The following is a 57,671-nucleotide window of genomic DNA, read 5'->3' as shown; positions in this document are numbered from 1 at the left end:
CTATTCGTAAAGGGATAGAGTTGGCAGTTGAGGTAACGATGACCGTTGAGGTGGATATAGTGGAAATTGGGGGTGCGACGCATTAAGTAGAATGAATTGTACGACACCTCCTGTAAACAACTGGTATAATAAGTATAGCAATATACATAGAGGTGATTTTTGTGCAACAATTTGAAGAAGTACATTCGATTTTAGAAAAAGCGAAGAAAATTACAGTATTAACAGGTGCAGGAGCAAGTACGGAAAGTGGTATTCCAGATTTCCGTTCAGCAAATGGATTGTATGCTGATGCGAATGTGGAAATGTACTTATCAAGAGGGTACTATAACCGAAGTCCGAAAGAATTTTGGAAGCATTATAAAGAAATCTTTCAAATTAATACGTTTCATCAATATAAGCCAAATCGTGGTCATCGCTTTTTAGCAGAACTAGAAGAACAGGGAAAAGATATTACGATTTTAACGCAAAATATTGACGGTTTACATCAATTAGGTGGTAGTAAACATGTCATCGATCTACATGGAACACTTCAAACAGCACATTGTCCGAAGTGTAAAGCGGGATATGATTTGCAGTACATGATTGATCATGAAGTGCCGCGCTGCGAGAAGTGTAATTTCATTTTAAATCCAGACGTTGTGTTATACGGAGATACATTGCCGCAATATCAAAATGCGGTCAAACGTTTATATGAAACAGATGTGCTTATCGTTATGGGAACGTCATTAAAAGTACAACCTGTCGCTTCATTCCCGCAAATCGCAAAGAGAGAAGTAGGAGCAACAACCATCTTAGTAAATGAAGAGTTAACAGGACAGGAATATAACTTTGATTATGTTTTTCAAAATAAGATTGGTGAATTTGTTGAAGGATTGTCTTCAAGGAAATAAGTTATCGAAAAAACTGAGGTATCCGCCTCAGTTTTTTATTTGAGTAATCATTATATTAAGCAACATGAAAACATGTCGATAATGTAGTAACCACGTCTCTATAATTTATAAAAAAGTGTTTCGTAGGTAAAATAGCAGAGTAAGAAGTAGTATTATTTTTAACGAATACACAGTCGTCATAAAGTAAGTTAATATGTAGCTGTTGTAAAGGTTCTATTTCGTTTTGTTTTAAGTATACAACTAAGTCATTATAAAGTTGCGTACTATACTCACTTACAGACCATTCTAATGAATGCTGACCTACTATGCTAGTCCACCATACTTTAAAACTACATATTAATTCTTTAAAAGAGTCTTCATTACATAATTGGGTGTCAAAAAGCTTCTCATAGAAGATATGGTTTTCTTCATGAAAAATTTGTAAATCATATCGTTCGTTAGCAATTTGTTTGCGAAGTGAATGCCATAATTCTTTGAAATTTGTTTCAAAGTTAGTAGAGAAATTGAATTGTCTTGCTATGTAAGGAAAACGTAAATTTCCTGTTTTCTCTTTTTGGTTGAGATACATATTTTGAATGTAAATCATAAAGTTTAAACAATGAGACGCATTAGTATGAATTGTGAATGAATCTGTCATTTCATTTTCTCCTTAGTAATATCTTTTATTGATTTATTTCTTAAGTATACAACCTTTCTTTTAGAATAACATTCATGTTATTCCTTAATAAGGGAATGGTAATAAATAGGATATAAAATCAAAAAACTGAAAATTAAATCTTTTATTTCTTTTGTAATTAATATAAAATTCTATATATATCATATAAATAAATTTGATACATAATGATTTTCCGTAGAAATGTTAATAGAATGAAGCGAGGGAGCGAAATGAGACAGAAAAAGGAGCAGAAGAAACAATCGAAAAAGAAAAAGACTCATATTCCTTTTCGGTTAAATGTACTATTTTTTATCGTCTTTCTTTTATTTTCAGCTATTATAATTCAATTAGGTAAAGTACAGATCATTGATGGAGAAACGTATAGAAATGAAGTAAACAAAAAGGAAGATGTAACGGTAAGTACACCTGTTCCTAGAGGGAAAATGTTTGATCGACAAGGTCAGGTGATTGTAAATAACAAACCACTACGAACCGTTACATATACAAAAATGAAAGGAGTAGACTCGAAAGAAGTTTTACAAGTAGCAAGACAATTAGCACAGTTAATTGAAATGTCGCCAGAGGATATAGACAAGTTAACAGAAACAGACAAAAAGGATTTTTGGATGCAGTTAAATGAAAAGCGGGCAGCAGCAAAAGTAACGAAAGAAGATGAGAGTAAATTTAGGAAGCAGGAGATAGAAGGGAAAGAATTAGATAAAAAAGTTGAAGAGTTACGTAGGGAAAGAATTACACAAGAAGAATTAAGCGAACTTTCAAAAGAGGATCTAGAAGTATTAGCAATTAAAAGCAAAATGAATGCGGGATATAAAATGACGCCGCAAATCGTTAAAAAAGATGTAAGTCAAAATGAATATGCAGTCGTAAGTGAAAGATTGGCAAGCTTGCCTGGAGTAGATACGACAGTAGACTGGGAACGTGAATACCCAAATGATAAAATACTTCGTTCTATCCTTGGTAGCGTTTCTACTGAAAATGAAGGATTGCCAAGAGAACAATTAGATTATTACTTAGTACGTGATTATAACAGAAATGATCGTATTGGTAAGAGTTACATTGAAAAACAATATGAAGATGCACTCCATGGAACGAAAGAACAGACTAGAAGTATTACAGATAAAACAGGAAATGTGATTCGAAATGAAAAAGTAACCGAAGGAAAAAGTGGAAATAATTTAATGTTAACAGTAGATATGAAGTTACAGAAAAAAGTAGAGCAAAGCCTTGAAAAGAATTTACGAGCATTTCATTCTGCAGAGCCGATGATGGATCGTGCATTCGTTGTAATGATGAACCCGAAAAACGGTCAAATTTTATCGATGGCAGGAAAGAAAATTGTAAATAAAGATGGCGGGATGCAAATAGAAGACTACGCTTTAGGAACGATGACAAGTTCTTATGAGTTAGGGTCAACTGTGAAAGGGGCTACATTATTAGCCGGTTATCAAACTGACACAATTAAGCCGTATACGCATTTCTTTGATGCACCAATGTATTTTAAAGGAAGCTCCAAGCCGAAGAAATCGTGGAAAGAATTTGGTGATATTGATGATTTAAGAGCTTTACAAGTTTCATCAAACGTTTATATGTTTAACACGGCTTTAAAAATGGCAGGTATAAATTATGTGCCAAACAATCCATTAGACATTAAACAAGAGACATTTAATAAAATGCGTTACTATTTTAGACAGTTTGGCTTAGGTGTACCGACTGGTATTGATTTGCCGAATGAATCGATTGGTCAAATGGGTAGAACAGATAACATACCTGGTTTTTTACTCGATTATGCGATTGGACAATACGATACATATACGCCGCTGCAACTTGCTCAATATATTTCAACAATTGCAAACGGTGGTTACCGAATGAAACCGCAAATTGTGCAAGAAGTGAGAGAGCAACCACATAGACCAGAGGATGTTGGAAAAGTTATTCGGTCTATTGAGCCAGTTATTTTAAATCGAGTGGATATGAACACCTCATACATTAATCATGTAAAAGAAGGATTTAGAAGAGTTTTTCAAGAGAATGATGGAACTGGTACTGCAACGTTTAAAGGATTACCATATAAACCAGCTGGAAAAACGGGAACAGCTGAAACCGTGTATGGTGGAGAAAGTGAAATTGGAAGAGATGAAAACAATAATAGAAAAAAATGTTATAATTTAACTCTTGCCGGTTATGCACCATATGATGCTGATCCAGAAGTAGCTTTTTCAGTTGTTGTACCATGGGTAAATGATGACAAATCAGGAATTAATTCCGCGATTGGTAAAGAGATTTTGGATGCGTATTTTGAATTGAAAACGAAAAGATCGGGTGGAAATCCAGTCCCAGTAGAGCAGCCGAACAAGGCCCAGTAAAAATAATATCACTGCATTGAGACTTATGGTGCAGTGATATATTTTTTGATTTAAAAAGCGTTTGAATAAGGTGGGAATGGATATGAAACAGGAGATTAAGAGAGGTTGGGGGAAATACATACTCTTCGTGTTTGTTTTGGTCGTAGCCTATCATTCTTTTACTTTATGTAAAGTGGAAGGGAAATCGATGCAACCGACTTTATATGAAGAAGACTACGTATTTGTAAATAAAGCAGCGGTACACTTTTCCGATTTAGAGCATGGAGAAATTGTCATTATAAAGGAAGAGGATGAATCAAAATATTATGTGAAACGAGTAATAGGACTTCCTGGTGATGTAATTAACATAACGAATGGATCTGTATATGTGAATGATAAAAAACAAGAAGAACCGTATACAAATAAAGATTTGTTTAATAATACGCAAGTGTTTTATAACTTTCAAAAGACAAAAATCCCGCCAAATAAGTTATTTGTAATGGGCGATAATCGTGAAATTAGTAGAGATAGTCGAAACGGCTTAGGATATATTGAAGAAGATAATATAATAGGAAAAGTGGAATTTGTATATTATCCTTTTTCAAAAATGAAGATCATAGAATAAGTGGGGATTTACAAAACCCCACTTATTAACGTTTCACTTTATCTTCTTTAAAAAACCTTTTGGGTTAAATGATATGAAAAACTTATGCTTAGATTCATCGATTATGAAATTGTTATTTGTAGCTAAAAACTCTTCAACTGCTTCCATTGGACCAGGCCCCCAATTGGGAGAAACAGGATTTCCATTAATAGATGTATCTTCTACGATAATATAACTGCCTGTAGTAACGATAGATTTATAAAGCAACAATTCTTTTGCTACATGCTCTTTACTATGATCAGAATCTAAAATAACTAAAATTACATCATTAGGTTTGCGCATACTTAATATTGTTTGCACAGCGGTTACTGAAACAGAGGAAGCTGTTAAATACGTAATGCGATCATGGGATGGACGATTTGGTTGTGGAAATATATCGATAGTAAGAACGTGACCTTTTCCAATTAAATCTAATATAGAAGCTAAATATAGTGCACTACCACCATAACAAGTGCCACATTCAATAATTAAGTCGGGTTTTAATTCGTAAATCATTTCTTGATACAAAAATAGATCAGAAGGAAGTTTGAGAATGGGGACTCCAAGCCAATGTGTATCATATAACCAGACTCGACTATCGTAAAATTGTTTTAAAAATTCGCTGCTTATGTTATCGATTTTGAACACTCCTTTCTGAAACGAAAGTTGTACAATATATTATGTGAAATATAATTGTAAGGAGAATGTTTTTTAATAAAAATGAGAAAAATACCTCATTAAAAACCAATTGTTTGTATAATAAAAAACTTTTTGCAGGAAGTTACAGTTTAAATCTGTAAATGAGGGAAAAGGAAAGGAGATGAACGTATGTATAAGTACACAATTTGTTTCATTAAAAAGGGAAAGAAAATACTCTTATTGAATAGAAACAAAAAGCCGAATATGGGAATGTGGAATGGTGTTGGTGGAAAAATTGAAGACAATGAAACGCCATATGAAGGAATAATTAGAGAAACGCTTGAGGAAACAGGCATAGATCTTCTAAGTGTAACGTATAAAGGGAATGTAGTTTTTAAAAGCAAGGACGAGCCTCAGGGGCGTGAAGGAATGTACGTATTCCTTGCTGACCTGCCAGCTGGAGTACATATGGACACACCAGTAAGTACGGCGGAAGGATTATTAGAATGGAAAGAAATTGATTGGATATTAAATAAGGATAATAGAGGTGTAGTTAGCAATTTACCAAAATACTTACCAATAGTATTAACAGAAGAAAATAAGTTAGAGCATATATTCACATATGATAACCGGAATATTATTCATTACACAACTTCATTTTTGACAGAAGATGATGTAAACAAACAGTATATAAAAAGATTACTTTCATACTCTAATTGATAAAATATTTTAAAGAGCAATCAGTATTTTTATGCTGATTGCTTTCATTATATATGTGAGGTGATGATATGTTCCAGAAATACAATTCATTGGTCATAATCGTCATATGTACGATGTTCCTTTTTGTAGCCTGTTCTAAAAGTGATACAGAACTTAAAGACATTCAAAAAGTAGATTACCTCGTATCCTATTCAAATGCAATGAAAGCCGGTGGTTACATATATGCATATGATAAGAAAGGAAATGAGATTAGTAAAATAGAAGTGGATGGCCAAAGTATAATGAGTAATGCAAAAGATGGGGAGGGGTACTACTTCTCATCAAATAGAAATAACAATCATTATGTAATTAAGCTGATGTGATTGCAAGACGTGGACGTACTTAACAATCTAGAAACCACCACAAAATTTTTAAAAATAAACGGGGAAAAAGAGATGGTAGACCCATCTCTCAGGCTGTAGACAAACATTTTTGGAGAGTTTAGATGCTAAAAAATAGTTTGTCTTTTGCTTTATGGATAATTTATCCAACAATATATATATGTAGTACGTTCTATGCTACAATTTACTATAAGTGAGGAAGGAAGGTGTCTTATGAAAATATCCGTTTATGTTGCAAGTGCATTTAGCAAGGATCATAAAGGTGGAAATAAAGCAGGAGTGGTATTTATGGAGAATACATTGACCACTACTCAAAAAATGGAAATAGCCAAACAACTGGGCTATGCGGAAACCGCATTTATATCAGAATCTGAAATTGCGGATTATAAAATTGAGTATTTTACACCAAAAGAGGAAGTTGATTTATGTGGGCATGCCACAATTGGCTCTTTCGCGATACTGATGCATGTAAATAAACTTTTTAAGAATCGCTATACGATTGAAACGAACAGCGGTGTTCTTACTATTACCATAAAAGATGACATCATATTCATGGAACAAAACGAACCGATATTCTATGATGTTATATCTCCAAACGAGTTCATTGACTGTTTTGATAGTAAAGCTATAGACAATACATACCCAATTCAAATTGTCTCCACGGGCTTAAAAGATATTTTAATTCCTATAAAAAGCGAAACACAATTACATACATTGCAACCTAATTTTGAAAAAATTAAAGAAATCAGCAAGTATTATAATGTTGTCGGGATGCACCTATATACTTTTAATGACAATCGAATAATATGCAGAAACTTTGCTCCACTATATGATATCAATGAAGAAGCAGCCACTGGAACTTCAAACGGTGCATTAGCTTGCTACCTTTATGAACAGCACTACTTACAAAAAGAAGTCTATGTATTTGAACAAGGTTATTCTTTACACTCGCCTTCTGAAATATTAGTTAAATTAGCAACCGATAGCAAGAATAAAATAGAAAAGGTTTATGTTGGTGGCAAAGGCTATTACTGTGAAACGAAGTATTTAACTGTAGAAAATATTGAGTGAAAATAAAAAAGAGATGGATCTACCATCTCTTTTTCATATGCTCCATGATTAACTGCGAATCGCCTTAATCAGAAAACGATGTTGCGTCACATCAAAATACCCTTTTTGTAAGATGACTTTATGTATACGATATAATTCCTCATAATACCTTTCGACAGTAAAATCAGGAATTTGCCATGGAATCGCTTTTAAATAATAGAGGATAGCGCCAACATCATAAAAGCGTTGGAAAGGGAATGCTTCTTTTGCTTCTAAGATAGTAAATCCATTTTCCTGTAGTTCATTACATGCCGCTTCAAGAGACCAACTTGCAAATTCGTTATTTAGCGGTGCGTTAAACTGCTCATTTAGTTCCGCACAATCGAGACCACCGACTTGTTGTGTAAGAAATGTTCCATTAGGAGAAAGTATTCTATTTACCTCAGAAGCAGAATAGGATTCATGTTGATTCATAATGAAATCAAACTGCCCATCTTGAAATGGTAATGCAGTATCATCAGTTACTTCTAAAACGGTAACCCCTAAAGGCTCTAATTTCTTTCGAGCAATTGGCAAGTTTGGAGCATAGCCCTCAGTCGCATAAATAGTTGGCGGGAATGGTTGTAACATAGATAAAAACTCTCCGCCACCAGTACCCATATCGAGCATTGATTTAGCACGCTGCATAAGCTGATAAGCAGTGCTACCATACGACCATGATAAAGGCTCGCTCTTCATTCGGCCCGTTTCTGAAATGAAAGAAAAATCCCAACCGCTAAAATGTGTATTAGCACTTTCTAATAAAGTTAAAAATAATGGATCACGTTTCATAATTGTATCCTCCTATTTTGTAAGTAAATGATATGGTGAGAAAAGAAAAAAGGAGGACCTCTTATGAAAGGGGAACGGTTTTACGTTTCGTGCTCGAATAGATTCATATACATTCGCTCCTTGTGAGAATGATAATTTATATATTCGGGATAAGTAAGTGAAAGTCCTTTGAATTTGTGAGGGAAGGTTATGCTCTTCAATAATTGGGCCATTAAATGAAATAGTGCAATACGTATTGATTACATGCATTTTAACGTTTTTGAATTTTCTTGAATTATCCTCTTGAACCTCTAGTTACTTTAGGTTTTATAATGAATTTATAATTTTAATAGGGGGATTTAGATGAAAAAGGATAAAAAGTTTTCTATCGGAGAATTCTCAGAAAAAACGGGAATACCAATTCCTACTTTGCATTATTATGATGGAATCGGGTTATTACAACCTGAAAAAAATCCTTCTTCAGGGCACCGCATTTATAAGTATCAAGATATTATAACCTTACAAAAAATTATAAGTTTAAAATTTCTAGGCTATAGTCTAGATAAAGTCGCTAATTTGTTACACGAATCAAGTTTTGGTGTTGATTTGAATGAAAGTTTGTCTCTCCATTTGCAAGTGTTAGAAAGAGAAAAAGAACAAATTGGGCAATCAATACAAGCAATTAAAAGAGTAATGAAGTTAGTCGAAGCGGAAGAAGAGGTAGATAGTAGGGTATTATTTAGTCTTATTTACGGTATGAATACAGAACATACACATAAAGAATGGATGGAACGTCATGAGTTAACGGATATCGTGGAAGAATTATCAAAGAAACGAGAAGAAGATAAAATTGCTTTGGATAAAACATTTATTCAATTGTCTAAAAAGGTTAAACAATTATATGGTAAACCAGTCGAGGACTTGAAAGTACAAGAGATGGTAAAGGAATATATAGAAGAGTCTTTTTCATTTCTTAGTGAAGATTTGATACAAAAGTTAGCTAATACTAGTGTGGGAGAACTGGATATGCAAGAACTTGAAAATATGATACCTTCGCCTTTCGCAGAAGATGAACAAAAATGGCTTAATGAAGCGATGGAATATTATATGAAGCAAGTAGAAATGGAAGAGGGATAGATTTTATGAATGTTTAGCTTCATCGAAATAATGCTGTAGACTTTTCATTGAATAAGGGTAGAATTGCGTTTATTATTGGTTCATTCAAAAGAAAGAACCGCTTATACTTCATTTTTGAAGCATAAGCGGTTTTGTTTAAAATACTCAAAAACAAAAATCCTTTGGTAAAGTATCATTTTTTATTACCGTTCTCAACTCGTTTTTTTACCCCGGCGGTTAAATAAAAACAATCTTTATTTTTTAATCGACAACCCATAAACTAACGTCTCACTCGGAGTCGTAATACTAAAACCTGTTGTTTTATAATCAAGCTTCACCGTATCACCAGTGTAGTCTTTCGTGAATGAATCCATTTGTACAATAAAGTCAGCATCTTCATATACAACATCATCTGCAACATATGTATCCCAAATTAAATCGACATCAACGAATATACTACAAGAGTTTGTCATTGTCCCTCTAATGCGAATGATCTTTTTGTCTTCACGTTCTAATCTATGTATAGCTGCTTTTGCTTCATCAGTAATGCGAATGTTCATGATATCCCAACCTTTATTTATATTTCCTTTATTATTGCAAAAACAGAAGAAATAGGGAAGTAAATAAAAAACGAGCAAACAAATTTGTTTGCTCGTCTCCCTTTATTTCAGTTCACATTTATCAAGTGGAATCACTTTCGTTTTTTTCGTGAATTTATATCCTAACCAAAGTACTAAGAAGAGTGGTAAACCGATGTAAGAAACGAGTACACCGTTCCAGTCGATTGATTCGCCCATAAATGCGCCGTAGTTTTGTCCTAAAATTACGATAATACAAAGCGTAAAGGCGAAGAGTGGACCGAATGGGAACCATTTTGCTTTATAAGGTAAGTCTTTTAAATCTTTTCCTTGTGCGATATATGCTTTACGGAAACGGTAATGACTAATTGCAATGCCGACCCATGCGATAAAGCCAGACATTCCAGATGCGTTTAATAACCAAATGTATACAACACCATCACCGAATAAAGAAGCAATGAAAGCGATACTACCGACAATTGATGTTACGATTAATGCGTTAACAGGTACACCGCGGCTATCTAATTTTCCTAAGAATTTTGGTGCTTTTCCTTGGCGAGCTAAATCCCAAAGCATACGAGTTGAAGCATACATACCAGAGTTACCAGCAGACAGTACTGCCGTTAAAATAACAGCGTTCATAACAGAAGCAGCGAAGGCAACGCCCGCTTTTTCAAAAATAAGTGTAAATGGACTTACTGTTACATCACTTGCAGCAAGGCTTTCAGTTGTATAAGGAATTAATAAACCGATAACGAGAATCGCAAGGATATAGAATAAAAGAATACGCCAGAAAATTGAACGAATTGCTTTCGGAATATTGCGTTCTGGATCAGAAGTTTCACCAGCAGCTACCCCAAGTAATTCAGTACCTTGGAATGAGAAACCAGCTGCCATAAATACACCGATAATTGCCATAATACCACCGTTAAATGGTGCATCTGCAACAGTGAAGTTTTTAAATCCAACAGTTTCGCCGCCCATAATTCCGAAAATCATCATGAAACCGACAATTAAAAAGATAATAATAGTAACGACTTTAATAAGTGCGAACCAATATTCAGATTCACCAAATCCTTTAACAGATAAGTAGTTTAAAAGGAAAATAATAGCTAAACATAATCCGCTCCAAATAAGAGAAGGGGTATCAGGGAACCAAAATTTCATAATTAATGTTACAGCCGCTAGTTCAGCAGCAATCGTAATTGCCCAGTTATACCAATAGTTCCATCCAAGTGCAAAGCCAAGTGATGGATCAACAAATTTTGTTGCGTACGTGCTAAAAGATCCAGTAACAGGCATGTAAGCTGCGAGTTCAGCTAGGCTTGTCATTAAAAAGTAAACCATAATTCCGATTGCGGCGTATGCAATTAATGCGCCACCAGGTCCAGCTGAATGGATGACACCACCGCTGGCAAGAAATAGTCCGGTACCAATTGTACCGCCGAGAGAAATCATCGTAAGGTGCCGAGATTTTAGACCGCGTCTTAATTCACCTTTTCCTTTTGTAGTTTCTGTTTTAGAGGTAGCTTGATTCGTTGCGCTATTCATGTTCAACACTCCTTTTCTTGTAAGATAGGAAGGAGCGGGGGAGAAAAATACAAAAAACCGCCAAAGGAATTTGGCGGAACGTTTCACAAATAACCACCCCATCATACCCTTCCGTTAAGATAGCACCCCACGTTTACACGGTAATTTTGTAAACGTGACAGTTCTGTTCCTTTCGGAGACAGCCCCAGCTCATATTTCCAGAGAAGAAATATAAACTTCGGCAACTTTTCCTTTCAAACGGAGTCTAAGACATTCTCTGTGTCTCGTCCGTTTTACTATTAAAAGTCGCAACCTCTACCTCATCGGATTGATGAGGATTTATATATTGCTAAGATTTTTAATATATGGCAATTGTAATGAGTTTCTGAATATATTGCAAGATATTTTGTTAGGAAAAGTCAAAAAATATCGGTTATTGTATAGGAAACGCTTGCAAAACTCCACCCGAACCTACTATTATGTAACAATAAGCAAAGAAAAAATTGTTATACAAATGTTTCGCAAAAAATATTGAAAAACCCTTCAAAAATTAAAAGAAAATTCAGAAAATATAATTCGACATTCATAATAAAGTCATATTTTTTGCTATAATTAGAGTAACGTTTAAGTGAAAAGGGGAAATCAAAATGAAATTAGAAACAGAAAGACTCTATATAGTGCCTTGTATAGAGGAGAGTATACACGTTGCTAACGAGCAAGGATATAATAGTGGTCCGCATATTGTAGGGCATGTTGAAAATGTAAAACAGGATAAGGATTTATTACCTTGGGGCGCCTGGTATGTCATTCGAAAAGAAGATGACATCGTTCTAGGCGATATAGGGTTTAAAGGGAAACCAAATGAGGAACATACAGTAGAAGTTGGTTACGGTTTTATTGAGAAATATTGGAATAAAGGGTATGCAACAGAAGCTGTAAGAGAACTAATAAATTGGGCTTTTCAAACTGGAGAGGTAGAAATGATTATTGCGGAGACACTTCTGGAAAACGAAAGCTCCATTCGTGTATTAGAGAAATTACATATGCAGAGAACTGGCACTACAGAAACGATGATGAATTGGAAATTAGAAAAATAAAAAATACCGCTCGAAGTATATCGGGCGGTATTTTTATTGTTATGGAAGCATTTGTTTTTGATCATTCGGATATCCAGTTGTCGGTGTGTTAGAACGATTGGAATGATTGCGAACAGCAATGAAAATAGAAATAATAACGACAAGACCAATTGCCACGTAAGAAAGTGAAATAATAGTTGGATCCACTTTAAATGTAGTAAGTAGTGTACGAATGTTTGTAAAGATAATAAGGCCACCAACTAATACGCCAAGTAAATGAGAAGGAACGATGCGCACTAACCATGCAGCGATTGGAGCTGCGACAATACCGCCAAGCATTAACGAAAATACCCAAACCCAACTTACTTGTTCCCAGCCGAGTGAGATGAAGAAACCAATTGTTGCAGCGAGTGAGACAGGAAACTCACTCGTATCTACAGATCCGATAACTTTTCTAGCTTCATTTCCTCTTGCTAAAAGTACAGGTGTCGTAATCGGCCCCCAGCCACCACCACCAGTTGAATCAACGAATCCAGCAAATAAGCCAAGTGGAACAAGTTGTTTAGCCGACATACGTTTATTTGAAGTAATAACTTGTTTTTGAATAATGAATCGTAATAAAATATAAACCCCTAAAGTAAATAAAAATACAGAAATGTACGGTTTAATGACATCCCCAGGTAAATTGCTTAAAAAACATGCCCCCACAAATGCGCCAATTGCTCCTGGTAATGTAAGCCTGGAAACGGTGTATTTATCAACGTTCCCAAATTTGAGGTGAGATGCACCAGAAGCTGCGGTTGTAACGACTTCAGCTAAATGAACAGAAGCGGAAGCGACAGCCGGTGCGATACCAAACATTAGTAAAAGTGAGGTAGACGTTACCCCGTACGCCATTCCAAGCGCTCCATCGATCAATTGAGCGAAAAATCCAATAATAGCAAATACAATTAATTTCTGCATAAATAATCCCCCTGTAATAGTAAATGAAAAAGGCACTTTTCCCGTATGAGAAAAGTGCCTTTGGTTTTTCCAATCAGCAATAATTAAATTTGTTTTATTATAATACATATTAATCGTATAAATCAACTAGGCTTTAAAGTTTTTTAAATTGAATGAAATAAAAATAAAATATACAATAAAAGGATGGAGAGAAAGGGGAGAAAGACATGTTACGATTTGATCATCTCGTTCACGCAGTACATTGTACACCGGAGGAAGCGGTAAAACAAATGCAGGAGCGTGGATTTCATACTGTACTAGGCGGAGAGCATACAAATTGGGGTACTTGGAATAGTTTATGTTATTTTGATTTATCATATATAGAATTTTTGGCAGTTCAGCATGAAGAAAAAGCGAAGAAAGCAGACAATCCATTAGTACAAGAAACGGTAGTGAAATTACAAGATGGAGAAGGAATGTTACAAATCGCAATTCGAACAGATGCAATTGAAGAACTAGCAGTTAAGTTTAATAAACATGGATTACATACGATAGGACCATTTGAAGGGAAACGAATGAGAAAAGATGGTCGCCTTTTAGAGTGGAAAATGTTATTTGTAAAGCAAGAAGAGAACGGACCGAAATTGCCTTTCTTTATACAGTGGAATGAAACGGATGAAGAAAGAAGAAACGATTTACGTAACATTGGCACAATCACGGAACATAAAAACAAAGTGCAACAAATTGAAACGATTCATTACGCAGTGAAAAATGTTCGAGAAACAGTGCGGAAATGGAAAGAAGTCATGGAGCTAACTGCAAGCCAGATCGTTAAAAATGAAGAATGGAATGTGGAATGTCAAAGTGTATCGCTTGGCGACATTCAAGTGCAGTTTTGTGAACCAATTGGAGAAGGGCTAGTACTAGAACGATTGAATCATCATGGCGAAAATCCATTTGCAGTGGAGTTTAAAGGTGAAAGTAAACGAGAGCATGAAGTACTAGGTAGTTTGTACATATATTGATAGAGGTGAACGTTGTGGAAGAAATGCTTAGAGAGATAGAGAGAAAACTAGAATGGCCTCGTATTGTAAAGTGTACAGCTATTTCAAAAGGTTTTTCACATGAAGAGAAATATAAAATAGAATTAGAAAACAGAGTAACATATTTTGTGAAAGTATGTGATGCTGTAAACTTTGAACGTAAACAAGAAGAATATACATATATGAAACAATTAGAGTCATTACATATTCCAACGCCTAAGTTAATTCACTTCATAAAACTTGAGGAATTAAATAAATGTGTTCAAGTATTTGAATGGGCCCAAGGTGTAAATGGTGAAGAGGGCTTAAGTAAGCTATCGGCGGAAGAACAGTATCATGCAGGAAGAAAAGCTGGAGAAGTATTAAAGCGAATTCACTCAATTGAAAGAGAAAGTGCAAGTGATAAATGGGAAACATCTAGATGGAATAAATACGAAAGATACATAGAGGCATTAGCAGATTACGAAGTGGATTTTCTAGATTTGAAGTCAATATTAACTTTTGTAGAAAATCATAAAGACTTATTAAAAAACCGTCCAATGACATTTTTACACGATGACTTCCATCCAGCAAATAGTATGATTCATAATAAGGAGTTTATCGTTATCGATTTTGGTGGATATGATTTTGGCGATCCGATACACGATTTTTATAACGTAGCGATTTTTACTACAAGAATAAGCAAACCATTTGCGGTTGGACAAGTTCACGGTTATTTCAGAGGGGAACCATCGCTTCATTTTTGGAAATTGTATTCATTATATGCAGCAATGACATTCCCAGCGGATATCGTTTGGACAAACCGAAGCACGCCGCATTTAGTAGATGATATGAAGGAAAGATTAAACGGAATTTTAGATGATCATAATCAATTTTCATCCTATATTCCAAAATGGTATCAATCAAGTGAATGTAATAAATAAAGGAGGAATACATATGGACAAAATTGCGGTAATTTCAGATATACATGGTAATATTCCAGCTTTAGAATCGGTACTGCAAGATATTAAATTGAGAGGAATAAAACGCATAATTTGTCTTGGAGATTTAGTTGGAAAAGGCCCTCATTCTAGTGAAGCAATTGAAATCATTCGTAAAGAATGTGAAGTAGTTGTAATGGGAAACTGGGATGATTTTATAACAAAACCGACTGAATTTGAGGCATTAAAATGGCATCAAAAACAACTATCGGAAGAACAAAATGACTATTTAAGAAGCTTACCATTTTCAATCGAGTTTTATATGAGTGGCAAACTCATTCGTATGTTCCACGCTTCACCGAGAAGTTTATATGAAAGAATTCAACCACATGCCGCAAGAGAAGAGCGAATTAGTATGTTTGAAAACAGTGAGCTCACGGAGAATATAGAAGGAGAAAGAAAACCAGATGTCGTTTGCTACGGTGACGTTCATCAAGCGTTCGTTCAAAATTTCAGAGGGAAAACGTTATGTAATGCTGGTAGCGTTGGAAACCCACTTGAAATTACACAAGCTTCCTATTTAATATTCGAAGGAACTTACAATGAAAAAGAAGCAGCAAGCTTTTCCATTCAACTCGTACGTGTACCGTATGATATTGAATTAGCTATCAGGCTGGCAGAAGAACTCGATATGCCAGAAATAGAGGAATACAAGCAAGAATTACGGACTGCATTGTATCGAGGGTTTAAGGGAAAGTAAACCAATCATAATATATCTATCGTAACTTAAAATATATCAACGATTTTTTCGATATATCGACGATTCGACATAGGATATCGACTTACCGACAAATAGTGACATAAAAGTTAATTATAATTTTGTTATGTAAACTAAATGAAGGTGGGAAATATCATGAACCCAAAACAACGTATAAATGAAATTGCTAATCATATTTTAAAATTAAACTTAACTCACCCAACAAGAGTTGGAGTAAGCGGTATTACAGCATCAGGAAAAACAACATTTGCAAACGAATTCGCGGAAGAAATACACAATCAAAAGTATATGTATAGCCTTTTATTAATAGTTATAATTCTCGTATAATTATATTAGCTTTAGAAAGTGAAAAACGGGGGATAAGGCAATAAGAAACGCAAAAAGGGGAGAAAAAATATAATGAATGAAGTATTAGAATTAAAAGAAGAACTACTACAAATTAAAAATAATAATTATGCTGTACCAGAAGACGTAGATGCATATCCATATGCGCAGTGGATGTTAGATTATATCGGATCACCTGATGCTGAATTACGCGATGATTTAATTTATAGTACGCTTCACACATGGATTACAAATGATGTATTTAGACAAAAAGAATTACGAGGGTTAATGTTACAAGCAATTAGTCCTGATTATTTATTTTATAAAATTGGTGAAAAGGGAACAGATTCTGTTTTTAAACGTGCGTTCTCTGTATTAATTCCGCCACTTATTTTATCTGTTCATGAAAGAGAGCCGTTGTTATCAGAAGAACAACTGTACAGCGTAGCAGAACAAGTGCTGGAATATGTATATTTAGAAGAAGATGTAAGAGGTTATGTAGAAGGAAAAGGGTGGGCACACTCTACTGCGCATGCAGCGGATGCGCTCGATGCGTTAGCACGTACAATACAAAATCGTGAGTTTTCATATGCGATTCTTGCAGCTGTTCGTCAGAAAGTTCGCCTAAATGACTATGTTTACATACACTTTGAGGATGAGAGATTAGTAACGCCAATTATGTCATTACGTAATCAAAATCTTTTAACAGAAGAAGAGTGGAGCAACTGGTTACATAGCATAGCAATCGTTGAAGACATCCCGCATCCTCAGCATGATATTTTGGTGCAAAATATTAGAGCTTTTTTAAGAAGTTTATATTTTAGAGTTTTAGAGACAGAGGGTAGCACAGCCTTTACGGATGATATTTTGGAAACTTTGAAGGGTTTGCGTAGGTATTAAAAATCCATTTTGCTAAAAGGAAATTACATAAAACCAACACCTCCCAACCATACTAAAAAATGTGTTGGAGGTGAGTTTAATGGACAAAAAAGATTTTGAAAAAGTGTATAATGATTATTTACATCAAGGAGAAGAACAAGCTCAATTTGAAGTAGACCATGAAGTTAATACAGGAGCAGAACAAATTGTTGCTGTTCGTAAAAATGATGATGGGGATTTAATAGCGTTTAAAACAAGTAGCGGAAGAGAGTTAGATTATATGACTGCTCTTAGCGAAGCAAAATCAGGGAAATTAGCTCATGTGGATGTATTTCATAAGTATGGCAGAGATATTATACGTAGTGAACCGGATGGAATAAAAGAAAATAACTTAGATAATTTACCTTCATTTTAAACGGGTAAACCTGAAGAAGAGAATGTTCATTTGGATATTCTCTTCTTTTCTTTCTCTACAAATAGACGGTTCATTTCTACAGTGCGATCATACTTTTAAAGAGCGCTCTAAATTTCTCTTTATCTTCTGCTGTAAATGGTTTCGGTCCTTTTGTACGCTTACCGCTTTTTCGAACCATTGCACTTAAATAACGTGTTTGTAATAGTTGGTCAATGTTTTCATTCGTATACTTGTACCCTTTATGATGAAGAACGATACAGCCTTTTGCTAAAGCAAGCGAAGCAAGACCGTAATCTTGTGTTACGATTAAATCTTCTTTTTGGGCTAACTGCATAATTCGGTAATCCGCAGCATCAGCTCCAGAATCAACATAAATTGTTTCCACGCCTTTTGGCTGCTCAGCATTAGAATAATGAGAAAAGCTTGTAACGAGGGTAACAGGAATTTCTGCCTTCGTAGCTTCAAAAATAATTACATCTTTTACAGGACAAGCATCTGCATCAACATAGATTTTCATTGGTATCACTCCTATAACTAGGTTCGTGTTGATGATAATGGTAGATTTAGGTTTTGTCAAACGAGGGTTTGTATCTAAAGTTACTTTTCACAAACCAAAATAGCCTCACGCAAACGAGAAACCCCTTCCTCAATTTGATCAATATTCACTTTTCCATAAGATAAACGAATATAACCATCTTTCGCGCCGAAAATACTCCCCGGCATAAAGGCTATTTCTTGTTTTAAGCTTTGCATAATGAGTTGTTTTTCGTTTATCGGTTCTTTTAATTTTCCCCATATGTAAATACCACCAGTAGGATTGGAAAAAGAGATTTTATCATGAAGTTGCTCGTTTAGGGCACGGACGATAACGTCTCTTTTTTCTGCTAATTGTTTTCGTAACGGTACGATATGAGACTGAAATGGTACGGTTTCAAAAAATTGTTGCATAAGCCACTGCGGGAAAATGCTCATACCTAATTCCATTTGATGTCGTGCGTCAGATAACCTTTCTACTACCGATTGCGGGGCGACAAGCCAGCCGACTCGTAATCCTGGTGCAATCATTTTTGATAAAGAATGTACATAGATGACTGTTCCATTTTCATCTATTGATTTTAAAGTAGGGCAAGGTTGTTTTTTTTCTAACGTAAGTAAACTAGACGGATCATCTTCAACAATCGCAATTCGTAAGTCTGCACAAAGTGATAATAGTTTTTTTCTACGGTTTGGATGCAGCATTGTGCCTGTAGGATTTTGGAAGTTTGGATTTAAAAAGATCATTTTAATACGATGCTTCCGATATAGCTCTTGCACATCATCTGGATTAATACCGTGTTCATCGACAGGTAACGGGAAAATACGAATACCTGCTGATTGGAATAACGGTAAGGAATAACAGTGTGAAGGACTTTCAAAAGCAACAGCATCACCTGGATTTAATAAACATTGTACGATAAGGTGCAAGGCTTGCTGTGCGCCAGAAGTAATCATAATGGACTGTTCAGTCGCTTCAACTTTTAAATATTCCTTCATATATTTTACGACCGCTTGTCTTAGTGGGAGATAGCCTTGCGGGTGATCATAACTTAATGAATGCGTTAACGGTTGTTCTCGTAAAATCATTTGTAGTTGATCGTGAGGATAGAGGTTACAACCGAGCTCTCCGTTTGCAAAATCTATAATATTTTCATTTTGTTGTATTTCTGCCCGAATATGGCGAAGTAACGGTAAGTTTGGTAAAAATGTACCGCCTTCTACGAAATTTCTCCAGTTCGGCGTTAATGTTGGAGAAACGCCCCACATATGTGTACTCACTCGTGTTCCTTTACCAGTCGTACTTTCTACAATTCCCATAGCACGAAGTTCATTATAAGCAGTCGTTACTGTACTTCGGTTTACATTTAATTGTGTAGCTAATTTCCGTTCGGAAGGGAGGAAGCTACCTGGAGGAAGTTCTCCATATGTAATACGTTTCTCAATAAAGTCAACAACTTGCTGATAAATAGGGATTTTACTGTCGCTATCTAGCTTCCATTCCATAAAAAACGCCTCCGTAACTCTTATATACATTCAGTATAACAAATTGGCTGGGTAAAAAAACAGCCAATTGGACGGTGTTATATCCAGCCAATTTTACTATGCTAAATATGGAAGGGGAGATTCGGATGAAAAGATGGCAAATGGAATGGCTCCTAGTATCAGTAGCATTAGTATGGGGAGCAAATTATACAATTGGAAAGTATGGTGTGGCATTTATGTCATCCATTCAATTTAATAGCTTACGATTTTTAGTAGCATCACCGGTATTATTACTTATTACTTTTTTAATGGAACGCTCATTACGTATTGAAAGAAAAGATTGGTTACGATTAGTAGCAGTCGGTATCGTTGGTACGACAATGTATCAAACGATGTTTATGCTATCTGTGAAATATACTTCAGCAACGAACGCCTCATTATTAATTGCGATGTCACCTATATTTACAGGGATATTAGCGGTATTGCATAAACAAGAACGCTTTTCGATGAAAGTACAAATTGGTTCAATAGTAGCGTTTATTGGTGCAGCATTCGTTTTATTAACAGGACATACAGGAGGAGCTACTTACGAGTATGCATGGCTCGGAAATATAATTGGATTAGTCGCAGCAATTGCGTGGGGATGGTATCCAATATTAGCGCAACCTCTTATTACAAAATATTCCGCAATGAGAGTCACATCATGGTCTACTTTAATTGGAATTGTACCTCTCGTTATATACTGTTTATTCAACGTAAACACATTAACGTGGCCAGTAGATACGCCAAGCTGGGGATCACTAGCATATTCAATCGTCTTTGCGACCATCTTTGGGCTAGCAATGTGGTATGTCGGCATTAGTCAAATCGGTTCAACGAAAGTAATGGTTTATATGTATCTCGTGCCATTGTTCGCAGTTATCTTTGCGGCAGTAACAATCGGAGAGCAGATCAATATGATGCAACTCGTTGGTGGACTTATCATCTTTATCGGCTTATACGTTGTAAAAAAAGGCGGAATGAAAAAGCCAGCTCTCAATTTGAAGAAAGTGAGTTAACAGTAAAAAGGATCTCTTTCATATAGAAGGAGATCCTTTTTTATTTCGTAATAAAAGTGCTTGTTCAACCGCCCATTTTTGATGATCGTGAAGTAGAAGTTCTACAGCATGTAATGGAGACATCCATCTTAGAACGTGATCCTCTGCCCAGTTTTCAGCTTGTTTCTGCACCATGTTCGCAATGTAAAAGAACCCATCGTTCAAATAATATGTATCTTCCTTTTCAGCATAAAAATACCGCATTGCATTACCGATATACCGATCAATTTCAATGGACCATCCTAATTCCTCTAGTAGTTCACGATGTAAACATTCATCTTTTGTTTCGGTACCTTCCATACCGCCGCCAGGTAAAAAATAGCGTTCTCCTTTTTGGATAATAGCAATCTTTGAAGAGGTTGAGTCAAAAATAATTGCATAACAACTAGGTCGTAATACATATTGCTCAGTAGGCTTTTTATAACCAAAAGTAAGTTTAGATATCATAAAACACGACCTTTCTCTATAAAATACATAAAAGGGATATTAAGGTAAAAATAGAATTTTATAAGTATAATCATAAAAGATAGGAGTGGTAACAACATGATAAATCGAAAATGTTCAAGATGTAAAGAAATAACCGGTACATTGCATGGTGGTAAAAAAAATAAGGAAGAATTTTTGTGTGAAGATTGTTTGCAAAAAGGAATTGAGAGTGGGGAAATCGAATTATCACAAGTGGAGCAAGAACAAACTTCGTATCTTTCTATAAAAATATTAAAAATAATGAGTGTGATTTATTTAATAGCATCTATTTTTATGGCTTTTTCAACCGGTCCATTTATACATAATATAGGATTTGATGAAATGTCCATTTCAGGCCCAGAATTAGGTTTAATAAGTATTGTTATGCTAGGTTCTTTATTCCAGTCTGTACTTGTATTTTGCGGAATATGGGTATTCATCCTATTAGTAGAAACAGTCATTAAAATTTATGAAAAAATGAAGTGAGTGAGAGGGAGAAACATATGCGAGTAAGAAACATTCAAGGGGAAGATTATGTAAAGATTCATTCTGTTTTAAATGATTGGTGGGGCGGGAGAGATATGGCAGCTATGTTGCCAAAACTGTTCTTCGTTCACTTTCAAGAAACGAGTTTTATCATTGAAGAAGAAGGCGAAACGTTAGGTTTCTTATGCGGCTTCTTTTCGCAAACGCATAAAGAGGAAGCGTACGTTCATTTTATCGGAGTAAATCCGAAGTATAGAAGAAGGGGAATCGCATCGACATTGTATTCTTACTTCTTTGATGTTGCGCGTGCAAACAATCGTAAAGTTATAAAAGCAATCACATCACCGGTTAATAAAAAATCCATACAGTTTCATAGGGAGATTGGCTTTCAAATTGAGGCTGGGGATGATGAGATAGAGGGTGTATCGGTACATACAAATTATGATGGGAATGGGGGGAGTAGAGTTTTATTTTTGAAAAATGTGTAAAAGTAGGCTAGCACAAAGTTAGCCTTTTTGTTGTGAGGAGCTAGAAGTATGGAGAGTAAACAAAGTAGAAATGAGTATTTACAGTGCATATACAAAGTACAAAATTATATAGAATTACACATAAATGATTCACTTTCAATTGAAGAGTTAGCGGATATAGCAGGATTTTCAAAGTATCATTTTCATAGAATTTTTAAAGGGATAGTAGATGAACCATTATCTCGGTATGTAAACCGATTGAAACTGGAAAGGGCAACAAACCTTCTTACATACCGTTCGGATATGACGATTACAGATATCGCTTACCATTTTGGTTTCACAGATTCAGCAGTTTTCTCCCGTACATTTAAAAATTATTACGGAGTAAGTCCGTCTCAATATCGAAACGACAATAGCAAGAATTGCAAAGACGTAAGAAGAACTTCTCAATACAATGAATGTAAGAAGGTTCGAGGGAATGTTGAAATTGTAACAGCGGACGATATAAACGTCGCATACATAAGACATATCGGTACATATGAAGAGTTAACTGTAGCTTTTCCGAAAATGATAGAGAAATTATTTCATTACGCAGCGTTGCAAAACTATCATGTATTTGAGGATACGAAAGTATTAACCATTTACCACGATCATCATGAATTTACAGAGGACTATCATTTAAGAACAAGTTTATGTATAACAATTCCAAATGAGTCCGCAGTAGAAACGAGCGACATAGGAATAATGGTAATACCTTCTGGAAAGTATGCGGTAGGTCATTTTGAAATATTCCAAGATGAATATAAAGGAGCATGGGATTTTTTATACGGTGAGTGGCTTCCAAATAGCGGATATAAACCGAGAGATTCGTATCCTTTTGAAGTATATAGAAATGATCCAAAGCAGCATCCCGAACATAAACATATAGTTGATATATATGTACCTATCGAACCTTTTTAATGATAGGTTAAAGGGGAAGGAATAATGAAAACTGCTGAAAAGTTAGATCAGATTATACAAGAAGAATATGGAAATGTGAATGGTATGTTAGTAGTGCAGAAAGGTAATGTTATTTTTGAAAAATATTATAAGGGACACGGTCCAGATGATGCGTTTCATGTAGCGTCAGTTACAAAAACGATAATCTCTGCGTTAATTGGGATATGTATAGATAAAGGTTATATAAAAAGCGTTGATCAAAGAGTAATAGAATTTTTTCCGGAATATAACGTTCATTCATCTGAAATAACAGTAGGGCATCTTCTTACGATGACAGCTCCACATCCTTTCGTAGACTGGCAGGAATCGCTAGAAGAATTATGTACACAAAAGGATTGGATAGAATATACGTTAAATAGAATTGGACAAGGCGGAGAAATTGGATTTTTTAAATATTCATCTGCAGGAGCTCACATACTATCAGCAATTATAACGAACGCAACAGGAAAAAGTGCACGTGAATTTGCGAATGAATACGTATTTCAGCCACTCGGCATGAGAGAAATTCCAAACTACAATATGAAAGCATTTGGATTCGATGACTTATTCGGAAAAGATGTAAAAGGATGGGTTCATGATCCAAATGGTATTTCGACAGGCGGCTGGGGACTAACGTTAACGGTTAAAGATATGGCTAAGTTTGGACAGCTGTATTTGAATGAAGGTACTCATAATGGAAAACAAATTCTATCAACACCATGGATAAAAGAATCGACAACAATGAACCAAAATCAATATGGTTACTTATGGTGGTTACGAGAAGAGGCTGGAATCTTTTCATACTGTGCAATGGGCGATGGTGGGAATGTGATTTGTTGTATTCCAGAGAAGGAACTGGTGGTGGTGATTGCTTCTGAAGTCATACCGAATGCAAGGGATAGATGGGAATTGATTGTGAAATATATTCTTCCTTATACAGAATCAAATAAATAACGGAAGCAAAAAGATGGTGTGAATGGGAGTTTCATACTATCTTTTTGTTTTATGAAGGAAAGTTCATGAGAAGGTAAGTTCTGTGTAAAATAATGTAAATATTAGGATTTTTAAATATCTTCTTTTTTTCTTTATGTATAATGAGGACAAGGCCTAAAAATACTTAAATATTTAAGTGAATATTTTAAAAAGGAGATTAAGGATATATGAAAAGCTTACTTCAAAAAATTTTAGCTACTACAGGGATTACTGCTTGTTTATTAGGTATGGTTTCTTCCGCTTCATTTGCTTCAATTAGTTGGGATTCTTATGGGGAATGGGACGGAAGTGGAGGAAAGGCTACAGGATACGCCTACACTGCGCAAACAAATGAACCTCATTTTTACAAGATGACTGTAAGGGCTAGCTTTGATGATGGGTCTTCTAAAGAGGTAGAAAAGAATAATGCTAAAATTACAGATCGTGTGAACGTTAAAGTTTCATCCAGAGGGCCAATTACCACTGGCTATTCGGGTCATGAATGGGTAATGAAAGGGGATAGTGCCTATACCTCTAAGGAAATGGTAATTAGATAACAATCAACAAAAACCGTGACAAAGGATAAATGCCTTTTTCACGGTTTTTAAAATGAGGAGGATATATGAATCTAGTATTAAAAGAAATAGTGGTAAACAAAACAATATTCATTATGTTATTTATTGCGTTTGTATTGACAATATGGCCGATACTTATAGCAATGTCGACGAAAGATTATTATGATGAGAAATTTTATGATAGAAAAAATGGTTATTTTAATTATTACTATTCCGTTCAACTTACTAATATGGGGGAAATCAATTTCAAACAGTTTCAGACGTTAGTAGAATCTGATTTTAAAAATGCTAGTGTTATTACAAATGATATTCGTACTACTATTCCAGATATCGGCCGAGTAACAATGAATGGTCTCCTTAATAAAAATTGGTCTCCACCTTTGCTAAAAGGTTCTCAGATGGGACAAGATGAAAAAAATAGTGTAATAGTGGGGAAGAAAATTTATAAGGATATGGAAACAATAAAATTATTTAATAAGGAATATATAGTTAAAGGCGTAGCTGGAGAAAATACTGGATATGAGTATAATATTAAAATTTACGTCTCTCTAAATGACATGCCAGATGAAGTGAAACAGATGATACAAAAAGATAATACATTCCAAATGATTGTTCGTTCTAACGAAAACCCTAAAGAAGAGATAGAAACTTTCATACAGCATATGAAACAGAACAATAAAGATATAAATGCCAAAGTGATTAGTGAAAAAGAGAACTATGAGAAAGAAAAAAACACAAGTAAAGCCGTGAAAGAGTTACTTAGTTTTCCATTTAGGCTTTTTTGTATAGCTTTCATTACCAGTATAATAGTAAGTTATTATTGGATTTATACGAAGAAAAAAAGTCTGTCGTTAAGGAAAGCTTTGGGAGCAAGTAATGTAAATCTGTTTATTTTTATATTTAGTCAATTATTTTTATGTGCAATCGCTGCATCAACCTGTGCAATATGCATACAATGGATTTTTAGCACTTTGAGTGAAAATATTGTAGAGTTTACAAGTTATAGCATTAGTTTACAGTCTACTCATATTGTAATGTGTGTATTTTTTTCACTTACTATAGCTTTTATCCTCTCTGTAATACCATTTGTATATGTGCTTAAAAGTGAACCTGCTAAAGCGTTAAAGGAGTAAAAATGATGAGAATAAAAAGTGCGTTCCTAGCATTAAAAAAGAGATTTCTATTTTCCGTACTTCTTCTAATACAGATTACATTTGGATTAGCAACTATAACGAGTTCAATTAATGTATTTTATAATTTACACCATCTAAATGATAAAGCCAGCTCAGCATTAAATGTGGATAAAACATATTTAGTTACTTTTGAAAGGACGACAGATAGGTTACAAAGCGATCAATTTAATAAAGAGCAAATTCAAGCGGTTTATAATACAATTCATCAAAATAAAGATGTGATTTCGTATGGTACATACGAGGAGAGTTTAATTGAAATAGAATTAAGTAATAGGCCACTTCAAAATAGTATGATTGCTGATTTGAAACATAAAACGTTTCACGATGACAGACCTACTGTTCAAACAATTGTTGTTGATGAAAATTACTATAAATTGTTAGGTTTACCTTTAAAACCTGAAGAGGGTTTCTTGCATGAAGATTTTCCAAAAAATAGTGAAGAAAAAACAAAAGTATTAATGGGTTCTTACTTTAAGAAATATTTTCAAGTTGGGGATACAATTAATAATCAATATACAATTATAGGCTTTTTACCAGAGAATAAATTTATCGTAAATAATAATACAACGAACGTTTATTTGAAGTTGGATTATGCAATGATAATGCCTATGTCATCTGATAGATATGAAAATTATGAAGCGATGTTTTTAAGACTGCATCAAAGTACAGTTTTACATTTACGAAAAGATGCAGATGTAAAGAAACTAGAAAAATCAATTCAACTTAAAGGAAACGGCGGTACGTTTTATTTGAAAAATTTAGGTGATGAAATAAATATAGATGTTACTCTTAATAGTTATTCTGAAATACCTCAACTTATAGTAGGAATCTTATTCATTCTATTCTCGATCGTCGGAATGGTAGTAACAACCATCGTTTCTATCTTGATGAGAAAGAGGGAATTTGGTATAAAAATAGTTTTTGGCGAAAGTAAATTTGGAATGTTTATTCAAATTGTTATAGAAAACATTATTGTAGCAATAGCTGGCTTAGGAATGTCAATAGCTTACTTTTCATGGAGATATGGTAATCTGCTGCAAATGTCAAAGGATTTTAAAGCAGTATCCGCATTAGACTTTAAATTGGACATGCCTATATTACTTTTAGTATTTCTTTTCTTATTACTGATCATCATTGTATCAAATGTAATTGTCTTCTTATTTATTAGAAAGCTTGAACCGAAAACATTAATAGGTGGGATGGAATAATGGGGTTAATTGAACTAAAAGATATTAAGAAGGTGTATAGTAATAAGAATCACAATACGTTCGCGTTAAACGGTATAAATTTAACGATACATAAGGGCGAAATGATAGCGGTAATGGGGCGATCAGGCTCAGGGAAGAGTACATTACTAAATGTTATAGGGTTAATTGATATGCCAAATGAGGGTGAATATACGTTAAATGGAAAATCATTAACTGAAATTAGAGCAAATAAAGTTCATAAAACAAGAAATGAAATGATCGGATTTATTTTTCAATATTTTGCATTGTTAAAAGAACATACTGTACTGGATAATGTAGTGCTACCACTCACATATAGAAAGCTAGAGCAACGGGAAAGAGAAAATAAGGCGAAGTTCTATTTAGAAAAAGTAGGATTAAAAGAACATATGTATAAAACACCGGACGAGCTATCAGGTGGACAACAGCAGCGCGTCGCAATTGCAAGAGCGTTAGTGGGCGAACCAGAATTAATATTGGCAGATGAACCGACCGGAAATTTAGATAGAAAAACAGGAGAAGAAATTATGAACCTACTATTACAACTGAATGAGGAAGGACGAACAATTATTATTGTAACGCATGATATGGAAGTAGCGAATAAGTGTAATAGAATTATTGAGTTAGTTGATGGGGAAATTGTGCAGAGTTAACAATTAAACTAAGATACATCAAAAAAATTGTTTTTTATTTAAGAATCCATGTTGATTTATTTTTCAAAATGGATTCTATTTTTGTTTCTAGAATTAAAGTAAAATAACAAATCCCCCGTAACTTTTTATGATAGCAATTCGTTTAACAAAAGAAAAGATTTTTGTGGAGCAGCTTATCGGTGGCGGAAATGGTGATTTGTTTGGTTATTCTGTTTTGAATGGAATGGTACAAAGAGATGATATATATGTATGGAATCATGAAAATGATAGTAGAACGTGGGTTGCGCTTTCTTTAAAAACTTTCATGGAGTGGTGGGAGAGTGGGAAGATAACAATTTAAATATAGTATCAAGAAAAAGCGCCTTGTTATTAAAGAAACAAGGCGCTTTTTCGTGTGTACTGTTATTGTAATAGATGCATATGTATAATTGATGGAAAAAGATTCGGAAAATTAAAAAACTATTGAATAAACTAGAAAAAATTAGTAATCTTATTTATACGATACATACATAATAGTTTTATAGCGATTTTTAAATGAAGTATAGGAGGCAATCGTTGTGGATCTTACGTTCAAAGTTGAGGAAACATGTTTTAATTACCGAGTCGGAGCCATTTGTAAACACGGTAATAAAATCCTTATATTGCAAGGTAATGGTGAAGATTTTTGGTACGTACCAGGCGGTAGAGTGAAAATGCTAGAAAATAGTGAAGACGCGTTAAAACGAGAACTTGCGGAAGAATTAGCTGTTCCTATTAAAGTAAAGAGATTACTATGGTCAGTAGAAAATTTCTTCACACTTTCTGAGCGAAAGTTTCATGAGATTAGTTTTTATTACGAAGTAGAATTGCATGAATTACCCGCGAATGGAGCGAATCAATATATTTTGGAAGAAGAGGGTAGAACATATTTGTTTAAGTGGGTGTCGGTAGAAGAGTTACATGCATATAACTTACAACCAGCATTTATAAAAGAAAAAGTAAAGGATATAGTAGCTCACACAGAACATATTGTATTACAAAAGTAAATGTATTCGGAGGGGAAAACGGTGAAGAGGACTAAAAAAAAGATACATATAAATGACAAAGTAATTTATTACACACATATCGAAAAAGGTTCTAGTACGGTTTGCTTTATGTTTTCAGGTTCAGGATACAATTATGATAAGCCGTTATTTTATTACGCGACGATGCTTATGCTTGAACATAAAATAGATGTTGTACATATTCATTATTCTTATGATGGACAATTAATGAATAAACCAATGGAAGAAGTAACGAAAGTAATGATGGATGATATTAATCCTGTAATAAATGAAGTATTAAAAGATGAGCAATACAACGAGACGATGTTTTTAGGGAAGTCACTTGGAACAATTCCGATTGCAAAGGATTTAATGAAGAGAAAAGAATTTTTACAGTCAAAAATGATAGTACTTACACCTTTACTAACTTTTGAATCTATTTTTGATTCTATTTTACATAGTAGTCACGAAGGGCTTTTAGTAATTGGGGATAAAGATCACCAATATAATGCAGATCAAATTAATCAGTTACATAATACAAATTTAAAAATTGATGTTATCAAAAACGCAAATCATTCTGTAAATGTTGGAGAATATGAAACAGAAAATTCAATTGAAGCAATAGCGAAAATAATAGAAAAGCTTAAAGAAATTGTTAGGGAAAACTAACTTATCAATACATGCAAAAAGAGGTGCGAATTGCACCTCTTTTACTTTAATAAGCCTTCAAAACATGAAGCAAATAATCTTTCCGATTCAACGGATTATAATCAACACGTTTTCGAGTAGGGAAGGGAGCCATAAGTTTTGTGAAACCAGCTGGCTTCGTTGTAAATATGCCTTCTCCTTCTGTAAATGAATGTAGTATTCGTTTGAAACTCTCTGTTTTCGCAACAGGTAACGATCCTGTTAAATGGTAGGAGTCATTATTGAATATCGGCTCTGCAAAAGTTGCTGAAATAGCAGCGAGCTTATACATTGCGGTACTAATTGCCTGCTCCGGTACAGTTAATTCAAACGCATTAACTGGTTCATATACATATGTTTCAGCTTTCTTTAAAGCATCCATTAAAACGAGTGGCGTTAAGTTTCTAAAGTCACTAGCTGTTGTAACAGGACTAGCATAGCCAGTATGGGTTAACGTAACGATAATATCCGTAACTTCCCATCCGTACAAACCTTGTTTTAACGTTTGAAATACAGTATCTTCAATCGCTTTATGAAAGGCTAAAGGTAGTGAGCCAAGTTCAACGCCTAATTTATATGTTATGCCAGAATTCAGTTCACCACGTTCGACTTTGAATCCAACTGTTGCGTAAAATGGATTCGTTTTTTCGCCCATTACTTCAACGGAAATCCCAATGCCAATTGGCTTCTCAATACATACAACTCGCGTATTTGAAAAAGTAACTTGCAAATTATATTTCTCAAAAAGAGTTGTTTCAATTACTTCTTTTTGTACTTGACCGAAAAGGCGAATATATAGTTCATTATGAACATCATCTTTCCACACTTTAATGAGTGGATCTTCTTCACATAGTTCCATAAGTGCAGCGTATAAATCATGAATTCGTTCTTTAGGTACTGCATCGATGGCAGCTTCCATTTGTGGTTCGGCAAAGTGAATATTTTTTATATAATCAGTCCGTGCACCGATAATATCACCAATTTTAATATCACTTAGTCCCCACACTTTGCAAAATTCTCCGCTAGGAACGGTAGAAGTTTGAACGGCATCTCCATTATGAAACATGCACATTTTTTTAATCTTTTCCTTATGTGGTAGAGACTGATCGCGCTGTATATCAACATGTTTTCTAACGTGTAAGTTACCAGAAAAAACTCTTACATATGCAATCTTTTCTCCAGAAGGTTCACGTTCAATTTTAAAAACAATACCGGACAATTCTTCATCTTGAGACAGATTATTAGCTGGAAGTAAGGCTGAAATATTTTCAAGTAGTTTAGATACTCCTATACCCGTCATTGCGGAACCGAAGAAAATCGGATACAAATTTGCTTGCGCTATTTGTTTAATGAGTTCTTCTCTTAACATTGTGTCCGTTACGATTTCGTTATTTACATATGACTCAAGTAACGATTCATTATATGGTGCTAATCGTTCTATACAATCATCATATGATTTATATTCAATAATACGAGCTTCCTTTGTTCCTTCGTTTAGGACAGAGTAAAAGGGGAATGCTTCATTTGAAAGAATCGTTTTTATTTGCTTTACAACTTTTTTACTATTTGCACCACGACGATCAATTTTATTTACAAATAAAATAGTCGGTATGTTTAGTTTCTGTAACGTTCGCATTAAAATCTTCGTTTGTGCTTGCACACCTTCAACGGCAGAAATAACTAAGATTGCACTGTCTAAAACGCGGAATGATCGCTCCACTTCAGCAATAAAATCAGCGTGTCCCGGTGTATCGATGACATTTACTTTTAAGTCATCAATAAAGAAAGAAACGACGGATGCTTTAATCGTAATTCCGCGCTGCCTTTCTAATTCCATTGAGTCTGTTTGCGTACTTCCGCCATCAACTCGGCCAATTTCTTTAATCACATTCGTTTCATAAAGAATACGTTCAGTCAAACTCGTCTTGCCAGCGTCTACGTGCGCGACAATCCCTATATTTATTGTTGTCATATATCAATATCCTCATTTCATTTTCCATTTTCATTTCCTCATTTCTATTTGTGTATTGCCGCATTACAATCACTCTCCAGTCATTTAAAGTATTACTATTATAATGTAATTTACATTTTTTGTAACGCTACAAAGCGCCTTAATTTGGAAAAAATAAAATGAAAACAAAATGCTTGCATTCTTAATCGATATAGATTATATTAATTGACGTATCAACTATTGATATATCAAGTGATTTTTTAAATTGGATCTAAAGGAGGGGTAATTTGACAAGTTCATGCTCAAAAGAAGCGATTATTTTATATAAATTACACTTTCTAAACAAGGAAGTAAGTTCGAAGTTTGAAGGGTGTACGGGTATGAGCCAATCTCGTTTAGAGCTTATACTTCAGTTATATGAAGTAGGTGAAATTAGTCAAAAAGCACTTCAGCAAGAAGTGAATATTGATAATGCGGCGATAACGAGGCATTTAAAGCAGCTTGAGGCCAATGAAATGATTGTAAGACGTAAAAATCCAGATGATAACAGAATTACGTTAGTTTCTCTAACTGAAGAGGGACGAAATAAAATCCAGGCGTTTCAAGAGGAAAAAGAACGTTTTGCAGCATCTGCATTTAAAGGATTAAGTGAGGAAGAACGCGATAATCTTTTAAATATGTTAATTCACATTCAAGAAAATATAAAAGAACTTTAAAAAAGGGAGAATACAACTATGACTAACTCAGTAAAAACAAATGACTTTAACGAAATTTTAACAGGACGTCGTTCCATTCGTAAATACGACTCATCAGTGAAAATTAGCAAAGAAGAAATGACAGAAATTCTTACAGAAGCAACACTTGCACCATCATCAGTAAACATGCAACCATGGAGATTCCTTGTGATTGAAAGTGACGAAGCAAAAGCAACACTTGCACCACTTGCGAAGTTCAATCAATCACAAGTAGAAACATCTTCAGCAATGATCGCTTTATTTGGTGATTTAAACAACTTTGATAATGCAGAAGAAATTTACGGAACAGCAGTAGAGCGCGGTTTCATGCCAGCTGAAGTAAAAGAAGATCAAATGAAAAAACTTTCAGCTTACTTCTCAATGGTTACACCAGAAGTAATGAAAGATACTGTACTTATTGACGGCGGTCTTGTAGCAATGCAATTTATGCTAGCAGCTCGTGCTCACGGTTATGATACTTGCCCAATTGGTGGATTTGAAAAAGACCAAATCGCAGAAGCATTCGGATTAGATAAAGAACGTTACGTGCCAGTTATGTTAATTTCAATCGGAAAAGCTGCTGATAGTGGTTACCAATCAGTACGTCTTCCAGTTGAAAAAGTTGCTGAGTGGAAGTAATTTCAAAAGAAATAAGTGAAATATGAGAGGGGAAACACCATGATTATTATTCACGCAATATTTCAAGTAGATCCAGCGAAACAACAATCATTTTTAGAAGAGATTCGTCTGCTGATTCATAGTTCAAGAGAAGAAAGTGGAAATATTTCTTATGACTTGTATAAGGACATAGAAAAAGAAAATGTGTATACAATGGTTGAAGTGTGGAAAGATGAAGCAGCAGTTGCGAGTCATAATACGAGTGAACACTTCACATCTTTCGTTAGCAAAGTAAAACAGTTTTTAACTGCTCCTCTTGATATAAAAGCTTATAATGGAGAGTTAGTAAAATAATGAGAAAGATGACTTTAGCTTATAGTGCTAAGGTCATCTTTTTTATTTTGACAGGAATATATTTACTTTTATCGTAATGTGTTATAATTCGGAAAATTATAATTCTTAATTTTCAGAATAAAAGAAAGTGGGGGAATAAATAGATGAACACATTAAAGAAAATCACTAATAATATTTCGAAAGTTATTATAGGAAAAGATGAATCCATAGAACTAGCAGCCGTCGCTCTAATAGCAAAAGGACATATTTTATTAGAAGATGTACCGGGGACAGGAAAAACAACACTAGCGAAAAGTTTGGCTAAAAGCGTGGACGCAAAATTTCAAAGAATACAATTTACAGCGGATACTTTGCCTGGAGATGTTATTGGTCTTGAATATTTTAATGTGAAGGAATCGGATTTTAAAACGAGGTTAGGACCTATTTTTGCAAATATAGTATTAGTGGATGAAATTAATCGGGCTGTACCGAGGACGCAATCTTCGTTACTCGAAGTGATGGAAGAGCGTACTGTTACGATTGCGAAACAGACACATTCATTACCAGAACCTTTTTTAGTAATTGCAACGCAAAATCCGCTTGAATCTGCTGGTACATTTCCTTTACCGGATGCTCAATTAGATCGATTTTTACTTACGATTCGCCAAGGATATCCTACGAGAGAAGCTGAAAAGGAAATGATGAATCGGTTTCAAATGAATGATCCGTTAGAAACATTACACTCTATTATTTCAAGTGAAGAAATTATTATGATGCAAAAGCGTGCAAGAGAAGTGTTAGTAGGAAATGATGTGCAAGATTATCTTCTTGAAATTATTGGGGCAACGCGTAAGCATGAGCTAATTGAAATTGGTGTAAGTCCGCGGGGGACGTTGGCATTTATGAGAGCGATTCAAGCACGGGCTATATTAAATGAAAGAGATTACTGTACGCCAGATGATATAAAACAACTTGCTGCTTCCATATGCACTCATCGTTTAACGTTAACGATTGAGGGGGAGATGAAAACGACGAAAGAACAAATCATGAAAGAAATTCTTCATACGATTAGTGTGCCAGTGGAGAATGTACGATGAATCAACAGCTTGTGTATACACCTTTAGCGGAGCCTTTCGTAATGGGAGTTATGTCAGTTGTAGCAGTTATTTTATGTATATTTTCAAGTAATCTACTGTTTTTATCTCTCGTATTTTTGTATGTAATTTTAATAGGTGCTATGCATGTTTATATACGTAAAGTATCTCGTGTTGAATGGGAATACAGTCAAGGAAATTCAAATGTTTTTATAGGTGAAACGAACAGATGCAAAATAAAAATTTCAAACAAATCAATTTTTCCTATTTTTAATGTTGTATTTCGATTTAAATGTGAAAATAAGCTAACTTGGAATCATGATGAAATAAACAAAAAATCATAGTACAGGTTCAAATTATTATATGAATTTTAATTTAAAAGGAAGAGAGTCAGTTTTATTTGATTTACAAGCTGTAGCTGTAAAAAGGGGAATTGCGAGATGGGAAGAAGTTGAAATTGTCATTACAGATCCCTTTGGATTTATGACGAACCATATAACATATAAAAGAGTTGAAACGCCGACCTATTTAGTTTTACCAGCTGTTCCGAAAATGCAAGTTCCTGAATTACAAGAATGGTCACGAGGATTTCGAAAAGCGATGTCATCACCCTTATATGATGAAACGAAGGTAATGGGAGTGAAGTCGTATGAAAATGAAGATTTTCGTTCTATCCACTGGAGTGCGACAGCGAAAACAGGGGCGATAACTGCAAAAAAATACGAGCGAACACAATCAGATAAATATGCGATTTATCTAAACTTGCAAAACAAAAGTGGTATTTCTTTGAGAAATGATACAGAGGAACTAATTGAATTAACGGCAGGCGTATGTAAACAACTGCTTATGCAAAACTGTTCATTTGAAGTATGGATTAATAGCGTAAAAGATAATGGATTACTACATATAAAAAACGGGGATAATCGGAAACACTTGCAAAATGTATTAAAGGTGCTTGCCTCCATATCAGATCAGGATACACCTGTATCTTCTTCTTATTTTTACACAGCTGGATTCCGGCGAAAGGAACTGGATGCGGTTCCTTTAATTCTTGGTACTTCCCCAAGGAAATACACCAGAACGAATAAATGGGTCGTAATTAAAGAATAAGAAGGGGTTTATGTCATGGCTAATAAAGAGCGACATATAAAGGTAAAGATTTGGAGTATTAGAGTTTTCATGATACTTTTCTTTACGGTTAGTGCGATAACGTTATCACAAGGTGTTGTGCATGTACAAGACATAGTGAAAGAACGTTTTTTTAGTGAAAAGAAATCTGAAAAAAATTATAAGGAAACTATAAACTACGGTGATATTGAAGATTATGGAACACCTTTAGAAAAGAAAAAAGTAGGAGATAATGGGGAGAGAACGACAACAGGTAAAAAATTTAAAGGTTTTGAAAAGGAAAGTTCATGGGGACACATATTTTCTATACTTTCAAATTCATGGATTAGTATAGTTTTTTATGTAGTTATTGCAGGGATAATTATATATTTTCTTTATAAATCCGTTAGGAAAAAGGTAACGAAATCAGAAATACAACAGGATAAACAATCGATAACAAAAGAAAATACGGATAGAATCGAAAAGAACGAGAAAGTGAAGCATCAGTTAGAACGGCCGTTACCGACAAATACGATAAGAAAAACGTTAGTTGAATGGGAAAGAACATTACCATTTCATGAACAGAGAAGGTCCTATGAAACGATGCAACAATGGTTAACGAGAATTTGTAGAACGCGAGATATTATTCCGATATATGAGTCTGTCCGATATGGAGAAAAGACATATACGGAGTTAGATGTGGAAGAAATAATGAAGTGGGTAGAGGGAGATGGGAAGGTGGATACGTAAATATCCACCTTTACTTTTTTGTAGAGAAATTTGATTATCATGAATCATTTTCATATATAAAACTGCCTCCAAATAAGAAAATGAAATTAACTGTAAATTAACTTTATTTACTTATACTTCATTACATGTTAACCTATACTTAATTTTTATAAATTATAATTAATTTTTAAGTTTTTTAAGGGTGTGAAAATAGAATGAAACCGGTATTGAAAAACATACTCCTTTCCTTTATTTTTTCTGCAGCAGGGATGTGTTGGTTTCTGTTTATATTAGTTAGAGGAGGCGGAGACTGGTTATTGTCTTGGGTAGGTGTATTAATGGCAATTTTATCTTTATACACGTTAATCGATTTATATTGTAAGTATACATACGATAAAAAATTAAGTAAATTGTTTATTAAAACCACAGTTACTACCTTTAGTTTTGCAGTATTGGGAATTACCTTTGGTATTGTACACGAGCTATTACAGCCATGGAGTCTCAGTCTAATGGTTTGGTATTGGTTGTTAGTATTACTTTTATTTGTAATGACGATAATATTATTAGTGATTTTAGTATTTGTTAATCGTAAAAATCACCATATTCCTAGGAGATATAGAATACTTATACTGCTAAATTTATTTCTTACGTTAGCACCAGTATTATGGCCACTATTACTTTCTATTATCGGAAATGGCATGAACGCTAGTGCAGGATGGTAAAAGTGAATAAACTAAAAAAATGGTATAGAGTTTTAAATATGTAAGAGAACGTGTTTTCATAAATTGAAAACACGTTCTCTTTTATTTTCATACATTACTTTTTTCTTGTTGTTAAATTTTAAGAGTAAGTATTTCGTAAGGAATGGATAAGAAAAAAGAGAGTTTTATCATATAGGATGAAAGTATAGCTTGAATCAATACGATAGGAATAGGGGAGAGAAATCCTTATGAAAAAACGTAATTCAATGAAGTTAGCAAGTTTGACAGTTTTATTAGCGGGTACTACTCTATTTACACCTGGTTTTACTGTGAAAGCAGAGTCTACTCAAAGTATTTCTAATTTGTCAAAAGTACATGATCAAAAGAATCAGAATGGCTGGAAACAAGTATTGCAGGAAACAATCAAAATTGGAGCACCAGGGGTATTAGCTAAGACGTCTAATAAAGGAAAAATTAATAGTTATACTGCTGGCGTGGCGGATTTAAATACAAAGAAACCGGTGAAATCGGATTATCGCTTTCGGATTGGTAGTGTGACGAAAACTTTTACTGCCACGACTGTTCTTCAATTAGTAGGAGAAAATCGCGTACAACTTGACGATCCAATTGAAAAGTGGCTGCCGGGTCTCGTGCAAGGAAATGGGTATGATGGAAATCAAATTACGATACGACAACTTTTGAATCATACGAGTGGTATCGCTGAATACTTAAAGTCAAAAGACGCTGACGTAATGAATTCGAAAAAAACGTATACAGCAGAAGAAATAGTGAAAATAGGCCTTTCTCTGCCTCCAGATTTCTCGCCGGGCAAAGACTGGTTGTATTCAAACACAGGATATGTAATATTGGGAATGCTAATTGAAAAAATAACTGGTAATAGTTATGCGGAAGAAATTGAAAAGCGAATTATTGAACCTTTGGACTTGTCAAATACGTTTTTACCAGGAAATTCACCCGTCATCCCAGGAAAGAATCATGCTCGTGGATATGTGAAAATAGAAGAAACAGGCGAGTTGAAAGACATTACGTATTATAATCCGAGTTTAGCTAATGCAGCTGGAGATATGATTTCTAATGCGGATGATTTAAACAAGTTCTTTTCATCTTTACTCGGTGGTAAGTTACTGAAGGAACGCGAGCTAAAAGAAATGCTTACTACAGTTCCTATAGAAGGAAAAGGGGTTGGGGATGGATATGGTCTTGGAATCTATGAGACTAAACTTTCAAATGGTGTCTCAGTATGGGGGCACGGAGGATCAATTCCTGGGTTTATGACTTTTGCTGGTGGAGTAATTGGAGGCAAGCATACATTTGCTGTCAATGTTAACTCTTTAGGTCCGGTTGATATTCTTACACAGTTTAATAAAATGATGCAAGTTGAATTTAATAAATAATAGATGAAAAGAGTTCTACTATAGAGGTTTATAAGGATTTGTATGTGATTTAATTGTTATTAAAATATAGTCTTAAAAAATCCCGAGTCATGAGCAATTTACTTTCCATGATTCGGGGTTTTTATGTGCTGTTACAAGAAAAGTTATGATACATTTAAATTTTTTCATTTTACTATAAATCTATTATATTTATTTGATATTTCTTATTTATAGTGACTTTTACATTTTTAAAATATTGCAACATACAAAGGTAAGTAGTTCTAGATTTCGGAGTTAATAATAAGTAAATTCTGATTTTTGTTGAAAAATATTTAAATGTATTTCTGTAATTTACATAATAAGGTACTTTTATCGTATGAATTAATAACAAATAGAATTAAGTATACAAAAATAGATAATTATGATTTACGTCAAAATGATTGACTATTATGAAAATAATGATTAATATAGGTTTTATATTTTAACTCCATTTATGTTACAAATATGTATTTTATTTCAAATTTAATTGTGTCGTAAACTATAATTGAATATATTGTGAAAAAGAATAGGGAGCGGGAACAGGAACAGCAATAGAAAAGGCTATCTTTTCAAATTGTGTAATGAAATCAAAGGGGAGGATAAATATGTATAAACAAGTAGTAGAACTGTTAAAAGAAGCAGCTATATCGTATAAACAATATACATATGAGCCAATATTAGATTATGAAACAGATAGAAAAATTAGAGAAAGGTTTAATTGTCCTATTACGGGGGTAAAGATAAATGATTAGCATGATATTCAGTTACATATTATTAGGGATTTCATTGTCTGCACCAGTCGGTCCGATTAATATTGCTCAAATAAATAAAGGAATAAAAAATGGTTTTTTGAGTGCATGGTTAGTAGGAGTCGGGGCAATGTCAGCAGATGTTGTAATGATGTTTTTAATTTACTTTGGTATTTCGACTTATTTAACAACTCCAGTTGCTCAACTTTGTATTTGGATTTTTGGTTTTGTAACGATGATTTATTTAGGCTATGAAAGTATGAAAGAAGCTACTAAACAAGTTCAATATATTTCATCAGGTGAAAAAGAACATCCTTTAAAATCTTTTCTATCGGGGTTTGCTATCGCAATTTCTAATCCATTAAATATTATTTTTTGGATAGGGATATATGGATCAGTTTTAACTAGTGCTATGAATACTATTGGAAAAGAACAAGCTTTATGGTATAGTGCAGCCATTTTTGCTGGGATTATGCTTTGGGATATATTTATGGCTACATCTATTCATTTTGGTAGAAGATTTATTAATCATACAGTAATGAAATGGATTTCTATAGTAGCAGGCATTGTTTTAATTCTGTTTGGAATATATTTTGGCTACGAGGCAGTAAGAGGAACTGCTCAACTATTGTGAACTTTTTGATGATTAGAGAGAATAGTGATTTATTAGAAATTTATTCATCGCGAATCTTTTGGTTTTTGGATTTGTTAATCGATGGGTAGGTTAATTCCTTATAGTAAAAGACTTATAGAATCATTCTATAAGTCTTTTTATTGCTATATAGAAAAATATATAGGCACATTCTCTTCTCACAAGGAGAAATAAAATTTTTAACAAGAGTGATAAAATAAATATATAAGCAGTAAACTTTGTTTTAAACCATTACAACCTAAATTAGAAGCAAACTTAAATATTATATGGAAAAAGAATCAAGTGTTTTCAAATGCAGCCTATGCCTTTATCAATCAACTCCGAAATAGTATAAACTAATTATAATTTAAAATGAAAAGTAAAAAACGTGCTGTCTTACTTATTAAGATGACACGTTTTTTACTTTTTGAAATAGTCGTTATTTTTCCGAAGATTTAAGTAAAACAACTGCGGAAATGTTTATGTTCAAAAGGAGAAGTAGTGAACAATAAAAAAGATTTTAGTTCTGAAAATTGTTATTTTGTGATTGATAAAGCAGTTTTAGAAAGAACTCCCTCGCTCTAGTAGTTATGTAAAGTGGGGGAGTTTTATATTTTAAGTGTATTGTTATGAATGGAGTTACATATAAATAATGTTCAACAGCAATAAATAGATAAATTAGAACGAAATACTTTTAAAACCCACTTGACAGATAGGTATTAGTGGATTGATATGTGGATATTACTTATTTTACCACTCATTATTTTAATGCTAAAACAATTTGAATAGCTGATTGGATAACCAAAGGCACGTATACATTTCGAAATTTTGAAATGTGTTCGTGCCTTTTTGTATTATTCATAGAGGAAGGAGCGGAGGAGATATGAACAAAACGATGCCAACATTAATTGAAGAAACAGATTGGTTGTTTCGTAAAATGGTCCGTAAATTTGTGAAGGAACGCGACAAAATTAAGATTGAAGGTATTATGTTGCCGGGCTTCTTAATATTAAACAAAATTATTCAAGATGGTGAGCAACGTCTAACTGATTTGGCAGAAGAACTGGATTTGACATCAGGAGCGATTACGGCATTATGCGATAAGTTAGAAGAAAGAGGCCTGGCTATTCGGAAACGTCATCAGGAAGATAGACGAATCACTTTACTTGATATTACTGAAGATGGCCTGAAATTTATAAAGCGAAATCATAATATAAGAACAAGTTTTATGTCTGTTTTATTCGATGGATTTTCAACAGAAGAATTACACGTGCAGGCCGAAGTTTTTAAACGCTTAGCCCATAATTTAGAACAACTTTCTCATACGATTATGAAACTAAGTAATGAGAATAGGGAGGAGTAACGAAGAATGCTATTAGTCTAGTTATTTAGGACTGAAAATTCAAAAAACATTGATAATATGAATAGGAGTGGAAAGAATGGGACATCCAACAATTTATCCAACAGGGGCAACAGTATATAATCCCGGGAAAGCTTGGAGTGGTTATACAATTTATCAAGCTGCAGATCATGGTGCTTTATTAATTGATATGAATGGGAAAGAAGTACACTTATGGAAAGGGTTACGGGGATTTCCAAACAAGGTGTTACCAGGCGGATATGTTTTTGGTCATACAGCACAAAGAGATCCTGAGTTTGGTTTTCAGGATGAAGTCGATTTAGTTCAAGTTGACTGGGAAGGAAACATCGTCTGGAAATTTAACCGTCTGGAACATATTGAAGACCCAGGACATGCCTCGCAGTGGATGGCTAGAGCTCATCATGATTACCAACGTGAAGGAAATCCTGTCGGGTACTATGCGCCAGGATTAGAGCCGAAAACAGAAAGTGGAAATACGCTAATTTTAGCGCATAAAAATGTACATAATCCGAATATCTCCGATAAGCCGTTATTAGATGATGTAATTATTGAAGTAGATTGGAAAGGGAATATTATTTGGGAATGGGCTGTCAGTGATCATTTTGAAGAACTTGGATTTGATGAAAGTGCTAAAAATGTACTATTCCGTAATCCTAATATTAGATCCTTTGGTGGTAATTCGGATGGAGATTGGATGCATATCAATTCTATGTCTACAATTGGTCCGAATAAGTTTTATGATCAAGGAGATGAACGTTTTCATCCTGAAAATATTATTTGGGATGCTAGGGAGTCAAATATAATTGCCATTATTGATAAAAAGACAGGAAATATAGTTTGGAAACTCGGTCCTGATTATTCTAGCCCAGATGTTAAGCATTTAGGATGGATCATTGGACAACATCATGCACATATCATTCCGAAAGGATTGCCTGGAGAAGGGAATTTACTCGTATTTGATAATGGTGGTTGGGCAGGATACGGTCTTCCAAATCCTGCATCTCCATACGGTTCCAAAAATGCTGTTCGTGATCACTCGAGGATTTTAGAAATTAATCCAGTAACTTTAGAAATTGAATGGCAATATACGCCAACTGAAGCTGGGTATCAAGCTCCTTTAGATTCATATCGATTTTACAGTCCATATATTAGTTCTGCTCAAAGGCTGCCAAACGGAAACACATTGATTACTGAAGGAGCAGATGGTCGGATTTTTGAAGTTACTCGTGAGCATGAGCTTGTATGGGAATATATTTCACCATATAAAAATAACAGAAACTCAAATATGGTTTACCGTGCGTATCGTGTACCGTATGAGTGGGTACCTCAACTAGAAAAACCAGAGGAGAAAGAAATTATTCCCCTTGATATAGCAGCATTTAGAGTACCAAATGCTGCAGAAGCTGGTACGGAATCCGTTGTGACAGTCGAAGGGACAATATCTTACGGCACCGGAGATTTTTGTGTAGCGACATTGGAAGAAATAAATAAAAAACGAGATTAACGCTAGTAAATTAAAGTGTGGGGAGAGTAATTTCCCCCCACTTATTAAAATGAACTTGATAGGTTCGTTATATGACAAAATGTTGCCATTTCTTTATTTGTAATAATTTAACGTAATATTGTGGTGAAATAAAATCCCGCTTCAAGTTTGAAAAATTTGTTATGGAGGAGTGATAAATGGTGAAATTAAAGCCTTTATTTTTAAGCTTATCAATGATTACCAGTTTAGCTGTCGCAGGGTGCTCAAGCTTTTCAAAAGAAAGTGCGGGAACGACGAAAAGTAATGGGAAAGAAACGGCCACGGTGAAAATGGCTATAGATACAGCGGCGGGTGGTTCTTTTCAGTTTAGAGCTGCCGAGAAACAAGGTTATTTTGAGAAAAATAGTATTAAAGCTCAACTATCAAATTTTGCTTATGGAATTGATACAGTAAATGCGGTATTAACCGAACAAGCTGATACAGGTCTTGCTGCTGATTATGCGCTTTTAAATTCGTTAGGAAAAGGGGATATGGTCGTAATTTCAACACTTACGCGAGGAAATGAAAAATCATCACAAGACAATGAGCTTCTAGTTAGAGAGGGGATTAAAACAGAAAATGATTTAAAAGGTAAAAAGTTAGGCGTACCTAAAGGGACTGTAACGGAGTATGTTTGGGCGAAATATTTGGTAGCGAAACATATTAATGAAAAGGATATTACCTTCGTTCCATATAGTACACCAGACGAAGCTATTGTAGGGATGAAAAATGGTGATATAGATGCTGTTTGGAGTTCTGGTGCGTTAAAGGATAAATTTAAAAATATAAAAGGTGTAACAAAATTAGGTGATTTAGAAAGTGCGGGCGTTACAATTGACAGCTATTTACTAGCAAAAAGATCATTTGTCGAGAAGAATCCAAAAGCATTTGAAAATGCACTTAAGGCTCTTTCTGAAGGCATAAAATACGTAGAAAACAATAAAAAAGAAACAGCAAAACTTGCTTTTGAACAATTGAAACTACCAGAGAAAGACGCATTAAAAGATATTGAAAGACAGAACTATGTTCTTGGATTTACTAAAGAAGATGCTAAGCATCTAGAAGATATGAAAAAATGGTTAGAAGAAAAAGGGAAGCTGAAAGATAAATATGAATTGAAAGATAAGATTGATCTTGAATCACTAAAGAAAGCTTTCCCTGAATCTGTTACTTATAAATAGAATAGGAGTGAAGTATGGTGAGTACAGTAAGTGAAAAAGAAGTATTGAAATCTCCTGTAGCTATTTCTATTTCTGGGTTATCTAAATCATTTAATAATGAACAATTTGTTTTAGAAAATGTAAATTTAACAATTGGGAATGGTGAATTTTTTATATTACTTGGCCCGAGCGGATGCGGGAAATCTACATTACTCAGTATGATTGCTGGATTTGTTGAAAAAACATCAGGAGAACTTATGGTAAATGATGAAGAAATCAAAAAGCCGGACAGAAATCGCGGTGTCGTTTTTCAACAAGCAGACGCAGCACTTTTTCCGTGGCTAACAATTAAAGAAAATGTTGAATTTGGTTTGAAAATGAAAAAAATGATAAAGCAGACTCGAAACGAAATATCCTCTTATTATATAAAACTAGTTGGGCTAGATGGGCATGAAGGAAAATATCCAAGAGAACTTTCTGGAGGTATGAAACAAAGAGTCCAATTAGCACGTGTTTTAGCCAACGACTCGGAATTTTTATTAATGGATGAACCATTTGGAGCGCTCGATGCAATGACTCGAAGAACGATGCAAATAGAGTTAATTCGAATTTGGAAAGAAACAAACAAAACGATTATTTTTGTCACTCATGATATTCAGGAAGCTTTATTACTTGGGCAAAGAATAGGGGTAATGTCTAAAGGACCTTCTTCAAAAATTGAAAAGATTTACGATATTCCACTACCGTATCAGAGAACATTTACAGATAAAGAATTTAATTACTATTATCAAATGATCCAATCACACTTTGATTGAAAGGAGGTCCCAATATGAGCGCATTGAAAGATGAGAGTGCAAGAAAAGATACTATTTATGAAACAAATAATTTCAAGACTGGTTTAAAAAAGAAGCTATTACAAAGTGGAATTATCGCTTGGATACTTATCCTTGCAATATGGAGTGCTGTGGCGAGTTTTTCTGATCCGCAATTTTTGCCAAGTCCGATAGCAGTTTTGTATGGAGCGATTGAACTGAGTCAAAATGGTTCCTTATTTATATATATAGGAGTTAGTTTTTTAAGAGTAATAGCTGGATGGATTTTAGGGAATTTTGTAGCTATTCCGGTAGGGTTATTAATTGGCCGAATCCCATGGTTAAGAGCGCTATTTGATCCAGTTATCAATTTTATTCGTTTTATTCCACCTCTTGCCTTTATAACATTATTTATGCTTTGGTTTGGTATTGGAGAGCAATCTAAAATTTTCCTCATTACGTATGCAACTTTCTTTATCGTGACGATTAATACAATTACCGGTGTGCAAGCTGTTGAAGAAGATAAAATTCGTTCAGCGAGAAGTATGGGAGCATCAGAATGGCAAATTATGTTCCATGTCATCATACCTGCTGCACTTCCTTATATGTATACTGGAGCAAAGCTTGCGATGGGATCCTCATTTATGGCTATTGTTGGAGCTGAAATGGTTGCAGCTAATGAAGGAATTGGCTATATGATTTGGAATGCAAGGTTATATTTCAAAACAGATTGGATTTTTGTCGGTCTTGTTATTCTTGGATTGATGGGCTTCTTGATGGATCGGATATTTAATAAATTCGGAAGTGTAGTTCTGAAAAGATATAATGTGGTAAAAAAATAAAAATGAGCCCGGTACAATACCGGACTCATTTGGATCAAGCTGCCTAATGAAATAACCGTGTCTAACTTTTAGGGGTCACTTCAAAACGGTTAGATAAATGGCTCTTTTTTATGAATAAAAGTCGATGCGTGCTTACGTCTTATTATTTTTTTATTTCGGTTTCAATCCTCTTCACCAAATCAACAGACACGTTATGAAAATACTCTAAAACGACCTTCCTAATATCATCGGATATAACTTTCAAATCACCAGCTAAGTTTTCAGCAAGATGTTCTTTTTCTATCGGTTTTAACGTCGCATAAAATTCGCCAGCCTGCGTAAAGTCATCTTGTTTTGATATAGAAGTTCTCTCAAGTTTACCATCAACGTACCTTCCGTCACCGCTCGTTATTTGATTAGCAGGTGTCCAATTTTGCTGTTGGTTAATCGTTAATTTGCGGAATTCAGGTCCAATTCGTCTTCTTTGAGAATCACTATAAATGTTAGCTCGTCCTTGCAACATTTTATCATCTGATAATTCTGCACCGTCTAGTAAATTAGAAGGGGAGAAAGCGACTTTTTCTACTTGTTCCATATAATTTTCAGGGTTTTTATTTAATACCATTTTGCCGATTGGTATAAGAGGATACGCTTTTTCATCCCATATTTTTGTATCATCTAAAGGATCGTAAGAAAGATGCGCTTCATCTTTCGGGTCCATGAGCTGGACATATAAACCATATTCCACTGGTTTACCGTTTGCAATTGCATCATATAAATCTTTCCCGCTATAATCAGGGTTTTCGGCAGCCAGTTTATTTGCTTCCTCGCTAGTAATGAATTGTACACCTTCAAATGGGTACCAATGATACTTTACATACTTTCGATTACCTTCTGCATTTCTCCAAACATATGTATTTACACTATGTCCTGGAATGTGGCGAAGGCTTTTGGCCGTACCATTATCAGAGTACAAACGGACAACGAAATGTATGGATTCAGGTGCTCTAGCGACAAAGCTCCAAAATCTATTAGGGTCTATTAAGTTATTTTTAGGTGAAGGTGACAACGCTTGAATTGTTTCAGGGAAACGCATCGGATCGCGTACAGAAAAGACAGGAATGTGATTACATAATAGATCGAAAATACCTTCTTTTGTATAAAATTTTGTAGAAAAACCGCGTACATTTCTAGCAGTATCAGGTGTTCCTTTCGTACTAACAGCTAGTGAAAATCGTACCATAACAGGAACTTTCTCATTAGAATGTTGTAGAAAACTTAGTTTCGTATGTTCAGACATTGGATAGATCGTTTGAAAATAACCAAATGCACCAAATCCTTTTACATGAACAGGTCTTTCTAAAATTTTTTCGTGAATAAATTGTTGTAACGCCTCGTGAAGCACACTATCTTGCTTTAGAATAGGTCCACGTGAACCAACTGTTTGAGAGTGAAGTATAGCTTGTTCATTACGTACTCCATTATCATTAAAGTCTTTCCCTAGTAAAGATTGCCTCTGTTTATCATAGTTTTCATACATCAATATAGCCTCCAAATCTTTTTTGTCCATTGTTACTAAATATGATTTTATAGCGTTGATTATGTATAACACGCTAAGTTCAAACTAGTAACAGACCGCTAGATGAGAAAAACGCGTATGTAGTGGACCTGTTGAAATAGAAGAAATTATGGAAAAATGAATATCGGGAAGAACATTACTATTAAAATTTTAAACTTAAAAATGAATTTATATATGAATTTAAAGAAAATGAATAGAAATAAAACAGGGAGAATAACTAGGAGGAATGTAACATGTCGGATTGGTTTCAATTAGATAAAGAGTATATGATGTCAACGTACTGTCGTACAAAGCTTGCGATAGAAAGAGGAGAAGGGTGTAAGCTGTATGATGTGGATGGTAAAGAGTATTTAGATTTATTTTCTGGTGTAGGCGTAAATGTATTAGGATACAATCATCCGAAAATTGTGCAAACGACAATGGATCAAGTTACGAAGTCGTTGCATCTACCGTTTCATTTTTTAAACCCAGTTGCAATTGAGTATGCAAAGAAATTAGTTGATTGCTCTTTAAAAAACGGAAAGGTCTTTTTTACAAACTCTGGTACGGAAGCGACAGAAACAACGTTGAAATTAATTGATAAATATAGAGCTATTACGCATGAAGAACGTGAAGGAATTGTAGTGCTGAAAAATAGTTTCCACGGGCGTACGTTAGGAGCACTTCATTTTACGAGACAAGAAAGTGTATATCAAAATTTCCCTAAAACATCGATCCCGGTATATGAAGTTGAGCGCGAGAATATAGAGCAATTAGAAAAAACAATTATTCATGAAAATCCAATTGCAATTATGTTAGAACCTGTATTAGGAAGCGGGGGAATTTATCCATTATCGGGTGAATATTTACATGGTGTTCAAAATTTATGTGAGAAATATAATGTACTACTTATCGTTGATGAAGTTCAAAGTGGTATGGGGAGAACAGGAAAACTATTTGCTTATCAAAATTTCAATATTACACCACATATTATTCAAATTGGTAAAGGAGCAGGAGGCGGGATACCGCTAGGTGGAATTATTGTAGGTGAAAAGTTATGTGATGTATTTGCACCAGGAGATCACGGCACAACATTTGCTCATTCATCAATGGGAACGGCTTTAGGTTTAACGGTATTAAATACATTACTTGACGATGGTTTAATGCAAGAAGCATATGAAACGTCACTATATTTGAATGACAAACTGCAAGACATTCAGAAAGAAAATTCTTATTATATTCAGGAAGTGCGTCATGCGGGGATGATGTTTGGAATAAGTGTGAATGACACGAATGAAAATGTGAAGAAATTACAGCTTGAGTTAATGAATAAAGGAATGTTAGTCGATGTAACACAAGGGAATATTATTCGATTACTTCCGCCGTATATTATTACGAAAGAGGAAATTGATGCATTTATTAATCAGTTTATTTCTTGTCTAGTTAAGGTAGCTGCTTTAGCAATCGTTTAAAAATAGTTTTAAAGTTCTACTCTTTAAAGAAAGATAATGTACAAGTTATAATACATTCTTTTTTTGAATTGTACTTTAGGTTTTAAAAAAACTATCTTTCATACAGATAGTTTTTTTAGCATGAATATATCAGTAGCTATTAAATGTTCAGAATCATCTATCTAGTTTTGATTGTAAAATAATATGTCTTCATCTACTCAAAAAACGTGTCTAAAAGGGGAATAACTTGAGTTATTGATTTGAATCTTAAAAGTTTTATTTCCGAAGGATTATTTTATATTGTACTAGACGACATTTGTCTAGTGAAAAGTCGAAAAATAAAAAATGCTAGAACATTTTCAAAAAAATAACATACGAATATAAATATAATAAGAATGAGGTGATATGTTGAAAAACAAGGATATTCGATTCACTTCCTTACAAATGAGAACTGATAGATATGGGTGGGCCGGTATTCAATATACAAATAAAAAGCAAGCTATTTTATTTACTCGAAATGGAGGAGTAGAATGGGATGTTGTCAATCCCCTTAATTCAATAATAGTATCCATATATCCGATAAACTCTCGAAGCTCTTGGGCATATGGTTTAACAAAAACGAATGATAATCTAGTGCCTGCTATATTTTATACAGTTAACAGAGGGGAAAAATGGAGTGAGTTTATTTTACCAATTGAAGAAATTTGGGAGAAGTCGACTGATGTTCAGGTACAATTGCATGCCACGGATATGGATAGGATATGGATTATATTATCTAGAAAACTTGCATCAAATAAATTTGAGCATAATTTGTATTATTTGAAAACTAAAGGAAAAGTATGGAAGGTAATAAGGGAAATAAATATTAGTGATAGTATATCAGGTGTAACATTTATAAACAGGTTAGTTGGTTTTATTTCCCTACAAAAGAAATATAAAGAATCAGCGATATTTAAAACGATAGATGGTGGTAAAAGTTGGAATCCTATAAAATATAATCAGAATATTCAAGGTATTAATAACGGGACTTCCATGGCTTATAAAACGATCTATAAAAATAATTTGTTAGCGACACCAACAAAAACGAATGATAATATATTTTTTATAAATTGTTCATTTGATAAAGGAAATACATGGTATACTCCAAATCGAAAAATAAATACTAGTAAAGTTGCTATTTCTTTTTTTAGTGCACATTATGGTTGGATTATAAATAGTGAGAACGGAGATGTATATCAAGTAAAGAAAAACGCATCGGAATGGATAAAATTATCAAGTAATCCGATATTGAAAAATGTATTTTGTTTACATTTTATAAATGAGTATAGTGGTTGGGCTTGTAGTAAAGAAGAGATATTTACTACAACAGATAGGGGGATAACCTGGAACAAAGTAGTATATAAAATTAATCATATTGATAAATTAACTTAAAAAAGAGTCCTAAAAATTAGGACTCTTTTTTTATGGTTTTTAAAAGGAGAGAGTTGTAACAGACATAATCAGAAGGGGAAGAATAAAAGTGTAAAGCATATATTTTAAAAAAAATGGACGTTTGTTTTTACACAGTATAATCCATTTTTGAATATATTGATAAAGTAGCAAATTTAGAGGGAATAGTAATACTTAATACTTTATTTTCATATGAATGATGCCACATGGTGTGTAAAAAAGGGGGATTGTAATGAGATCATTAACAGTTATTATTTCGTATAGTGATAGAGCACAAATATTAGAAGATTTAATTAAAAATGTATGGGAGCTAAACCCAATTGAAATTATTGTTTTGCTCCCTACAGATAGAATTAAATTATATGAAATAGCAAAGAAATATGGATGCCGAATTGTTTTGACAGGGAAATATAGTGCGCATTATCGTAGATATGAAGCTTTTATAAAGGAAGCAAGAGGAGATGTTTTATTATTTTTAGATGGAAAATTTTCATTATCTACAGATGAAATGAGGAGATTTATTGAACCAATTGTTACAAATCAGGCTGATGTAATTTTGAATAAAATAGATAAATTTATAGAAATAGGTAAATGTCCGAATATGGATATTGTATGGAGAAAAATGTTAAATGAAATTTTAGGTCGGCCAGATTTAAAATGCAATTCAATACTTTCATTACCATATGCGCTTACGAAGGAAGTAGTGGTTAATATTGGTTGTGATTTTATGGAAGATGCCATTCTTTCTCATATCAAGATTGTGAGTCAAGGGTGGCGGATTAGCGATCAATATGCAATAAACACTTTATCTAAAGATGAAACTTTAGAAGAAACAGGATATTTAATAAAAAAGGAACTATCAAAAAATGAAAAAGAGAAAGTGAAAAAATATTTAATTGGAATATCTAAAGGGATAGAGGAGAAAGGGAGAAGAGGAGGGTTTACTGATGCAGGAAAAAGAAGAGATATTATTCAAAGGTTAGGTGAATTCAAACAATACCCTTGTTATCATCAAGGTTTTGGGATGCATTCTTCAATTTATGGTGGAAAGCAACTTTCTGTAATTATACCAGTGCAGGATGAAGAAGAAACTATAGAACAAGTGATACTTGAAACTAGAAAAATAGAACCGCTAGAAATTATTGTTGTTGTAAATGGGTCAACAGATAATACCGCCAATATTGCTAAAAGTCTTGGTGCTACTGTTATTAAATATAACGAGCGACTTGGTCATAATGTTGGACGTGCAATTGGGGCGCTTGAAGCGATAGGAGATATTCTCTTATTTATTGATGGTGATTTTAGTATTTCAGGAAGTGATTTGCATTGCTTTACGCAAGCAGTTTCAGATGGTGTAGATATAGCATTAAATAATCTAAATCCGAGTTTAAATCCGCCTTTTTATATTGTTGACATTGTAAAATATATGCTTAATTTAGCATATAATCGTCCTGAATTAAGTAATGGCTCGTTAGTAGCTATTCCACATGCAATGAGTAGATCATGTTTAGATGCAATAGGATGGGAAACTTTATTATGCCCTAGCCTTGCTCAAGTGAAAGCTATATTACAAGGATACAGAGTAGAGTGTGTGCACTATATAGATGTTGTAAAACCGAATAGAATTCGTTTAAAAGAACATGTAGATCACAACGGGCATCCTCCAGCAGTATTAAGAATTCTTGGTGATCATATTGAAGCACTCTCTTACTTAATAGAAAAGCTAGATTAGGGCAATGCGTTATATAAGAGAATTGGTGAGGTATAAAAATGAAGAAATTACTTTCCGTAATCATATTAGTTGAATATGAAATAGGTTTGTTAAATGAAATTATTCAGAGTGCTAAAAGTTTATTTCCATATGAGATTATTATAGTAATAAATGAGAAGCGCAACATAAACAAAAAAACTTTAACTGAATCTGGAGTTAAATGTATTAGAAGTGATTCAGAAAATATGCGTGTTATAGGGGCAAAAGAAGCGAAAGGAGATATATTGTTATTTTTAGATGATAGTAATAGTATTTCTGCATGTGAACTTAAACAATTTATGCAACCTGCTATGAAAGATAATGCAGATGTGGTTTTAAATAACTTGCACTCTTTCTTTATTGAAAGACAGAAAAAAGAATTTCCAAGTGCTAATATTATTTGGAGACAAATCATAAATGAAGTGTTAGGAGCGAATGAATTAAAAATAAATTCTTTGCTCTCTTTACCAAATATAATTACAAAAAAAGCTTTACAAGAAATTAAATATGAAACTCTTAAAAACCCTGTTCTGGCGCAAATAAGACTTATTGAAGAAGAAAAAAAGTTTAGTTGCCATTACTTTATAGAAACACAATTGGCTAAAGAGTTTTGTTTAGAAGAAAGAGCATTAAATGAAAGATCATTAGCAGATATAGAAAAGAAAAATATGAGCAAACACTTAGTTGCTATGGCAGAATGGTTAATGAAAACTGGAATTAGAGGAATGTATCATGATGGTATAAGAAATCGGAAACTTGTTAATATTCTTAAAAAATATAATACCATCCCTTTTTCACAAAAAGGATGGGGAATTCAATCACAAAAATATAACGGAAAGCAATTGTCTGTAATTATACCTGCTCAGAATGAGGAAGCAACAATTGGACAAGTAATTTGTGAAGTGAGGAAAATTGAGCCGCTAGAAATTATTGTCGTTGTAAATGGTTCAACAGATAATACAGCAAATGTTGCTACGCAACTTGGTGCCACTGTTATTACGTATAAAAATCCGTTAGGGCATGATGTGGGAAGAGCAATTGGCACTGTAGCAGCAAAGGGAGATATTCTTTTATTTTTAGATGGTGATTTTGTTATTTCTGCAAAAGATCTATATCCATTTCCACAAGCTATTGCAGATGGATGTGATGTTGCCTTAAATGATTTAAATCCCTTTTTATGTCAACATTTTCCCCTTCATATTGTCACCTTATTTAAATACGCATTGAACTTAGCATGTGATAGAAAAGATTTAGGGGTAGGTTCACTTACAGCAATTCCACATGCAATTAGTAAACAATTTATAAATGATATCGGATGGGATATATTACTCTGTCCAAGCGTTGCGCAGGTAAACGCTATTTTAAATGATTACAAGATAGAATGTGTACATTATGTAGACGTAATTAAAAATAATCGGCTCCGCCCGAATGAAAATGTTGTAGCGAAAGGAATTTCTCCAACTATATCACTTATTCTGGGAGATCATTTGGAGGGTTTTTCTTATTTGTTGAATCATATCAAAATGTAAGTATATTTTAGATAGACGGGAAGGGTGATTAAACTGTTAGATCAGTATAAAAAAATCAATATTTCATATGAACAATTACAGCAAATGAATTTTCAAACTACGGAACCTTTTATACTCAAAATTGATTGGGATAAAGTAACTTATGAATTTTTAATTCGTATTAAGCATAATGCTTCCAACGTTATTGTTTTTGGCTCTGGAGCAGGTGGTTTTCAAGAACAACCAATTGGTCCACCTATTTTTCATAGGCATTCTTGGATGGAAGAATTTGAAGATACTGTTATATATTATAATGACCCTACTTTATATCATGGGGAAATATCTTTAGGTTGGGGACAGGGGGAGCTAGATAGATTTTATTTACAAGATATCGCAAATATTTTAAAACTATTATTGATAACGTTACAAGTTGATTCGAAAAATGTGTTGTTTTATGGAAGTTCCGGGGGAGGATTTATGTCTTTAATATTAGCTGGTTTCGTAAAGGGTTCCACAGCTTTAGTTAATAATCCTCAAACAAATTTAATGAAATGGATACCTGTACCGGTAAATCAAGTTTTCAATTTATCTTATCCAGGCTTATCAAGAGAAGAAATTGAAGAGAAATTTGGTGAAAGAATTAACATCACGGATTTTTTTAAGAGTATTAAATACGTTCCAAATATTTATTTTTTACAAAATGTCGCATGTGAATTTGATGTGCAAAATCACTTACTACCATTTATTTCTGGGTTAGAGCAAATGGATGAAAATACGGAAGTGAATCAAATTTTAGTAGACTTATATTTTGACAAGAAAGCAGGGCATGCAGCTGTAGGGAAGAATGAAACGATTGAATATATAAAGAAGGTAAAACCTAATCAGACTGTAAGAGAGGTGAAAGAAGGAGTGGAATTGTCAGTCGTTATTGTCGTGGGAGAGCAAAAGTCGAAATTAAATCGAATTTTAGAGAAATTGAATTATTTAAAACCGCTAGAAATTATCATTGTAGCTCATAATAGAATGAATACTATACAATCAATAACGACAATTGTTGAAAGTAACGTTGTTGTTATTGAAGAGAAAAACAAATGTAAAGCACTAGTTAATGGGGCAAGAATAGCCAATGGAGATGCTGTCTTATTTTTAGACGGAGAAGATGTTCTTTTTTCAGTAGAGTTAGCACAATTTTTAGAGCCGCTATTAAAAAAGGAAACAGATGTAATATTGAATAACGCAGACTCCGTATATCTTGAAAAAATGAAAATAGAGTGGCCAAGTATTGCTATGTTGTATAGAAAAGTATTAAATGATGTATTAGGACATATGGATTTAAAGTATGATTCGATGTTATCTATGCCATATGCCATTTCAAAAAAGGTAATTGAAGACATTGGATATGACATCTTACAGAATCCTATACTTGCCCAAGTAACACTTATTGAGAAAGGGTGGCGAGTACACACCTCATCAGCAATTACTAAAACTTCTTTGAATAATATACCTGCAAATAAAAACTCTTTCTATGGAAATGAATTAACTAAATTAGAAGTTCGTGAGATTGAAAAAAATGTAAAAGTATTAGAAAACTGGTTACAACGAAAAGATGATAGAGGTAACTATACGGATGGAGGAAGGAAAAGAGAAATTATAGAGCAACTAAAAATACAAAAAAATTATTCACGTTTTCATAAAGGATGGGGAATGAAGTCTTCTATTTATAATGGAAAACAGCTATCAATTATTATACCAGCACAAAATGAAGAAGCAACGATTAAACAAGTTATTCTTGAGGCAAGAAAAATTGAACCGAAAGAAATAATTGTTGTTATAAATGGGTCAACAGATCGGACAGAGGAAATTTCAAAGCAATTAGGAGCAACAGTGATTGTCTATCAAGAAGCGTTAGGACATGATGTCGGGCGTGCAATTGGTGCGCAGGAGGCCACAGGAGATATACTTCTCTTTATAGATGCCGACTTTGCTATTCCAGCAAAAGATTTACATCCATTAACACAAGCTGTTACTGACGGTGTTGATATTGCTTTAAACGATTTAAATTTAAATCTTAGATTCCCTCTATATATTGTGAATATATATAAATATATGTTGAATATTGCTTGTAACCGTAAAGATTTAGGTGTGGGATCTCTTGTAGCGGTTCCTCATGCTATTAGTAGAAAATGTTTAGAGGGAATTGGATGGGATACTCTTCACACATCATGTATTGCACAAGTAAAAGCAATATTAGAAGGATATAAAGTAGAATGTGTTCATTATGTAGATGTAATGAAACCAAATCGTATTCGACCACATGAGCACTTCGCGACAATAGGGCATCCGCCAGCTGTATTAAGAATTACTGGTGATCATTTAGAAGGCCTTTCGTATTTATTGAAGCATAGGAATTTTAAAGATTTATTTCTATATTAAGAGGTGATTCATTCGATTAATCAATTGAGAAATGTAAATATTTCATATGAGCAACTTGAAGACATTTATTTAAATATGGAAGAACCATTTTTATTAAATGTAGAATGGCAAGGAATAAATTATGAGTTTATTATTAGAATGAAATTACAATCAAAAAGACTTATTATTTTGGGTTCAGGGGCAAGTGAAAAGCAGTCGCCACCTATTTTTCAAAGATACACTTGGATTAAGGATTTTGAAGAATCTGTAATTTTTTATAATGATCCAACCCTTTATTTGGGTGAAATTTCTTTAGGTTGGGGGCAAGGAACGATAGATAGGTATTACTTGAAAGATATAGCGATAATTTTAGAAAAAATAATAAGAAAGATAAATATTTTAAAAGAAAATGTGTTACTTTATGGAAGTTCAGGTGGAGGATTTATGTCTCTTATATTAGCAGGTTATTTAAGAGGGACTATCGCATTGGTCAACAATCCTCAAACCATATTAACAAATTGGTATATAACTCCTATTACACAAGTTTTTCAGCTATCATATCCTAACTTATCAATACAAGAAATTAAAGATGCGTTTGCAGAGAGAATAAATGTTATTGCATTTTATAATAAGATAGGCTATGTACCGCCAATTTATTACTTGCAAAATATAGCAGCTGATTTTGATATGAAAAATCATTTGGAGCCTTTTATAACTGGATTACAAGAATTAGAAAGGATAGATGCTGTAAATAAAGTTAAATTAGATTTATATTTTGATAAACAATTAGGGCACATCCCTTTAGAGAAGGATAAAATTATGCCATACATGAAACGGATGTTCTGTGAAGATAGAACATTATAATAAAATGGTAGGGGGTGAGAGAAGGAGTAGAAAGGTAAAAATATCTACATGTATTTGAAGAAGTTTTTGCCTTTTTACTTTATTTTATCTCACTATTTGCGGGCAGTAAAACTCCCACCTCAAAATTCGGCTGTAGGCTGTAGCAAGGAAATTAGGTGGGAGATCAACTGTTCATAAAAGCCCGATTGGTGATAGCTGATTAAAGTTTCACTTTATTCTAAGGAAGTTGTAACGATATTATTATTTTCTTATAAATTGATATTACGTGTGAGAAAGGAGGGAGTATCTTGTCTTGCATCAACAAGAGTTGTTTTAACATTTGCTTAGAATCTAAAGTTAATCCAAATGGTGGGGCAGAAATATTTGTAAGGTGCAATGATGAATGTCCATCTAATTTCAATGTAATACCATTCATTGCATGTATTACTATCTCAGTAAAGGATGATTTTAGTTTTTTAGCTGATTTAGATAGTTTAATAAAACGTTAATTAACTATCCAATTAATATTAAAGAAGCACCTAATTTATTAAATTTAGTAAGAGAGTTGTATCCAAATTTAAGTAACTGCATATATTGTTAAGAGAAAGGAGGGAGAGTTATGGCATGTACTACGAATAATGTTTGTTTTGATGTGTGCCTTAAGATTACAATTACCCCTGGAAGTGGAATTGATGCAGTAGTGGATTGTGGGGGCGCATGTGGGACAAGTCCTAAAATTGTAATTAGTCCTAGTGGATCAATTGTTATTACTTTACCATTAATTGCATGTTTCTCAATCTCGTTAAACGATGATTTAAGTGTTGCATCTTCATTAACAAGCCTCTCTTTTCAAACTTCTTAAGTTCAATTATTTTAAAAATAAAGAAAAGCCTACCTTCTACTTTTCTTTTGAGCATGAATGATGTAAGAATAAAAAAGATGGTTAAAAACCATCTTTTTTCAGAGTGTTGGGAAACCCTTTAGGGTTCCCAACACTCTGGAATTTTTTTTGATTTTAGCTAATAAAAACAACATAAAATAATAGAATTTAGAAAAATAGCCCTCTACCTGACCCTTTTTGGTCAGATGAAGGGCTATTTTTTTCATGTTTTGACAAGCTGCGGTGAGATAAGCTTGCATTTGGACAGACTTCAGCCCTCGAAACCGGGCATAGCGGTAGCCATGTAGTTCTTTGGCGTCCGCAAAGCTTCGCTCTATAGTAGAACAGCGTACTTTATACAATCTTTTCCCTGTAGCTGTTAGCTTGTTTTTTCTAGCAATATCCTTATATTTCTCCCACACATGATGAGTGATAACTTTTTGTTTTTGTTTC

The 57,671-nt window shown here is 33.8% G+C and carries 58 protein-coding genes, 5 pseudogenes and 1 riboswitch (1 of these 64 running past the window's edge); of the genes and pseudogenes, 51 read left to right on the top strand and 12 right to left on the bottom strand.

Annotated features, from left to right (window positions below; translation table 11 throughout):
* Both pcp and ACTFRN_RS13720 read left to right on the top strand, forming a co-directional pair.
* On the top strand, positions 1-86 hold the final stretch of the coding sequence (gene pcp, locus ACTFRN_RS13725) for a pyroglutamyl-peptidase I (protein ID WP_049112272.1). The gene continues 562 nt to the left of window position 1, outside the view; 86 of the gene's 648 nt are visible here — the last part of the coding sequence; its start codon lies off the left edge, out of view; the stop codon is at positions 84-86.
* Between the two features lie 66 nt (positions 87-152).
* On the top strand, positions 153-890 hold the full coding sequence (locus ACTFRN_RS13720; protein WP_073569451.1) for an NAD-dependent protein deacylase: 738 nt from the start codon (positions 153-155) through the stop codon (positions 888-890).
* A gap of 55 nt (positions 891-945) precedes the next feature.
* Here ACTFRN_RS13720 and ACTFRN_RS13715 read toward each other — a convergent pair whose 3' ends face one another.
* Complete coding sequence (locus ACTFRN_RS13715; RefSeq protein WP_014893618.1) at positions 946-1,527, bottom strand: hypothetical protein; 582 nt, start codon at positions 1,525-1,527, stop codon at positions 946-948.
* A 248-nt stretch (positions 1,528-1,775) separates the two neighbouring features.
* Between ACTFRN_RS13715 and ACTFRN_RS13710 the strand changes: the two genes are divergently transcribed.
* Positions 1,776-3,929, top strand: a complete 2,154-nt coding sequence (locus tag ACTFRN_RS13710; protein WP_440038176.1) for a peptidoglycan D,D-transpeptidase FtsI family protein — start codon at positions 1,776-1,778, stop codon at positions 3,927-3,929.
* Between the two features lie 82 nt (positions 3,930-4,011).
* Positions 4,012-4,533, top strand: coding sequence for a signal peptidase I (lepB, locus tag ACTFRN_RS13705; RefSeq protein ID WP_000806882.1), 522 nt, complete (start codon positions 4,012-4,014; stop codon positions 4,531-4,533).
* Between the two features lie 33 nt (positions 4,534-4,566).
* Here lepB and ACTFRN_RS13700 read toward each other — a convergent pair whose 3' ends face one another.
* Positions 4,567-5,199, bottom strand: a complete 633-nt coding sequence (locus ACTFRN_RS13700) for a CmcI family methyltransferase (protein WP_014893619.1) — start codon at positions 5,197-5,199, stop codon at positions 4,567-4,569.
* Between the two features lie 180 nt (positions 5,200-5,379).
* Here ACTFRN_RS13700 and ACTFRN_RS13695 point away from each other — a divergent pair, with 180 nt between their 5' ends.
* From ACTFRN_RS13695 to ACTFRN_RS13685, 3 genes and pseudogenes are all read left to right on the top strand, one after another.
* A complete protein-coding gene (locus ACTFRN_RS13695; RefSeq protein ID WP_088106664.1) occupies positions 5,380-5,910 on the top strand; it encodes an NUDIX hydrolase in 531 nt (176 codons plus the stop codon).
* Between the two features lie 68 nt (positions 5,911-5,978).
* A pseudogene (locus tag ACTFRN_RS13690) lies at positions 5,979-6,260 on the top strand (hypothetical protein); the annotation flags it as partial.
* A 243-nt stretch (positions 6,261-6,503) separates the two neighbouring features.
* Positions 6,504-7,361 carry a PhzF family phenazine biosynthesis protein gene (locus ACTFRN_RS13685; RefSeq protein ID WP_088106663.1) on the top strand — a complete coding sequence of 286 codons (858 nt, stop codon included), beginning with the start codon at positions 6,504-6,506 and terminating at the stop codon, positions 7,359-7,361.
* 48 nt (positions 7,362-7,409) lie between these two features.
* Here ACTFRN_RS13685 and ACTFRN_RS13680 read toward each other — a convergent pair whose 3' ends face one another.
* A complete protein-coding gene (locus ACTFRN_RS13680; protein ID WP_000817576.1) occupies positions 7,410-8,171 on the bottom strand; it encodes a class I SAM-dependent methyltransferase in 762 nt (253 codons plus the stop codon).
* Positions 8,172-8,513: 342 nt separating this feature from the next.
* On the opposite strand from ACTFRN_RS13680, the gene ACTFRN_RS13675 reads away from it, so the two are divergent.
* Positions 8,514-9,287 (top strand): MerR family transcriptional regulator, encoded by a 774-nt coding sequence (locus ACTFRN_RS13675; protein WP_000710820.1) that lies wholly within the window; start codon positions 8,514-8,516, stop codon positions 9,285-9,287.
* 233 nt (positions 9,288-9,520) lie between these two features.
* Here ACTFRN_RS13675 and ACTFRN_RS13670 read toward each other — a convergent pair whose 3' ends face one another.
* A complete protein-coding gene (locus ACTFRN_RS13670) occupies positions 9,521-9,826 on the bottom strand; it encodes an iron-sulfur cluster biosynthesis family protein (RefSeq protein WP_001026179.1) in 306 nt (101 codons plus the stop codon).
* Between the two features lie 102 nt (positions 9,827-9,928).
* Positions 9,929-11,395: an amino acid permease gene (locus ACTFRN_RS13665; RefSeq protein ID WP_049110828.1), complete on the bottom strand. Its 1,467-nt coding sequence runs from the start codon at positions 11,393-11,395 to the stop codon at positions 9,929-9,931.
* A 112-nt stretch (positions 11,396-11,507) separates the two neighbouring features.
* Positions 11,508-11,700, bottom strand: a riboswitch (Lysine riboswitch).
* Between the two features lie 321 nt (positions 11,701-12,021).
* Between ACTFRN_RS13665 and ACTFRN_RS13660 the strand changes: the two genes are divergently transcribed.
* Complete coding sequence (locus ACTFRN_RS13660; protein WP_088106662.1) at positions 12,022-12,471, top strand: GNAT family N-acetyltransferase; 450 nt, start codon at positions 12,022-12,024, stop codon at positions 12,469-12,471.
* Between the two features lie 39 nt (positions 12,472-12,510).
* Here the strand turns inward: ACTFRN_RS13660 and ACTFRN_RS13655 are convergent, their stop codons facing one another.
* Positions 12,511-13,413: a sulfite exporter TauE/SafE family protein gene (locus ACTFRN_RS13655; protein ID WP_014893620.1), complete on the bottom strand. Its 903-nt coding sequence runs from the start codon at positions 13,411-13,413 to the stop codon at positions 12,511-12,513.
* 206 nt (positions 13,414-13,619) lie between these two features.
* On the opposite strand from ACTFRN_RS13655, the gene ACTFRN_RS13650 reads away from it, so the two are divergent.
* The 6 genes and pseudogenes from ACTFRN_RS13650 (at position 13,620) to ACTFRN_RS13625 (ending at position 17,751) form a co-directional block, all read left to right on the top strand.
* Positions 13,620-14,417 carry a VOC family protein gene (locus ACTFRN_RS13650; protein ID WP_000943331.1) on the top strand — a complete coding sequence of 266 codons (798 nt, stop codon included), beginning with the start codon at positions 13,620-13,622 and terminating at the stop codon, positions 14,415-14,417.
* Positions 14,418-14,431: 14 nt separating this feature from the next.
* Positions 14,432-15,358, top strand: coding sequence for an aminoglycoside phosphotransferase family protein (locus tag ACTFRN_RS13645; RefSeq protein WP_088106661.1), 927 nt, complete (start codon positions 14,432-14,434; stop codon positions 15,356-15,358).
* A 13-nt stretch (positions 15,359-15,371) separates the two neighbouring features.
* Positions 15,372-16,115, top strand: coding sequence for a metallophosphoesterase family protein (locus ACTFRN_RS13640; protein WP_000357649.1), 744 nt, complete (start codon positions 15,372-15,374; stop codon positions 16,113-16,115).
* Between the two features lie 153 nt (positions 16,116-16,268).
* A pseudogene (locus ACTFRN_RS13635) lies at positions 16,269-16,406 on the top strand (uridine kinase); the annotation flags it as partial.
* Positions 16,407-16,532: 126 nt separating this feature from the next.
* Positions 16,533-17,357, top strand: coding sequence for a DUF2785 domain-containing protein (locus ACTFRN_RS13630; protein WP_001006676.1), 825 nt, complete (start codon positions 16,533-16,535; stop codon positions 17,355-17,357).
* Between the two features lie 79 nt (positions 17,358-17,436).
* Positions 17,437-17,751: a DUF3892 domain-containing protein gene (locus ACTFRN_RS13625; protein ID WP_000358171.1), complete on the top strand. Its 315-nt coding sequence runs from the start codon at positions 17,437-17,439 to the stop codon at positions 17,749-17,751.
* Between the two features lie 76 nt (positions 17,752-17,827).
* Here the strand turns inward: ACTFRN_RS13625 and ACTFRN_RS13620 are convergent, their stop codons facing one another.
* Positions 17,828-18,268, bottom strand: coding sequence for a YaiI/YqxD family protein (locus tag ACTFRN_RS13620; protein ID WP_000708754.1), 441 nt, complete (start codon positions 18,266-18,268; stop codon positions 17,828-17,830).
* 80 nt (positions 18,269-18,348) lie between these two features.
* On the bottom strand, positions 18,349-19,791 hold the full coding sequence (gene pdxR, locus ACTFRN_RS13615) for a MocR-like pyridoxine biosynthesis transcription factor PdxR (protein WP_088106660.1): 1,443 nt from the start codon (positions 19,789-19,791) through the stop codon (positions 18,349-18,351).
* A 125-nt stretch (positions 19,792-19,916) separates the two neighbouring features.
* Here pdxR and ACTFRN_RS13610 point away from each other — a divergent pair, with 125 nt between their 5' ends.
* On the top strand, positions 19,917-20,828 hold the full coding sequence (locus ACTFRN_RS13610; protein WP_000832948.1) for a DMT family transporter: 912 nt from the start codon (positions 19,917-19,919) through the stop codon (positions 20,826-20,828).
* 18 nt (positions 20,829-20,846) lie between these two features.
* Here ACTFRN_RS13610 and ACTFRN_RS13605 read toward each other — a convergent pair whose 3' ends face one another.
* Positions 20,847-21,314: an NUDIX hydrolase gene (locus ACTFRN_RS13605; RefSeq protein ID WP_000624016.1), complete on the bottom strand. Its 468-nt coding sequence runs from the start codon at positions 21,312-21,314 to the stop codon at positions 20,847-20,849.
* 96 nt (positions 21,315-21,410) lie between these two features.
* Between ACTFRN_RS13605 and ACTFRN_RS13600 the strand changes: the two genes are divergently transcribed.
* From ACTFRN_RS13600 to ACTFRN_RS13550, 11 genes and pseudogenes are all read left to right on the top strand, one after another.
* Positions 21,411-21,818 (top strand): DUF3980 domain-containing protein, encoded by a 408-nt coding sequence (locus tag ACTFRN_RS13600; protein ID WP_000610499.1) that lies wholly within the window; start codon positions 21,411-21,413, stop codon positions 21,816-21,818.
* Between the two features lie 17 nt (positions 21,819-21,835).
* A complete protein-coding gene (locus ACTFRN_RS13595) occupies positions 21,836-22,306 on the top strand; it encodes a GNAT family N-acetyltransferase (protein WP_001266056.1) in 471 nt (156 codons plus the stop codon).
* Between the two features lie 48 nt (positions 22,307-22,354).
* Positions 22,355-23,245: an AraC family transcriptional regulator gene (locus ACTFRN_RS13590; RefSeq protein ID WP_000444268.1), complete on the top strand. Its 891-nt coding sequence runs from the start codon at positions 22,355-22,357 to the stop codon at positions 23,243-23,245.
* A gap of 24 nt (positions 23,246-23,269) precedes the next feature.
* Positions 23,270-24,217: a serine hydrolase domain-containing protein gene (locus ACTFRN_RS13585; RefSeq protein ID WP_000844672.1), complete on the top strand. Its 948-nt coding sequence runs from the start codon at positions 23,270-23,272 to the stop codon at positions 24,215-24,217.
* A 206-nt stretch (positions 24,218-24,423) separates the two neighbouring features.
* Positions 24,424-24,792: a hypothetical protein gene (locus ACTFRN_RS13580; protein WP_088106659.1), complete on the top strand. Its 369-nt coding sequence runs from the start codon at positions 24,424-24,426 to the stop codon at positions 24,790-24,792.
* A gap of 65 nt (positions 24,793-24,857) precedes the next feature.
* Positions 24,858-25,943 carry an ABC transporter permease gene (locus ACTFRN_RS13575; protein WP_001055046.1) on the top strand — a complete coding sequence of 362 codons (1,086 nt, stop codon included), beginning with the start codon at positions 24,858-24,860 and terminating at the stop codon, positions 25,941-25,943.
* 2 nt (positions 25,944-25,945) lie between these two features.
* Positions 25,946-27,211, top strand: coding sequence for an ABC transporter permease (locus ACTFRN_RS13570; protein WP_170932369.1), 1,266 nt, complete (start codon positions 25,946-25,948; stop codon positions 27,209-27,211).
* The gene (locus ACTFRN_RS13565) at positions 27,211-27,882 is read left to right on the top strand and encodes an ABC transporter ATP-binding protein (RefSeq protein ID WP_088106658.1); all 672 of its coding nucleotides are present in this window, start codon (positions 27,211-27,213) and stop codon (positions 27,880-27,882) included. Before ACTFRN_RS13570 ends, ACTFRN_RS13565 begins: the two co-directional genes overlap by 1 nt.
* A gap of 181 nt (positions 27,883-28,063) precedes the next feature.
* Positions 28,064-28,222, top strand: a pseudogene (locus tag ACTFRN_RS13560) (SMI1/KNR4 family protein); the annotation flags it as partial.
* Positions 28,223-28,439: 217 nt separating this feature from the next.
* The gene (locus tag ACTFRN_RS13555; protein ID WP_016717853.1) at positions 28,440-28,907 is read left to right on the top strand and encodes an NUDIX hydrolase; all 468 of its coding nucleotides are present in this window, start codon (positions 28,440-28,442) and stop codon (positions 28,905-28,907) included.
* The gene (locus ACTFRN_RS13550) at positions 28,908-29,573 is read left to right on the top strand and encodes an alpha/beta hydrolase (protein ID WP_140383367.1); all 666 of its coding nucleotides are present in this window, start codon (positions 28,908-28,910) and stop codon (positions 29,571-29,573) included.
* A 46-nt stretch (positions 29,574-29,619) separates the two neighbouring features.
* On the opposite strand, the gene ACTFRN_RS13545 is transcribed toward ACTFRN_RS13550, so the two are convergent.
* Positions 29,620-31,563, bottom strand: a complete 1,944-nt coding sequence (locus ACTFRN_RS13545; RefSeq protein ID WP_088106656.1) for a GTP-binding protein — start codon at positions 31,561-31,563, stop codon at positions 29,620-29,622.
* Positions 31,564-31,829: 266 nt separating this feature from the next.
* Between ACTFRN_RS13545 and ACTFRN_RS13540 the strand changes: the two genes are divergently transcribed.
* The 16 genes and pseudogenes from ACTFRN_RS13540 to ACTFRN_RS13465 all read left to right on the top strand — a co-directional run bounded on the left by ACTFRN_RS13540 (position 31,830) and on the right by ACTFRN_RS13465 (position 45,388).
* On the top strand, positions 31,830-32,258 hold the full coding sequence (locus ACTFRN_RS13540; protein WP_000204171.1) for a MarR family winged helix-turn-helix transcriptional regulator: 429 nt from the start codon (positions 31,830-31,832) through the stop codon (positions 32,256-32,258).
* Positions 32,259-32,276: 18 nt separating this feature from the next.
* Positions 32,277-32,915 carry a nitroreductase family protein gene (locus tag ACTFRN_RS13535; RefSeq protein WP_000185398.1) on the top strand — a complete coding sequence of 213 codons (639 nt, stop codon included), beginning with the start codon at positions 32,277-32,279 and terminating at the stop codon, positions 32,913-32,915.
* Positions 32,916-32,954: 39 nt separating this feature from the next.
* Entirely contained in the window at positions 32,955-33,248 is a 294-nt protein-coding gene (locus ACTFRN_RS13530) for a putative quinol monooxygenase (protein ID WP_000583823.1), read from the top strand.
* A gap of 143 nt (positions 33,249-33,391) precedes the next feature.
* Positions 33,392-34,324: an AAA family ATPase gene (locus ACTFRN_RS13525; RefSeq protein ID WP_001094249.1), complete on the top strand. Its 933-nt coding sequence runs from the start codon at positions 33,392-33,394 to the stop codon at positions 34,322-34,324.
* Positions 34,321-35,431 (top strand): annotated as a pseudogene (locus tag ACTFRN_RS13520) (DUF58 domain-containing protein). Before ACTFRN_RS13525 ends, ACTFRN_RS13520 begins: the two are co-directional and overlap by 4 nt.
* A 15-nt stretch (positions 35,432-35,446) precedes the next feature.
* Positions 35,447-36,178 carry a hypothetical protein gene (locus ACTFRN_RS13515; RefSeq protein ID WP_088106655.1) on the top strand — a complete coding sequence of 244 codons (732 nt, stop codon included), beginning with the start codon at positions 35,447-35,449 and terminating at the stop codon, positions 36,176-36,178.
* Positions 36,179-36,372: 194 nt separating this feature from the next.
* Complete coding sequence (locus tag ACTFRN_RS13510) at positions 36,373-36,879, top strand: DUF3902 family protein (protein ID WP_000805740.1); 507 nt, start codon at positions 36,373-36,375, stop codon at positions 36,877-36,879.
* 227 nt (positions 36,880-37,106) lie between these two features.
* Positions 37,107-38,273: a serine hydrolase domain-containing protein gene (locus ACTFRN_RS13505; RefSeq protein ID WP_000747150.1), complete on the top strand. Its 1,167-nt coding sequence runs from the start codon at positions 37,107-37,109 to the stop codon at positions 38,271-38,273.
* Between the two features lie 623 nt (positions 38,274-38,896).
* A complete protein-coding gene (locus ACTFRN_RS13500; protein ID WP_000278067.1) occupies positions 38,897-39,043 on the top strand; it encodes a hypothetical protein in 147 nt (48 codons plus the stop codon).
* The gene (locus ACTFRN_RS13495) at positions 39,036-39,674 is read left to right on the top strand and encodes a LysE family translocator (protein WP_061184290.1); all 639 of its coding nucleotides are present in this window, start codon (positions 39,036-39,038) and stop codon (positions 39,672-39,674) included. Before ACTFRN_RS13500 ends, ACTFRN_RS13495 begins: the two co-directional genes overlap by 8 nt.
* Positions 39,675-39,902: 228 nt before the next feature.
* Positions 39,903-40,031: pseudogene (locus ACTFRN_RS13490) on the top strand (LysR family transcriptional regulator); the annotation flags it as partial.
* Positions 40,032-40,554: 523 nt separating this feature from the next.
* On the top strand, positions 40,555-41,034 hold the full coding sequence (locus ACTFRN_RS13485) for a MarR family winged helix-turn-helix transcriptional regulator (RefSeq protein ID WP_001044425.1): 480 nt from the start codon (positions 40,555-40,557) through the stop codon (positions 41,032-41,034).
* 76 nt (positions 41,035-41,110) lie between these two features.
* Positions 41,111-42,556: an aryl-sulfate sulfotransferase gene (locus ACTFRN_RS13480; RefSeq protein ID WP_000509958.1), complete on the top strand. Its 1,446-nt coding sequence runs from the start codon at positions 41,111-41,113 to the stop codon at positions 42,554-42,556.
* Positions 42,557-42,732: 176 nt separating this feature from the next.
* On the top strand, positions 42,733-43,755 hold the full coding sequence (locus ACTFRN_RS13475; RefSeq protein ID WP_088106654.1) for an ABC transporter substrate-binding protein: 1,023 nt from the start codon (positions 42,733-42,735) through the stop codon (positions 43,753-43,755).
* 14 nt (positions 43,756-43,769) lie between these two features.
* Positions 43,770-44,549 (top strand): ABC transporter ATP-binding protein, encoded by a 780-nt coding sequence (locus ACTFRN_RS13470; RefSeq protein ID WP_000255351.1) that lies wholly within the window; start codon positions 43,770-43,772, stop codon positions 44,547-44,549.
* A gap of 14 nt (positions 44,550-44,563) precedes the next feature.
* Positions 44,564-45,388, top strand: coding sequence for an ABC transporter permease (locus ACTFRN_RS13465; protein WP_001275005.1), 825 nt, complete (start codon positions 44,564-44,566; stop codon positions 45,386-45,388).
* A gap of 142 nt (positions 45,389-45,530) precedes the next feature.
* Here the strand turns inward: ACTFRN_RS13465 and ACTFRN_RS13460 are convergent, their stop codons facing one another.
* Positions 45,531-46,907, bottom strand: coding sequence for a catalase (locus ACTFRN_RS13460; RefSeq protein ID WP_000273182.1), 1,377 nt, complete (start codon positions 46,905-46,907; stop codon positions 45,531-45,533).
* Between the two features lie 272 nt (positions 46,908-47,179).
* On the opposite strand from ACTFRN_RS13460, the gene ACTFRN_RS13455 reads away from it, so the two are divergent.
* From ACTFRN_RS13455 to ACTFRN_RS13420, 8 genes are all read left to right on the top strand, one after another.
* The gene (locus ACTFRN_RS13455) at positions 47,180-48,397 is read left to right on the top strand and encodes an aspartate aminotransferase family protein (RefSeq protein ID WP_001286498.1); all 1,218 of its coding nucleotides are present in this window, start codon (positions 47,180-47,182) and stop codon (positions 48,395-48,397) included.
* Positions 48,398-48,784: 387 nt separating this feature from the next.
* The gene (locus tag ACTFRN_RS13450; protein ID WP_000790644.1) at positions 48,785-49,807 is read left to right on the top strand and encodes a VPS10 domain-containing protein; all 1,023 of its coding nucleotides are present in this window, start codon (positions 48,785-48,787) and stop codon (positions 49,805-49,807) included.
* Positions 49,808-50,057: 250 nt separating this feature from the next.
* Positions 50,058-51,557 carry a glycosyltransferase gene (locus tag ACTFRN_RS13445; protein ID WP_001257268.1) on the top strand — a complete coding sequence of 500 codons (1,500 nt, stop codon included), beginning with the start codon at positions 50,058-50,060 and terminating at the stop codon, positions 51,555-51,557.
* Between the two features lie 38 nt (positions 51,558-51,595).
* A complete protein-coding gene (locus ACTFRN_RS13440; RefSeq protein WP_000735539.1) occupies positions 51,596-53,104 on the top strand; it encodes a glycosyltransferase in 1,509 nt (502 codons plus the stop codon).
* Positions 53,105-53,188: 84 nt separating this feature from the next.
* Positions 53,189-55,516, top strand: a complete 2,328-nt coding sequence (locus tag ACTFRN_RS13435; RefSeq protein ID WP_080120880.1) for a glycosyltransferase family 2 protein — start codon at positions 53,189-53,191, stop codon at positions 55,514-55,516.
* A gap of 75 nt (positions 55,517-55,591) precedes the next feature.
* Positions 55,592-56,359, top strand: coding sequence for a glycosyl transferase family 2 (locus tag ACTFRN_RS13430; RefSeq protein WP_074568392.1), 768 nt, complete (start codon positions 55,592-55,594; stop codon positions 56,357-56,359).
* A 287-nt stretch (positions 56,360-56,646) separates the two neighbouring features.
* On the top strand, positions 56,647-56,847 hold the full coding sequence (locus ACTFRN_RS13425) for a hypothetical protein (RefSeq protein WP_001277647.1): 201 nt from the start codon (positions 56,647-56,649) through the stop codon (positions 56,845-56,847).
* 110 nt (positions 56,848-56,957) lie between these two features.
* Positions 56,958-57,200 (top strand): hypothetical protein, encoded by a 243-nt coding sequence (locus ACTFRN_RS13420; RefSeq protein ID WP_000752463.1) that lies wholly within the window; start codon positions 56,958-56,960, stop codon positions 57,198-57,200.
* 98 nt (positions 57,201-57,298) lie between these two features.
* Here the strand turns inward: ACTFRN_RS13420 and ACTFRN_RS13415 are convergent.
* A partial coding sequence (locus tag ACTFRN_RS13415) for a transposase (RefSeq protein WP_438907680.1) occupies positions 57,299-57,671 on the bottom strand: 373 nt, incomplete at its 5' end.

This window comes from Bacillus cereus group sp. MYBK245-2, from assembly GCF_051916145.1.
In the GTDB taxonomy this organism is placed as follows: domain Bacteria; phylum Bacillota; class Bacilli; order Bacillales; family Bacillaceae_G; genus Bacillus_A; species Bacillus_A pacificus.
The sequence above is the reverse complement of the archived record's forward strand: the minus strand, read 5'-3'. Positions and strand labels throughout refer to the sequence as shown.

Bases quoted from the DNA above. Each gene is read 5' to 3' on its own strand.
- ACTFRN_RS13715 (WP_014893618.1), bottom strand. From the start codon at position 1,527: ATGACAGATTCATTCACAATTCATACTAATGCGTCTCATTGTTTAAAC.
- ACTFRN_RS13710 (WP_440038176.1), top strand. From the start codon at position 1,776: ATGAGACAGAAAAAGGAGCAGAAGAAACAATCGAAAAAGAAAAAGACT.
- lepB (WP_000806882.1), top strand. From the start codon at position 4,012: ATGAAACAGGAGATTAAGAGAGGTTGGGGGAAATACATACTCTTCGTG.
- ACTFRN_RS13695 (WP_088106664.1), top strand. From the start codon at position 5,380: ATGTATAAGTACACAATTTGTTTCATTAAAAAGGGAAAGAAAATACTC.
- ACTFRN_RS13685 (WP_088106663.1), top strand. From the start codon at position 6,504: ATGAAAATATCCGTTTATGTTGCAAGTGCATTTAGCAAGGATCATAAA.
- ACTFRN_RS13680 (WP_000817576.1), bottom strand. From the start codon at position 8,171: ATGAAACGTGATCCATTATTTTTAACTTTATTAGAAAGTGCTAATACA.
- ACTFRN_RS13675 (WP_000710820.1), top strand. From the start codon at position 8,514: ATGAAAAAGGATAAAAAGTTTTCTATCGGAGAATTCTCAGAAAAAACG.
- ACTFRN_RS13670 (WP_001026179.1), bottom strand. From the start codon at position 9,826: ATGAACATTCGCATTACTGATGAAGCAAAAGCAGCTATACATAGATTA.
- ACTFRN_RS13665 (WP_049110828.1), bottom strand. From the start codon at position 11,395: ATGAATAGCGCAACGAATCAAGCTACCTCTAAAACAGAAACTACAAAA.
- ACTFRN_RS13660 (WP_088106662.1), top strand. From the start codon at position 12,022: ATGAAATTAGAAACAGAAAGACTCTATATAGTGCCTTGTATAGAGGAG.
- ACTFRN_RS13655 (WP_014893620.1), bottom strand. From the start codon at position 13,413: ATGCAGAAATTAATTGTATTTGCTATTATTGGATTTTTCGCTCAATTG.
- ACTFRN_RS13650 (WP_000943331.1), top strand. From the start codon at position 13,620: ATGTTACGATTTGATCATCTCGTTCACGCAGTACATTGTACACCGGAG.
- ACTFRN_RS13640 (WP_000357649.1), top strand. From the start codon at position 15,372: ATGGACAAAATTGCGGTAATTTCAGATATACATGGTAATATTCCAGCT.
- ACTFRN_RS13630 (WP_001006676.1), top strand. From the start codon at position 16,533: ATGAATGAAGTATTAGAATTAAAAGAAGAACTACTACAAATTAAAAAT.
- ACTFRN_RS13625 (WP_000358171.1), top strand. From the start codon at position 17,437: ATGGACAAAAAAGATTTTGAAAAAGTGTATAATGATTATTTACATCAA.
- ACTFRN_RS13620 (WP_000708754.1), bottom strand. From the start codon at position 18,268: ATGAAAATCTATGTTGATGCAGATGCTTGTCCTGTAAAAGATGTAATT.
- pdxR (WP_088106660.1), bottom strand. From the start codon at position 19,791: ATGGAATGGAAGCTAGATAGCGACAGTAAAATCCCTATTTATCAGCAA.
- ACTFRN_RS13610 (WP_000832948.1), top strand. From the start codon at position 19,917: ATGAAAAGATGGCAAATGGAATGGCTCCTAGTATCAGTAGCATTAGTA.
- ACTFRN_RS13605 (WP_000624016.1), bottom strand. From the start codon at position 21,314: ATGATATCTAAACTTACTTTTGGTTATAAAAAGCCTACTGAGCAATAT.
- ACTFRN_RS13600 (WP_000610499.1), top strand. From the start codon at position 21,411: ATGATAAATCGAAAATGTTCAAGATGTAAAGAAATAACCGGTACATTG.
- ACTFRN_RS13595 (WP_001266056.1), top strand. From the start codon at position 21,836: ATGCGAGTAAGAAACATTCAAGGGGAAGATTATGTAAAGATTCATTCT.
- ACTFRN_RS13590 (WP_000444268.1), top strand. From the start codon at position 22,355: ATGGAGAGTAAACAAAGTAGAAATGAGTATTTACAGTGCATATACAAA.
- ACTFRN_RS13585 (WP_000844672.1), top strand. From the start codon at position 23,270: ATGAAAACTGCTGAAAAGTTAGATCAGATTATACAAGAAGAATATGGA.
- ACTFRN_RS13580 (WP_088106659.1), top strand. From the start codon at position 24,424: ATGAAAAGCTTACTTCAAAAAATTTTAGCTACTACAGGGATTACTGCT.
- ACTFRN_RS13575 (WP_001055046.1), top strand. From the start codon at position 24,858: ATGAATCTAGTATTAAAAGAAATAGTGGTAAACAAAACAATATTCATT.
- ACTFRN_RS13570 (WP_170932369.1), top strand. From the start codon at position 25,946: ATGATGAGAATAAAAAGTGCGTTCCTAGCATTAAAAAAGAGATTTCTA.
- ACTFRN_RS13565 (WP_088106658.1), top strand. From the start codon at position 27,211: ATGGGGTTAATTGAACTAAAAGATATTAAGAAGGTGTATAGTAATAAG.
- ACTFRN_RS13550 (WP_140383367.1), top strand. From the start codon at position 28,908: ATGTATTCGGAGGGGAAAACGGTGAAGAGGACTAAAAAAAAGATACAT.
- ACTFRN_RS13545 (WP_088106656.1), bottom strand. From the start codon at position 31,563: ATGACAACAATAAATATAGGGATTGTCGCGCACGTAGACGCTGGCAAG.
- ACTFRN_RS13535 (WP_000185398.1), top strand. From the start codon at position 32,277: ATGACTAACTCAGTAAAAACAAATGACTTTAACGAAATTTTAACAGGA.
- ACTFRN_RS13530 (WP_000583823.1), top strand. From the start codon at position 32,955: ATGATTATTATTCACGCAATATTTCAAGTAGATCCAGCGAAACAACAA.
- ACTFRN_RS13525 (WP_001094249.1), top strand. From the start codon at position 33,392: ATGAACACATTAAAGAAAATCACTAATAATATTTCGAAAGTTATTATA.
- ACTFRN_RS13515 (WP_088106655.1), top strand. From the start codon at position 35,447: ATGGCTAATAAAGAGCGACATATAAAGGTAAAGATTTGGAGTATTAGA.
- ACTFRN_RS13510 (WP_000805740.1), top strand. From the start codon at position 36,373: ATGAAACCGGTATTGAAAAACATACTCCTTTCCTTTATTTTTTCTGCA.
- ACTFRN_RS13505 (WP_000747150.1), top strand. From the start codon at position 37,107: ATGAAAAAACGTAATTCAATGAAGTTAGCAAGTTTGACAGTTTTATTA.
- ACTFRN_RS13500 (WP_000278067.1), top strand. From the start codon at position 38,897: ATGTATAAACAAGTAGTAGAACTGTTAAAAGAAGCAGCTATATCGTAT.
- ACTFRN_RS13495 (WP_061184290.1), top strand. From the start codon at position 39,036: ATGATTAGCATGATATTCAGTTACATATTATTAGGGATTTCATTGTCT.
- ACTFRN_RS13485 (WP_001044425.1), top strand. From the start codon at position 40,555: ATGAACAAAACGATGCCAACATTAATTGAAGAAACAGATTGGTTGTTT.
- ACTFRN_RS13480 (WP_000509958.1), top strand. From the start codon at position 41,111: ATGGGACATCCAACAATTTATCCAACAGGGGCAACAGTATATAATCCC.
- ACTFRN_RS13475 (WP_088106654.1), top strand. From the start codon at position 42,733: ATGGTGAAATTAAAGCCTTTATTTTTAAGCTTATCAATGATTACCAGT.
- ACTFRN_RS13470 (WP_000255351.1), top strand. From the start codon at position 43,770: ATGGTGAGTACAGTAAGTGAAAAAGAAGTATTGAAATCTCCTGTAGCT.
- ACTFRN_RS13465 (WP_001275005.1), top strand. From the start codon at position 44,564: ATGAGCGCATTGAAAGATGAGAGTGCAAGAAAAGATACTATTTATGAA.
- ACTFRN_RS13460 (WP_000273182.1), bottom strand. From the start codon at position 46,907: ATGTATGAAAACTATGATAAACAGAGGCAATCTTTACTAGGGAAAGAC.
- ACTFRN_RS13455 (WP_001286498.1), top strand. From the start codon at position 47,180: ATGTCGGATTGGTTTCAATTAGATAAAGAGTATATGATGTCAACGTAC.
- ACTFRN_RS13445 (WP_001257268.1), top strand. From the start codon at position 50,058: ATGAGATCATTAACAGTTATTATTTCGTATAGTGATAGAGCACAAATA.
- ACTFRN_RS13440 (WP_000735539.1), top strand. From the start codon at position 51,596: ATGAAGAAATTACTTTCCGTAATCATATTAGTTGAATATGAAATAGGT.
- ACTFRN_RS13435 (WP_080120880.1), top strand. From the start codon at position 53,189: ATGAATTTTCAAACTACGGAACCTTTTATACTCAAAATTGATTGGGAT.
- ACTFRN_RS13430 (WP_074568392.1), top strand. From the start codon at position 55,592: ATGGAAGAACCATTTTTATTAAATGTAGAATGGCAAGGAATAAATTAT.
- ACTFRN_RS13420 (WP_000752463.1), top strand. From the start codon at position 56,958: ATGGCATGTACTACGAATAATGTTTGTTTTGATGTGTGCCTTAAGATT.